Consider the following 53934-nt stretch of genomic DNA (forward strand, 5'->3'; position numbering starts at 1 on the left):
CTGCTACGACCCCGTCACCCACCAGGCCAACAACAAGATCAGCACGCCCGCCGACACGCCTCTGGCGGCATAGAGGTTGACTCAGGAAACTCATGCGTCGACCTCCTGGTCCGGCTTCTCGCCCTGGGAGGTGGCGACCTGGCGCTCCGTGCCCGGCGCGGCCTCGGTGACAAGGCCCCGGTAGTAGTCCTGCTCGTCCGTGCCGGGGTAGATCGCGTGCGGGGTGTCGACCATGCCGGGCTCGAGTCCCGCGAGCAGCTGCTCCTTGGTGTAGATCAGGTTCTCTCGGGAGCTGTCGGCGAGCTCGAACTCGTTGGTCATCGTGAGCGCGCGGGTCGGGCAGGCCTCGATGCACAGCCCGCAGAGGATGCAGCGGGCGTAGTTGATCTGGTAGACCCGCCCGTACCGCTCGCCCGGTGAGTAGCGCTCCTCGTCCGTGTTGTCCGCGCCCTCCACATAGATGGCGTCCGCGGGACAGGCCCAGGCGCACAGCTCGCAGCCGACGCACTTCTCCAGCCCGTCCGGGTGCCGGTTGAGCTGGTGCCGGCCGTGGAAGCGCGGCGCCGTCGTCTTCTGCTGCTCCGGGTACTGCTCGGTCAGCCCCTTCTTGAACATGGCCTTGAAGGTCACGCCGAAGCCGGCAACCGGATTCTGGAACGTGCTCTCGGGTTCCTCGGATCGCTCAGACACCGTCAGCCTCCTTTCCGTCACGAGGACCGTCACTGTCAGTATTCACGCCACCACTGACAATCAACTCGCGGTCGCGGCGCGGCCGCCTGCGAGGCACCGGCGGCAACTCCTGCCCGGGCAGCGGCGGCACCGGGAACCCGCCGGCCATCGGGTCGAACTCCCTGGACACGGCCGCCTTTTCCGCTGCCGCCTCCTTGTCGGCCCGTTCCTTCCTGCCGCGGAAGAGGTCGGCGACGAAGGACAGCAGCAGTACGCCGAGGACCGCCGCGCCGACGTAGAGCACGATCTGCGAGAAGTCCTGGCCCTCGTTGCGCAGCGCCCGTACGGTCGCGACGAGCATCAGCCAGACGACCGAGACCGGGATGAGCACCTTCCAGCCGAGCTTCATCAGCTGGTCGTAGCGGACGCGTGGGAGCGTGCCGCGCAGCCAGATGAAGAGGAACAGCAGCAGCTGCACCTTGATGACGAACCAGAGCATCGGCCACCAGCCGTGGTTCGCGCCCTCCCAGAAGGTGCTGATCGGGTACGGGGCCCGCCAGCCGCCCAGGAAGAGGGTGACCGAGACCGCCGAGACGGTGACCATGTTGACGTACTCGGCGAGCATGAACAGGGCGAACTTGATCGACGAGTACTCGGTGTTGAAGCCGCCGACCAGGTCGCCCTCGGACTCCGGCATGTCGAACGGGGCCCGGTTCGTCTCGCCGACCATCGTCACGATGTAGATCAGGAACGAGACCGGCAGCAGCAGGATGTACCAGCGGTCCGCCTGGGCCTCCACGATCGCCGAGGTCGACATCGACCCGGAGTAGAGGAAGACCGAGGCGAAGGCGGCGCCCATGGCGATCTCGTACGAGATCATCTGCGCGCAGGAGCGCAGTCCGCCGAGCAGCGGGTACGTCGAGCCGGACGACCAGCCCGCCAGCACGATGCCGTAGATGCCGACCGAGGCGACCGCGAGGATGTAGAGCATCGCGATCGGCAGGTCGGTGAGCTGCATCGTGGTCCGCTGGCCGAAGATCGAGATCTCGTTGCCCGCGGGGCCGAAGGGGATCACGGCGATCGCCATGAAGGCCGGGATCGCCGCGACGATCGGCGCGAGGACGTAGACCACCTTGTCCGCACGCTTGACGATCACGTCCTCCTTGAGCATCAGCTTGACGCCGTCCGCGAGGGACTGGAGGAGGCCCCAGGGGCCGTGCCGGTTCGGCCCGATGCGCAGCTGCATCCAGGCGACGACCTTGCGCTCCCACACGATGGAGAACAGCACGGTCACCATCAGGAAGGCGAAGCAGAAGACCGCCTTGATGACGACGAGCCACCAGGGGTCCCGCCCGAACAGCGAGAGGTCCTCGGCGGCGAGGAGTGCCGGGTTCATGCGTGCACCTCCGGTACGGGGAGGGCCGTGGCTGCGGCCGGCCGGACAACGTGTCCGCGCGCGGCTGCCGTGCGGCGGGCCGGGCCGTCCGCGGCGCACAGCGCCGGGCCGGCGTGCGGCCGGGAGCGGAACGCCCCGGGCCTGTGCGTGGTCATGCCTCCACCTCCATGAGGGGCGCGGGCGCGCAGGGACCGCAGCCCCTCGGCGACGGCCGTACGGCTCTCGGCGCTCGGCACCGGACCCGGATGGCTACGGGAGAACTCGGTCACGACTGCACCTCCGGTGCGTCGAGCGCGGCGGCCTTCGGCGCCGCAGGGCCGATGCGGACCAGTTCGCCGGGGCGGACGCCCGTGTCGCTCAGCACGCCGCCGCCGGTCGAGTTGAGCGGGAGCCAGACCACGCGGTCGGGCATCTCGGTCACCTGGAGCGGGAGGTGTACGGAACCGGCGGGTCCGGTGACGGCGAGGGCGTCGCCGTCCTTGACTCCGGTCTCGACCGCGGTGGCGGCGGAGAGCCGGGCGACCGCGGCGTGCCGGGTCCCGGCCAGCGCCTCGTCGCCCTCCTGGAGGAGTCCCTGGTCGAGCAGCATCCGGTGGCCGGCGAGGACCGCCTCGCCCTCGCCGGGGCGGGGCAGCGGCCGGGCGGACTCGGCGGGCTCGCCCGCTTTCGGCCCGCCCCATGCGCCGAGCCGGTCCATCTCGCGTCGTACGGACCGCAGATCCGGCAGCGCCAGGTGGACGTCCAGGGCGTCGGCGAGCATGTGCAGCACCCGCGCGTCGGTCGGCGCGAGCGGGCGGGTCATCTGGTCGGGCTTCAGCGCGGCCTCGAACATCCGGGCCCTGCCTTCCCAGTTGAGGAAGGTGCCGGGCTTCTCGGCGACGGCCGCGACCGGGAAGACCACATCGGCCCGCGCGGTGATCTCGGTCGGCCTCAGCTCCAGGGAGACCAGGAAGCCGACCGCGTCGAGCGCCTCGCGGGCGCGTGCGGGGTCGGGCAGGTCGGCGACCTCGACGCCCGCGACGACCAGGGCGCCCAGTTCGCCGGTGGCCGCCGCCTCGACGATCTGGCCGGTGTCGCGGCCGTAGCGGTGCGGGAGTTCGCGGACGCCCCAGGCCACCGCGGTCTCCTCGCGGGCCCGCGGGTCGGTGGCGGGACGGCCGCCGGGCAGCAGCGTCGGGATGGCGCCCGCCTCGACCGCGCCGCGCTCGCCGGCCCGGCGCGGGATCCACACCAGCTCGGCGCCGGTCGCGGTCGCCGCCCGTACCGCCGCCGTCAGGGCGCCCGGCGCTGCGGCGAGCCGCTCGCCGACGACGATCACGGCCCCCTCGGCGCGCAGCGCCTCGGCGGCCGTCGCGCCGTCCCCGTCGAGCCCGGTGCCGGAGGCGAGCGCGTTCAGCCACTCGGTCTCGGTGCCGGGTGCGGCGGGCAGCAGGACGCCCGCTGCCTTCGTCAGGCCGCGCGTGGCGTGCGTGGCGAGGGCGAAGGTCCGCTGTCCGTGCTTGCGGGCGGCCTTGCGGAGCCGGAGGAAGACGCCGGGGGCCTCCTCCTCGGACTCGAAGCCCGCGAGCAGCACGGCCGGAGCCTTCTCGAGCGAGGTGTACGTGACACCCGTCCGGTCCAGGTCCCGCCCGCGCCCCGCGACCGACGAGGCCAGGAAGTCGGCCTCCTCGGAGGAGTGCACGCGCGCCCGGAAGTCGACGTCGTTGGTGTCGAGGGCGACCCGGGCGAACTTGGCGTACGCGTACGCGTCCTCGACCGTGAGCCGCCCGCCGGTCAGCACCGCCGCCCGGCCGCGCGCCGCCGAGAGCCCGGTGGCCGCGGCCTCCAGGGCCTCCGGCCAGCTCGCCGGCTCCAGCTCACCGCTGTCCTGGTTGCGGACGAGCGGAGTGGTGAGCCGGTCGCGCTGCTGGGCGTAGCGGAAGGCGAACCGCCCCTTGTCGCAGATCCACTCCTCGTTGACCTCGGGGTCGTTGGCGGCGAGCCGCCGCATGACCTTGCCGCGCCGGTGGTCGGTGCGGGTCGCGCAGCCGCCCGCGCAGTGCTCGCAGACGGACGGCGACGAGACGAGGTCGAAGGGGCGGGCGCGGAACCGGTACGCCGCCGAGGTCAGCGCGCCGACCGGGCAGATCTGGATGGTGTTCCCGGAGAAGTACGACTCGAAGGGGTCGCCCTCGCCCGTGCCGACCTGCTGGAGCGCGCCCCGCTCGAGCAGCTCGATCATCGGGTCGCCGGCGACCTGGTTCGAGAAGCGGGTGCAGCGGGCGCACAGGACGCAGCGCTCGCGGTCGAGCAGCACCTGCGAGGAGATGTGGACCGGCTTCTCGTACGTCCGCTTCTTGCCGTCGAAGCGGGAGTCGGCCTGGCCGTGCGAGACGGCCTGGTTCTGCAGCGGGCACTCGCCGCCCTTGTCGCACACCGGGCAGTCGAGGGGGTGGTTGATGAGCAGCAGCTCCATCACGCCCTTCTGCGCCTTCTCGGCGACGGGCGAGGTGAGCTGCGACTTGACGACCATGCCGTCGGTGCAGGTGATGGTGCAGGAGGCCATCGGCTTGCGCTGGCCCTCGACCTCGACGATGCACTGCCGGCAGGCGCCGGCGGGGTCGAGGAGGGGGTGGTCGCAGAACCGGGGGATCTCGATGCCGAGCAGTTCGGCGGCGCGGATGACCAGGGTGCCCTTGGGCACGGAGATCTCGACGCCGTCGATGGTCAGGGTGACCAGGTCCTCCGGCGGGACGGCGGCCTCACCGCTCCCGGAGGGAGCGCCAGTCGTCACAGTCATGCGTTCACCGCCGTGTTGTCGTCGTGCCGGTCCGCCCACGCGGTGGACGCGGCCGGATCGAAGGGGCAGCCCTTGCCGCGGACGTGCTGCTCGTACTCGTCGCGGAAGTACTTGAGCGACGAGAAGATCGGCGAGGCGGCACCGTCGCCGAGGGCGCAGAACGACTTGCCGTTGATGTTGTCGGCGATGTCGTTGAGCTTGTCGAGGTCCTCCATGGAGCCCGCCCCGCTTTCGATGTCACGGAGCAACTGGACGAGCCAGTACGTGCCTTCACGGCATGGCGTGCACTTGCCGCAGGACTCGTGGGCGTAGAACTCGGTCCAGCGCGTGACGGCCCGTACGACACAGGTCGTCTCGTCGAAGCACTGCAGCGCCTTGGTGCCGAGCATCGATCCGGCGGCGCCCACGCCCTCGTAGTCCAGCGGGACGTCGAGGTGCTCGTCGGTGAACATCGGCGTGGAGGAGCCGCCCGGCGTCCAGAACTTGAGCCGGTGGCCGGGGCGCATTCCGCCGCTGATGTCGAGCAGTTGGCGCAGGGTGACGCCGAGCGGGGCCTCGTACTGGCCGGGCTGGGCGACATGGCCGCTGAGCGAGTAGAGCGTGAAGCCCGGGGACTTCTCGCTGCCCATCGATCTGAACCAGTCCTTGCCCCGGTTGAGGATCGCGGGAACCGACGCGATGGACTCGACGTTGTTCACCACAGTGGGGCACGCGTACAGACCGGCGACCGCGGGGAAGGGGGGACGCAGCCGGGGCTGGCCGCGCCGGCCCTCCAGCGAGTCGAGCAGTGCGGTCTCCTCACCGCAGATGTACGCGCCCGCGCCCGCGTGCACGGTGACTTCGAGGTCGAGTCCGCTGCCGAGGATGTTCGTGCCGAGGAAGCCGGCCTCGTACGCCTCGCGCACGGCCTCGTGCAGCCTGCGCAGTACGGGCACGACCTCGCCGCGCAGATAGATGAAGGCGTGGTTGGACCGGATCGCGTAGCAGGCGATCACGATCCCCTCGATGAGGGAGTGCGGGTTGGCGAAGAGGAGCGGGATGTCCTTGCAGGTCCCGGGCTCCGACTCGTCGGCGTTGACCACGAGGTAGTGCGGCTTGCCGTCGCCCTGGGGAATGAACTGCCACTTCATTCCGGTGGGGAAGCCGGCGCCGCCGCGGCCGCGCAGTCCGGAGTCCTTGACGTACGCGATGAGGTCGTCCGGGGCCATCGCGAGGGCCTTGCGCAGGCCCTGGTAGCCCTCGTGGCGCCGGTACGTCTCCAGGGTCCAGGACTCGGGCTCGTCCCAGAAGGCGGACAGGACGGGAGCGAGCAGCTTCTCGGGGCTCGTCCCGCCGCCGGCCTCGGCCCCGTACTCGGTGGACACGGTCATCACTCCCCCTCCTCGGTCACCGGGCCGGCCGGGTGGGCCGGGTCGGACGCCGATGTCTGCTGCGGTGCGTCGTGCGAGCTGGGATGCCCGCCCGGCGACTCGCCCTGCGGAGCGGCGCCGCGCGGGTGGACCACGCGCGGGTGGGGGGACTCGCCCTTGGCCAGCCGCAGGCCGATCAGGGACGCGGGGCCCGCTCCGCCGGTCGCCTCGACGGCGCCGGGGCGCCCGTCGGGGAAGCCGGCCAGCATCCGCGCGGTCTCCTTGAAGGTGCACAGGGGGGCGCCGCGGGTGGGTTCGACGGTCTGTCCGGCCCGCAGGTCGTCGACGAGCTGCCGTGCGGACTCGGGGGTCTGGTTGTCGAAGAATTCCCAGTTGACCATCACGACGGGCGCGAAGTCGCAGGCCGCGTTGCACTCGATGTGCTCGAGGGTGATCTTGCCGTCGTCGGTGGTCTCCCCGTTGCCGACGCCGAGGTGTTCCTTGAGCTCCGAGAAGATGGCGTCGCCGCCCATCACCGCGCAGAGCGTGTTGGTGCAGACCCCCACCTGGTAGTCGCCGGAGGGCTTGCGCCGGTACATGGTGTAGAAGGTGGCGACGGCCGTGACCTCCGCCGTCGTCAGCTCCAGCATGTCCGCGCAGAACCGCATCCCGGTGCGGGTGACGTAGCCCTCCTCCGACTGCACGAGGTGCAGCAGGGGCAGCAGTGCGGACCGGCTGTCCGGGTAGCGGCCGATGATCTCCTTGGCATCCGCCGCCAGCCGCTCGCGCACCTCCGCCGGGTATTCGGGGGCGGGGAGCTGTGGCATCCCGAGCGATACGTCTGTCACCGGTCGACGCCTCCCATCACGGGGTCGATGGACGCGACGGCGACAATGACGTCGGCGACCTGGCCGCCCTCGCACATCGCCGCCATGGCCTGCAGATTGGTGAAGGACGGGTCGCGGAAGTGGACCCGGTAGGGGCGGGTGCCGCCGTCGGAGACGACATGGACGCCGAGCTCGCCCTTGGGCGATTCGACGGCCGCGTACGCCTGCCCGGCCGGGACCCGGAAGCCCTCGGTCACCAGCTTGAAGTGGTGGATCAGGGCCTCCATGGAGGTGCCCATGATCTTCTTGATGTGGTCGAGGGAGTTGCCGAGTCCGTCCGGCCCGAGGGCGAGCTGCGCGGGCCAGGCGATCTTCTTGTCCTCGACCATGACCGGGCCGGGGGCGAGCCGGTCCAAGCACTGCTCGACGATCCGCAAGGACTGCCGCATCTCCTCGAGCCGGATGAGGAAGCGGCCGTAGGCGTCGCAGGTGTCGGCGGTGGGGACGTCGAAGTCGTACGTCTCGTAGCCGCAGTACGGGTCGGTCTTGCGCAGGTCGTGCGGGAGGCCGGTGGAGCGCAGGATCGGTCCCGTCGCACCGAGCGCCATGCAGCCGGCCAGGTCGAGGTAGCCGATGTCCTGCATCCGGCCCTTGAAGATCGGGTTCCCGGTGGCGAGCTTGTCGTACTCGGGAAGGTTCTTCTTCATCTTCTTCACGAACTCGCGGATCTGGTCCACGGCGCCCGGGGGCAGGTCCTGGGCGAGACCGCCGGGGCGGATGTACGCGTGGTTCATCCGCAGGCCGGTGATGAGTTCGTAGATGTCGAGAATGAGTTCACGATCACGGAATCCGTAGATCATGATCGTGGTGGCGCCGAGCTCCATGCCGCCGGTGGCGATGCACACCAGGTGCGAGGAGAGCCGGTTGAGCTCCATCAGCAGGACGCGGATGATCGTCGCCCGGTCCGGGATCTGGTCCTCGATGCCGAGCAGCTTCTCGACCGCGAGGCAGTACGCCGTCTCGTTGAAGAACGGCGTCAGATAATCCATGCGCGTGACGAAGGTCGTGCCCTGCGTCCAGGTCCGGTACTCGAGGTTCTTCTCGATGCCGGTGTGCAGATAGCCGATGCCGCAGCGGGCCTCGGTGACCGTCTCGCCGTCGATCTCCAGGATGAGGCGGAGCACTCCATGGGTGGACGGGTGCTGCGGACCCATGTTGACGACGATGCGCTCGTCGTCCGCCTTGGCCGCGGTCTGGACGACCTCGTCCCAGTCGCCGCCGGTGACTGTATATACAGTCCCCTCGGTCGTCTCGCGTGCCGTCGAAAGGGGCGTGCCGGAGGGACCCGATGAGGCGTGGTGGCCGGGAGACGGGTGGGCCGATGGGGTTGTCATGAGTACGACCTCCGCTGGTCCGGAGCCGGGATCTGGGCGCCCTTGTACTCGACGGGGATGCCGCCGAGGGGGTAGTCCTTGCGCTGCGGGAAGCCCTGCCAGTCGTCCGGCATCATGATCCGGGTGAGGGCGGGGTGGCCGTCGAAGATCAGGCCGAAGAAGTCGTAGGTCTCGCGCTCGTGCCAGTCGTTGGTCGGATAGACCTCGACGAGCGACGGGACGTGCGGGTCCGTGTCCGGGGCGCTGACCTCCAGGCGGATCAGCCGGCCGTGGGTGATCGAGCGCAGGTGGTAGACGGCGTGCAGCTCGCGGCCCTTGTCGCCGGGGTAGTGGACGCCGCTCACGCCCGTACAGAGCTCGAAGCGCAGCGCCGGGTCGTCGCGCAGCGTCCTGGCGACGCGGACGAGGTGCTCGCGCGCGACGTGGAAGGTGAGTTCGTCCCGGTCGACGACGGTCTTCTCGATCGCGGTCTCGGGAACGAGGTCCTGCTCCTCCAGGGCGCCCTCGAGCTCGTCGGCGACCTCGTCGAACCAGCCGCCGTACGGCCGCGTGGCCGCGCCGGGCAGGCGAACGGAGCGGACGAGCCCGCCGTAACCGGAGGTGTCGCCGCCGCTGTTGGCGCCGAACATGCCGCGCTGGACGCGGATCTCCTCGCCGTGCTCACCGCGCTGCCCCGGCAGGTTCTGCGCGCTGAGCTCCTTCTCGGGGTTCGGCTGGTCGTCGCGTGCGTCGCTCATCGCAGCAGCCCCTTCATCTCGATCGTCGGGAGCGCTTTGAGGGCCGCTTCCTCCGCCTCGCGGGCCGCTTCTTCCGCGTTCACGCCGAGCTTGGAGGTCTGGATCTTCTGATGGAGCTTGAGGATCGCGTCCATCAGCATCTCCGGCCGCGGAGGGCAGCCCGGCAAATAGATGTCAACGGGAACAATGTGGTCAACACCCTGCACAATCGCGTAATTGTTGAACATCCCGCCCGAAGATGCGCAAACCCCCATGGAGATGACCCACTTGGGATTGGGCATCTGGTCGTAGACCTGGCGCAGGACGGGCGCCATCTTCTGGCTCACCCGGCCGGCGACGATCATCAGGTCGGCCTGCCGCGGGGAGCCACGGAAGACCTCCATCCCGAAGCGGGCCAGGTCGTACCGCCCTGCGCCGGTCGTCATCATCTCGATGGCACAGCAGGCCAGGCCGAAGGTGGCGGGGAAGACGGACGCCTTGCGCACCCAGCCCGCGGCCTGTTCGACGGTGGTCAGCAGAAAGCCGCTCGGAAGTTTCTCTTCGAGTCCCATTGGTGTGCTCCTCAGCCCCTCAGTCCCATTCCAGGCCGCCGCGCCGCCATACGTACGCGTAGGCGACGAAGACGGTGAGCACGAAGAGCAGCATCTCCACGAGCCCGAAGATCCCCAGGGCGTCGAAGGTGACGGCCCAGGGATAGAGGAAGACGATCTCGATATCGAAAATGATGAAGAGCATCGCCGTCAGGTAGTACTTGATGGGGAAGCGGCCGCCTCCGGCCGGATGCGGCGTCGGCTCGATGCCGCATTCGTACGCCTCGAGCTTCGCCCGGTTGTAGCGCTTCGGGCCGATAAGCGTGGCCATGACCACGGAGAAGATCGCAAAGCCTGCCCCTAGGGCGCCGAGCACGAGAATGGGCGCGTAGGCATTCACGCTCCTCGCTCCTTCCAGTCGTCCTTGACCGTTGGACCGCACCGGGCATCCGTCTCGCCGCCTCGCGAAGATCGTGCATATGTGAGGCAGTTCACAAGCCCGACTGCTCCGCATCCTATGCCTGCCGGTCTGTGATCTGCGACACGGGGTGTGACAACGTCTTTGTGATCTCCACCACCTGACGAAGGATCATGAAGTCGGATGAGCGGTGATCTTGCACGCGAAGCGCACGAGTGACTACAAGAAGTGATTCGGCGCCGCGTTGCCGCTGGTCAGAGCGGTGGCGCCACTATCAGGAGTGCTATCTACACGCAAATTCGCGAGGTGCCGGGAGGGGTGGTAGAGGACGCCCGTCACCCGAGCGAGGGGCCTCCGGGACGGAGGTGGACGCGTGCATCCGTTCACGGATCCTGGGCAGGCTCCACCGCGGATCCGGAACACCTCCATCGCCACCCGGACCGCTCCCGACGAACACACCGGGACATCTCGCACCGCGATCACGGGTCGCTCCCGACATGAACCCGGGGACACCTCGCGCCACGACCCCCGACCGACTCCCCCGTGACCCCCGGCCGGCTCCGGAGCCCGCGATTCCGGAGCGCGTCCAGCGGTGACCATTCTGTGACCTGCGCCACTCTCGTGTGCGCTCCGGAATTCGGGGCTTGGCCATCGGTGTGAAGGGGTGGTAAGCGGCGGGCAATCCGGACCTTTTACTGAAAGCCCATGATCACAGGCCTGATGGGTGATGCCCGTTTTGCCCGTTACGGCGTCAATAAGGGTTCCAGGAAAGCGGATTACGGGATTCCGAACGTAACTGTGGCGCAACACACGTTTCTTGAAGGGAACCGTCGGTCCTTGATAGCGGTTGTACTCATGTCCCACACCGCTCACATACGAAGCCACCGGAAGCCCCGCCCCCGCAGCGCCTCGACGCTCGCGCTCCGGGCCGGAGTTGCCGGTGGCGTCCTCAGCACCATCGCGGTGGCCGGTAGCGCCGGGCCGGCGAACGCCGAGCCGGTGACCGAGACCATCGAGATGCCTGCGCTCACCCTCGAGTCGCCCGCGCTCGCGACCGCCGTCGCCCTGTCCGCCGAGTCGACCCAGCAGGCCGCCCTCGACGCCCAGCTGCAGACGCAGGAGAACGCGGCCGCGACGAAGGCCGCCAAGGCCGCGAAGAAGGCCAAGGACGAGGCCGTCCGCAAGGCCGAGGCCGAGAAGAAGGCCGAGGAGGCCGCCCGCGCCGAGGCCCAGGAGCGCGCCTCCCGCTCGTCCGAGCGCACCACCCTCTCCGCCCGGAGCACGTCGACCCCGTCCGGCTCCGTCGGGACCGTCATCTCCTTCCTCAAGGCGCAGCTCGGCGACGCCTACGTCATGGGCGCCACCGGCCCCAACGCCTGGGACTGCTCCAGCCTCGTCCAGGCCGCCTACCGCCAGGTCGGCGTGGACCTCCCCCGCGTCTCGCAGGACCAGTCGGTCGCCGGCACCCAGGTCTCCCTGGACAACGTCCAGGTCGGCGACATCCTGTACTGGGGCGGCGCCGGCTCGGCGTACCACGTCGGCGTCTACATCGGCGACGGCCAGTACCTCGACGCCGCCAACCCCAGCAAGGGCGTCGTTATCCAGGACCTGTCGGGCTACCCGGCGAGCGGTGCGGTCCGGGTGCTCTGAGCACCGATCACACACGCACGAAGGCCACCGCCTCCCCGCCCGGGGCGGTGGCCTTTTGCGCATCCGCTCTGTAGCCGTACGCCCGAAATCACCCTAGATCGAAGGTATTCGGCAGCCCGAGCCGCCACCGCAGCTCGTCGACGCGCTTGAGGGGTTCCAGCTCCGGCGGCCGGTAGTGGCCCCAGGTGGCGCACCGCCCTTCCGCCGAGCCGTCCGCATCGAGCAGGGCGTTGACGGCATGCCGGGCCGCCTCGTTGGCGCCTTCCATCGACGCCAGGTTCATCCCGGTGCGGATGTAGTCCCCGGCCAGGAAGAAGTTCGGCACGCGGGTCCTCGCGGACGGCCGGTGGTGCAGCGAGCCGACCGGATGAATGAGCAATTGCTCCCGGTTGGCCGGATTCGGACCGCCCATGCCCGTGACGGCAGGATCCATGAACCAGCCCAGCCGGTCCTCGTCCTTCAGCACGGGATCACCCGCGGTGCCGACGGCCTCCGTCAGCTGGGCCCAGACCTCGGCGACGAACTCCTCCTTCGTGCACTGCTTTGCGGGCTTGCCGTAGAGAATGCCCGGCTTGTCCCACTCGGAGGCGATGGCCGAGACGCAGTCGACGGCACGCCCGTCCCCGTACTCGGCGGGGAAGTCGTGCCCGTCCCAGAACTGCGCCTGCCCGACGGCGGTGACCGACCAGGGCGAGTCCAGGCAGTTCACGTGCCCGTGGACCATCGGGCTGGGCGTGCGCAGATAGAACTGGACCCCTACCATCCAGTCGGTCCGCAGCGCATCGCACCGCGCCAGCTGTGGATCGGCGGCCCTCAGCGCGGGACCCCAGGTGGGCCTGGCGTGCTCGACCGGCAGCGCGGAGAGGTAGTGGTCGGCGGTGACGACACGGCTTCCGGTGCCGTCCGGCGCGCTCACGCCCACTCCGATGACCCGGCCGTTCCCGTACAGCACCTCCCGGACCTGGGTGGACGTCACGAACTCCACGCCGAGGGAGCGCAGATGCGCGGTCCACGGGTCGAGCCACGCCTCGTTCGTCGGGCCGCACAGCACCCGGTCGATGTCTCCGTCGTGGCCGAGTCCCAGCAGCCCGAAGACGAGGAAGTTCTCCATGTAGACGCCGGCGACGGTGCGCGTCGACGACTCCTCGGCCCTGGTGGCGGTGAGGTTGCGGCTCTGGCCGATGCCGAAGACCCGCTGGTACTCCTCGCTGAAGTCCTCGGCGCGGATGAAGTCCCACCAGGGGACTCTCTCCCACTGCCGGTCGCGACGGGCCTCGCAGCTGGTGAGGAAGACGAGGAGCCGGTTGACGAAGTAGCCGAGCTCGTACGCCGGCATGTTCGTGGCCAGCTGGAGGACGGAGAGCAACTGGTCGCGGATCCAGTCGGGCGTGAGGTCCTGGGGCCGGGGCGGGGTGGTGACGCGCCGCAGCGGGAAGTGCAGATCGGCGCGGCCGCCGGAGCGGGCGAAGAGGGTCTCGGTGCCGGAGCGCAGATTGTCGTGGACGCCGTTCGCGTTGCCGGTGTACGGGATCCGGCGCAGGGTGTCCGGCAGATTGCGGTAGAAGCCGGGGATGAACCGGAAGCCGTGCTCGCCCGGGAGCGGTTTGCGGCCGCCGCTGCCGGTGCCGGGGACGTCCATGGAGCGGGCCTTGCCGCCGAGCACGTCGTAGTACTCGTAGACCGTCACGGCATAGCCGCGCTCGGCGAGTTCATGGGCGGCGGTGAGTCCGGAGACACCGCCGCCGAGGACGGCGACGCGGCCGGCCCCGGAGGAGGCCGCGGCCCGGGTCGCGAGGGCGGCGGCGCCGAGAGCGCCGCCGGTGGTGGTTAAGAAGCGTCTGCGTGTCTGTCCACTGCTGCTCTGTCCACTGAGCGTCATGGACACGGCAGGCTAGGGATCCGGGAGGCTCCCGGGAAGCGGTGGGCGGGGGCGGCCACAGCATCCTCACACCGCGTTCGCCCCGCACCCATCACACCGCTCGCACGGCCGTGGCTCAGGCCTTCGGGGCCACCTTGCTCAGCCCGTTGATGATGCGGTCCATCGCGTCGCCGCCCGTCGGGTCGGTGAGGTTCGCGAGCATCTTCAGCGTGAACTTCATCAGCACCGGGTGCGTCAGTCCGCGCTGCGTCGCGATCTTCATGACCTTCGGGTTGCCGATGAGCTTCACGAAGGCACGGCCGAGCGTGTAGTAGCCGCCGTAGGTGTCCTTGAGGATCTTCGGGTAGTTCCGCAGGGCGAGTTCGCGCTGCGCCGGGGTCGAGCGGGCGTGGGCCTGCACGATGACGTCGGCGGCGATCTGGCCGGACTCCATGGCGTACGCGATGCCCTCACCGTTGAACGGGTTGACCAGCCCGCCCGCGTCGCCGACGAGCAGCAGACCGCGCGTGTAGTGGGGCTGCCGGTTGAAGGCCATCGGCAGGGCGGCACCGCGGATCGGGCCCGTCATGTTCTCGGGGACGTAACCCCAGTCCTCGGGCATCGAGGCGCACCAGGCCTTGAGGACCTCGCGCCAGTCCAGCTCCTTGAAGGAGGCGGAGGTGTTGAGGACGCCGAGCCCGACGTTGGACGTGCCGTCGCCCATGCCGAAGATCCAGCCGTAGCCGGGCAGCAGCCGGTCCTCGCCGGGGCCGCGGCGGTCCCACAGCTCCAGCCACGACTCCAGGTAGTCGTCGTCGTGCCGCGGGCTGGTGAAGTACGTACGCACCGCGACGCCCATCGGGCGGTCCTCGCGGCGGTGCAGCCCCATCGCGAGGGACAGCCGGGTGGAGTTGCCGTCGGCGGCGACGACGAGCGGGGCATGGAAGGTGACCGGGGTCTTCTCCTCGCCGAGCTTGGCGGTGACGCCGGTGATCCGGCCCGTGCGGTCGTCGATGACGGGCGCCTGCACATTGCAGCGCTCGTACAGCCGCGCGCCCGCCTTCTGCGCCTGACGGGCCAGCTGCTCGTCGAAGTCGTCACGCTTGCGCACGAGTCCGTAGTCCGGGTAGCTGGCGAGTTCGGGCCAGTCGAGCTGGAGCCGCACGCCGCCGCCGATGATGCGCAGGCCCTTGTTGCGCAGCCAGCCCGCCTCTTCGGAGATGTCGATGCCCATGGCGACGAGTTGCTTGGTGGCGCGCGGGGTGAGGCCGTCGCCGCAGACCTTCTCGCGCGGGAACGCGGTCTTCTCCAGCAGGAGTACGTCGAGGCCGGCCTTGGCCAAGTAGTAGGCGGTCGTGGAACCGGCCGGGCCCGCGCCGACGACGATCACATCTGCGGTGTGCTCGGTGAGTGGCTCGGTCACGACGTGGTCTCCCGAAGACTCGATTTTTCGCATGCTTAAAAGCACTGGACCTGTGCAGTCTATGGGGGCGTACTGATCCACGAACCGAAGGGCTGTCCCATGAGCGAAACGCTTCCCGCCGCACCGGTCGTGCAGTTGCGTGTGCCCACCGACGAGGACGCCCTGGCCTGGCACCGGGTCTTCGCGGACCCCGAGGTCATGGAGTTCCACGGGGGCGCGCCCGCGGAGTTGTCCGTGTACGAGGAGCTGACCGCCCGGCAGCGCAGACACGATGCGGAGCGCGGCTACTGCCTGTGGACGATGCTGGACGCCGAGGGCGAGGTCATCGGCTTCACCGGCGCGCAGCCGTGGCCGCACACGTCCTTCGGCCCGGTCGGCGAGATCGAGATCGGCTGGCGGCTGGCGCGCGCGTACTGGGGGCGCGGTTACGCGACCGCCGCCGCCCTGATCACTCTGGAGAGGCTGCGGGAGGCGGACGTCCCTTCGGTGGTCGCGATGGTCGATTCCCGCAACGAGCGGTCGATCGCCGTGACGCGGCGGCTGGGCATGGAGCTCGCCGAAACGTTCGGCATGCGGGACTCCGTGCGCACGGCCTACTGCTTCCGGCTCGCCCTGTAGCCGGCCGCAGGCCCTCGGACCGGACCCGGCGGGCGTGGTCGAGGCCCTCGGCCCGGCACCACCGGCTTCGCCCCGGCGGCACTGCCGCTGGTCGTCGTCACGGCCCGGGAGGGTCCGGTGGACCGGGCGCAGGTGCGGGCCGGACCGCTAGAAGACCGAGAGCCCGGTCAGCGTCGTGAACCGGTCCAGCGCCGCCATGCCCGCCACCGAGTTGCCGTGCCGGTCGAGCCCCGGGCTCCACACGCACAGCGTGCAGCGGCCCGGGACGACGGCGACGATCCCGCCGCCGACTCCGCTCTTGCCCGGCAGCCCGACCCGGTAGGCGAACTCGCCTGCCGCGTCGTACGTCCCGCAGGTGAGCATCACCGCGTTGACCTGCTTCGCCTCGCTACGGCTCAGCAGCCGCGTCCCGTCCGCCCGCAGCCCGTGCCGGGCCAGAAAGCGGGCCGCCAGGGCCAGATCGGCGCAGCTCATCTCGATCGAGCACTGCCAGAAATAGTCCTCGAGGAGCGCCGGGACGGGGTTGGCGATGGTTCCGTACGAGGCCATGAAGTGGGCCAGGGCCGCGTTGCGGTCGCCGTGCTCGGACTCCGACGCGGCGACCTCCGGGTCGAAGGCGATGTCCGGGTTCCCGCTCTCCGCCCGCAGGAACTCAAGGAGTTCGCTGCTCGCGTCGCCGGTGAGGGTCAGCAGCCGGTCGGTGACGACGAGCGCGCCCGCGTTGATGAACGGATTGCGCGGAATGCCGTTCTCGTACTCCAGCTGGACGAGCGAGTTGAACGGGTTGCCGGACGGCTCGCGGCCCACCCGGTCCCACAGGTCGTCGCCACCGAGGGAGAGCGCGAGGGCGAGGGCGAAGACCTTGGTGACGGACTGGGTGGAGAAGGGGTGTTCCCAGTCGCCGGTTCCGTACACCTTGCCGTCGAGATCGGCGACGGCGATGCCGAAGCGGTCCCGGTCGACGGAGGCGAGGGCCGGGATGTACTCGGCGGGGGTCCCGCTGCCGACCAGCGGGGCCACGTCCGCCGCGATCCGCTCCAGCAGTGCCTGGTAGTCCATGGACGTGCGCCGGCCGGGTCCTACTGGGGCTTGGTGCCGCGGTGCAGCGCCACGATCCCGCCGCTCAGGTTCCGCCACGCCACCTTCGACCAGCCTGCCTTCTGCAGCAGCCCGGCGAGCCCGGCCTGTTCGGGCCACGACTGGATCGACTCGGCGAGGTAGACGTACGCGTCCGGGTTGGACGACACCGCGCGGGCCACGGGCGGCAGCGCCCGCATCAGGTACTCCTCGTACACGGTCCGGAACGGCGCCCAGGTCGGGTGCGAGAACTCGCAGATCACGACCCGCCCGCCCGGCTTGGTCACCCGGTACAGCTCGCGCAGCGCCTGGTCCGTGTCGTGCACGTTGCGCAGGCCGAAGGAGATCGTGACGGCGTCGAAGACGTCGTCCTGGAACGGAAGCTTCGTCGCGTCGCCCGCGGTCAGCGGCAGCCAGGGGTGCCGCTTCTTGCCCTCGCTGAGCATGCCGAGCGAGAAGTCGCAGGGCACGACGTACGCGCCGGTGCGGGTGAACGGCAGCGAGGAGGTGCCGGTGCCGGCGGCGAGGTCGAGGATCTTCTGGGCGGGGCGCGCGTCGACCGCCTTGGCGACCTCCTTGCGCCAGCGCCGGTCCTGGCCGAGCGAGAGCACGTCATTGGTGAGGTCGTAGTTCGCCGCCACACCATCGAACATGGAGGCGACTTCGTGCGGCTGCTTGTCCAGAGAGGCTCGGGTCACGCCCCCATTGTGCCGCCCGCCCCCCACCGCGCCTCGGGCAGGGCACGCGGGACGCGCGGGGGACTCAGCGGGCCCGGTGGACCAGGCGGCCGGCGAGCACGGTCGCGACGCAGCTCGCCGCGCCGTGCGTACGCAGCGCCTGCGCCGGGAGTTCGTCGACGGGCACGTCGAAGACGGCGAAGTCGGCCGGGCCTCCGGCCCGCAGCTCCCCGTCGAGCACCGCGCTGAGCGGGCGCACCGCGAACGGGTCGAGCGAGGGGGTCCCCGCCTCCCGGCCCTGACGCGGCGCGCGCACCCGCAGGCCCGAGCGCTCGACGGCGGCGCGTACCGCGGGCCGGGTGAAGGGGCCCGCGACCGCCGTCGTGCCGTGGCGCAGCATGCGCTGCAGCCCTCTGCGCGCACTGGCACCCCAGCGCGCCTCGTCCAGGTCCAGGGCGGCCAGTGCGTCGCCGGTCAGCGGTTCGGTGCCGAGGGTGTCCGCCTCACGCGGGTCCGGATGGTAGGCGGCCTCCAGCAGGGAAGCGGCGTCCGCGTTCAGCAGCCCCGGGGTCAGCAGCCCGGGCCAGCGGCGCACCCGCGCCTGCGGCCGGGCGCGGACGATCTCGTCGTACGCGCCGGCCGCGACGATCAGCCCGCCGTCCACCGCCACCGCGTCACCGGTCCCCCGGCCGGGGACGCCGAACAGAGCGTCCGCGACGTGGATCGTCAGCACAGCAGCCCCGCAGCCGCGCTCAGTTGGCGCTCAGCAGCTTCAGCTCCGGATGCGCCGTGCCGCCCTCGATCGCCGTCGACGAGATGTGCGACGCCACGCGCTCGTCGACCGGGTCGTTCGCCGGGTCGTCGTGGACGACGATGTGCTCGTACGTCGTCGCGCGCTGCGCCGGGACGCGGCCCGCCCTGCGGATCAGGTCGATGATCTCCTGGCGGTTGGAGCGGTGCTTGGCTCCGGCCGAGGAGACGACGTTCTCCTCCAGCATGATCGAGCCGAGGTCGTCCGCGCCGTAGTGGAGGGACAGCTGCCCGATCTCCTTGCCCGTGGTCAGCCACGAGCCCTGGATGTGGGCGACGTTGTCGAAGAAGAGCCGGGCGATCGCGATCATCCGCAGGTACTCGAAGATCGTGGCCTGCGTACGGCCCTTGAGGTGGTTGTTCTCCGGCTGGTACGTGTACGGGATGAAGGCCCGGAAGCCACCGGTCCGGTCCTGCACGTCGCGGATCATCCGCATGTGCTCGATGCGCTCGGCGTTGGTCTCGCCCGTGCCCATCAGCATCGTGGACGTGGACTCCACGCCCAGCCGGTGCGCGGTCTCCATGATCTCCAGCCAGCGCTCGCCGGACTCCTTCAGCGGCGCGATCGCCTTGCGCGGCCGCTCGGGCAGCAGCTCCGCGCCGGCGCCCGCGAAGGAGTCGAGACCGGCGGCGTGGATGCGGGAGATCGCCTCCTCGACGGAGACACCGGAGATGCGGGCCATGTGCTCGACCTCGGAAGCGCCGAGGGAGTGGATGACCAGCTGCGGGAAGTTCTTCTTGATGGCGGCGAAGTGCTCTTCGTAGTACTCGACGCCGTAGTCCGGGTGGTGGCCGCCCTGGAACATGATCTGGGTGCCGCCCAGCTCGACGGTCTCGGCGCAGCGCCGCAGGATGTCGTCGAGGTCGCGGGTCCAGCCCTTCGCGGTGTCCTTGGGCGCGGCGTAGAAGGCGCAGAACTTGCAGGCCGTGACACACACGTTGGTGTAGTTGATGTTGCGCTCGATGATGTACGTCGCGATGTGCTCCGTACCGGCGTAGCGGCGGCGGCGTACGGCATCGGCCGCGGCGCCCAGCGCGTGCAGCGGCGCGGACCGGTAGAGATCGAGCGCCTCTTCGGCGGTGATCCGCCCGCCCTCGGCGGCACGGTCCAGGACGGACTGAAGGTCGGCCTTCTCGGTCACCGGGGGTCACCTTTCGCGGGGTCTGGACGGTCCGAAACAGCCTACGCCAGCGCTTTCGGCCGGCTTCCGTCACACCCACCGACGGGGACATGACCTCGTATCAGCGCTGTCCGCCTTCGGCCCTGCCTGCTCTCGGCCCTGCCCGCTCTCAGCGCTGCTTCGCCAGATCGCCTGCCGGGTTTCCGGCGCGGGCGTCGGCGGAGACGTACCGCAGGGTGCCGCCGCGCAGTTCGAGACGCAAGCCCTTCGTGCTCTCCGTGCACATGTCCTGGCTGCGCGGGCCGCGCTTCGCGTCGACGGTGAGGGTCGTCGCGTCGGCTCGGGTGGCGGTGAGCAGGTCCTCGCAGATGAAGTTGCCGAGGATGTCGGTCTGTTCGGCCTTGCCGATCCGCTCACCGGTGCGTCCTGCCTCGATGGTGACCTTCATCGTCCCGGCGGGGAGACCGGCTGCGGTGATCGCTCCCTCCCACGTCCCGACGAACGCCTTCGGCACGTCCTTCACCGCGCCGCCCGTCCCGCCGTCCGCCGGCGTGGTCGACGGGGACGACTTCGGCGGCTCGGCCGCCATGTCGTTCGGCTCGTTGCCGCCGGGGAACAGGTCGAACAGGACACCCGCGCCGACCGTCACCGCGGCCAGTGCGCCCGCCACGGCGAGGGCGACCGTGCAACTCACCTTGCGGGCGCCGCCGGGGCGGTCGCGTTCCGTGCTGGTGGTCACCGAGACGGAGAGGCGGCCGTCGGGCGTGCGCTGCGGCGGCACCGCATCGGTCACCGGCGGCGGGGTCGACGGCACGGGCGGCAGAGGCGACAGCGACGACTGCGGCGACTGCGGCGACAGCGACGAGGGCTCGATCGGCGGGCCGAACTCCCCCAGCGCCTGGCTGGTGAACGGCACGGGCCCCGACGCGGCCGGGTCCGGCCGGGCGGGCTCCAGGTCCAGGAGCCGTACCGCGGCCCGGCTGACCTGCTCCACCAGGGGGCCGGGCAGCCAGCCGCCCGACACAAGCGCTCCCGCGCCGCCCGGTGCGAGCCGGCGGGCGACGCCCTCCGGAGCCGGCCGCGCCGCCGGGTCCTTGGCCAGGCAGTCGGCGACGAGCTCCCGCAGCTCCCCCGTCAGACTGCCCAGCTCCGGCTCCTCGTGGACGACCTTGTAGAGCAGGGCGGCCGACGAGTCGCCGGGGAAGGGGGTCGCACCGGTCGCGGCGTACGCGAGGACCGCGCCCAGCGAGAAGACGTCGGCCGCTCCCGTCACCGCGCCCCTGCCGAGGATCTGCTCGGGCGCCATGTAGCCGGGCGAGCCGACGGAGACGCCGGTCGTCGTGAGCGAGGCGGTGCCGTCCGTCGCGCGGGCGATGCCGAAGTCGATGAGGCGCGGGCCGTCGAGCGTGAGCAGGACGTTCGAGGGCTTGACGTCCCGGTGGACCAGGTCCAGCGCGTGGACGGCGGCCAGCGCCTCCGCGAGGCCCGCGCCCAGCGTCCGTACCGTGTGCTCCGGCAGCGGCCCGTGCTCCGTGACGGCCTGCCCCAGCGAGGGCCCGGCCACATAGCCGGTCGCCACCCACGGAACCGGCGCGTCCGGGTCCGCGTCGAGCACCGGAGCCGTCCAGGCACCGCCCACCCGCCGCGCCGCCGCCACCTCGCGCCGGAACCGCTCCCGGAACTGCTCGTCGAGGGCGAAGTGCGGATGAACGATCTTGACCGCGACGGTACGACCGCCCTCGGAGCGGGCCAGGTACACCCGGCCCATGCCGCCGGCCCCGAGCCTGCCGAGCAGCCGGTACGCACCGATGGTCTGCGGCTCGCCCGCTTCCAGCGGCTGCATGAACTCCCCCGATTCCGCGACGTCCGTCCGGGACAGCCTAGAACGCGGCGTGGGCCGGATCACGAGGATTGGGCCCGCCCCCGGACCAACCGAACGCCGCGGTCCCCCATCTCTCTGGGCGTAAACCGCGCACCACACACGGAATCACCGCAAACAGCGAACAAGCGCACAACCGAGCAACCGAACAACCGTGAAGTCGCACCGTACGGAGTCCGTCATGAATCGCCGCCGCCCGCGTCCGTCCAAGGCCCTCGTGGCCGCCGTCGCCCTCGGCTCCGTCGCGCTCGTCGCGGGCTGCTCGTGCGAGGGGGAACCGGTCTCCTTCGACGGCCCGTCGGCCACCGCGGCAGCACCTTCCGCACCGTCCGGACCGTCCGGCAGGAGCGGGGCCCGGGACGGCGGGGCCGCTTCCCGGGCAGCCGCCGAGGCTGCCGCCAAAACCCTGATGCCGACCGGCCCGAAGGCCGAGTTCACCACTCAGAACACCATCGAGGACGGCACGAGGATCGGCGTCACGACGCTGCACGGCAGGAAGTCCGGCTTCACGGGGAAGGTCTGGGTCTGGGCGCCGAAGCAGTACTTCGACCCCGCGTACGCGCACAGCGGATTCCCCGTACTCATCGCGCTGCCCGGCGGCAACGGATATCCGAACAATTACTGGATGGGCACCGATCTGAAGCTGCAGAGCAGCATCACCCGGTGGTCGCAGGAGGGAAAGAGCCTTCCGTTCATCGTCGTGATGCCCGTGCTCAACCCGGACGACAAGTATTACTACGACGGCAGCGATATACCGGGGCAGCCGAAAATGGGCACGTGGATGACCGAGGACGTCCCCGATTTCGTCAAGGCCAATTTTCGTACGTTCACCTCACGTGACGGCTGGGCCTTCATGGGATCGTCCTCCGGCGGCTTCGTCGGGCTGAAGTCCGTGCTGCAGCACCCCGACAAGTTCAAGGCCGTCATCGCCTCGGGACCGGACACCGTGCCCGACTCCCCGTTGTGGGCGGGACACGCCGCCGAGCAGCAGGCGAACAACCCCGAGAAGCTCGCCGAGGCCCTCGGCGCGAAGCCGGACACCAAGGACAACGCCGTCTATCTGGCGTTCCAGATCGGTACGAAGGAATCCGGGACGAGGAACCTGAAGTCGTTCATCCGGAATCACACCAAGGGCCCGGTCAAGACACGGCTGCAGGTCATCCAGGACGGCGAGCACAACGCCAGGACCTATGTTCAGGGCATGGGGGACGGGTCGGTCCAGTGGATCAGCCGGCACATGCAGGCACCCGTCCCCACGCCCTGAACCGCAGGTCAGGGTCGCGTCAGACGTCGAGCAGCTCGACCCGTACGTCCGCCGGGAAGCCGGTCGTCGACCCGGTCCTGCGTGCGAACTCCCGTACGCCGGCGAGCTGCTCCGGTCCGAAGCGGAAGTCGAGCGTCGTGAAGTACCGCTCCAGCAGCTCCGCGTCGAAGGCCTCCCAGCGCGACGCCTGTTCGGCGACCTTCTTGACCTCCTCCAGTGACAGATCACGCGAGGCCAGGAACGCCTCGTGGACCTTCCGTACGACCCGGGGCTCGCGCTCGAGGTAGTCCTTGCGCGCCGCCCACACCGCGAAGACGAACGGCAGCCCGGTCCAGTCCTTCCACATCTGCCCCAGGTCATGGACCCGCAGCCCGAGGCGCGGCGCGTCGTGCAGCGACGCGCGCAGCGCCGCGTCCCCGATCAGTACGGCCGCCTCCGCCTCCTGCATCATCACGCCGAGGTCGGGCGGGCACGTGTAGTAGTCCGGCGTCACGCCGTACTGCTCGGCGAGCAGCAGCTGCGCGAGCCGCACCGACGTGCGCGAGGTGGAGCCCAGAGCGACCCGTACGCCGTCCAGCTGCTCCAACGGCAGCTGCGACACGATCACGCACGACATGACGGGCCCGTCGCAACCGACCGCGAGATCGGGGAAGGCGACGAGGCCGTCGGCGTTGCGGAGGTACTCGACGAGGGTGATGGGGCCGATGTCGAGGTCGCCGCGCACCAGCTGCTCGGAGAGCTTCTCCGGGGTGTCCTTCGTGAGGTCGAGGTCGAGCAGCGTCCCGGTGCGGGCCAGGCCCCAGTAGAGGGGCAGGCAGTTCAGGAACTGGATGTGACCGACGCGCGGCCGGCTGCGACGGTCGTCGTCGCCGGCGGCGTACTCCGCGGGTCCCGCGGGTTCTGCATGACTGTCCACAGCGTGAGGCTAGACCTACGGGCGGCGCTGCGAATGGCCGGGTCCGCCCGCCACAACGCCCGCAGAACCGTCAGCCTGTCAAGCCGGCATCAAACATCCGGGTGACGTGATCTTTCCCTCTATCGCTGCCAACACCCTGCGTGCTACGCTCGACGCAAGTTGCAGTTTGGTTTCCCTTGCAGTACAGAGCCTGCGGAGCATGTGACCCGCAGGCTTTTGTAGTTTTCAGACTTGTTTGCAGGTTCTGGAGCAGGGCAACCCTTTGGCCCAAGGAGGGCTTATGGCTACCGGAACCGTCAAGTGGTTCAACGCTGAAAAGGGCTTCGGCTTCATCGCCCAGGACGGCGGCGGCCCGGATGTCTTCGTCCACTACTCCGCGATCAACGCGACCGGCTTCCGCTCCCTCGAGGAGAACCAGGTCGTGAACTTCGACGTCACCCAGGGCCCGAAGGGCCCGCAGGCGGAGAACGTCACCCCGGCCTAAGTTGCCCGGGTCGGCGATCGCGCACGACTTAGCAGTACCCAAGGAGCCCTGGTTCCGTACGTCTGTACGGAACCAGGGCTCCTGCCCTTTCCGGGGCCCTACAGCTCGCGGAACATGATGTTCAGCCCGACCGGGCCGTGCACGGGGTGACGGAAGGCTCCCGGCACGGTGGCGAGGGTCCGGAAGCCCAGGGACTCCCACAGCTTGATCGCCGGATTGGTCTCCACGACCGCGTTGAAGATCATCCCGGTGTAGCCGTCCTGCCGCGCCTGCTCCAGCACGTGCTCGGCCAGTCGCCGCCCGATCCCCCGCCCCGTCCGATCCGGGTCGACCATGAACCCGGCATTGGCGATGTGCGCGGCCGGGCCGCCGTAATTGGGCCGTACGTACGCCGACGCGACGACCGTGCCGTCCGCGTCCTCCACCACGAACACGCGGTTGGCCGCCCCCAGGGCCGGCGGCATCCACAGCGCGCGGGCGGCCGGCTCGGGCGTGTCCGGATCCCAGGCGTACGTCTCCCCCGCGGACACGATCCGGTGCCACAACGGCCAGATACGGTCCCAGTCGTCGACTCTCGCGTCTCTGATCTGCACCCTTCGAGTCTCTCAGAGGGCCCCTTCTCGTACGCTGGAACGCGTGACCGAGCGCAAGCCGCCAGGCGTCAGTTTCGAGTCATGGGTCGACAAGCAGATCCGTGAGGCGACGGAGCGCGGCGACTTCAAGAATCTGCCCGGCTTCGGAAAGCCCCTGCCGGGCAACGGCGACGCGTACGACGAGCTGTGGTGGATCAAGGGCAAGATGCACCGCGAGGGCATGGCGGTGCTCCCGCCCACGCTCGCCCTCCGCAAAGAGGCCGAGGACGCGCTGGAGGCGGCCGGGCGGGCCCCGTCGGAGGCCGCGGTGCGCCGCATCATCGAGGACATCAACGAGAAGATCGCCGCCGCCGTCCGCCGGCCACCGCCCGGCCCGCTGCTCGGTCTGACGCCGTATGACGTCGACGAGGTCGTCCGGACCTGGCGCCAAAAGCGCGACGCCCGCGGCTGACCACGCGCTCGGCGTTCGTGACCGCCTGCGGCGGGCCTTCTCCCCGCCCTGCCCCTTCCCGCTGCGTCGATGTGCGGCTCCGCCGCCTGGGGCTCCGCCCCCGACCCTGCCCCTGCACCCCCGGGCGTGGGGATGGGCCCTGCCTCACCCACCGGTGCCGGGCACGACCAAGCCCGTGCGGGGAAATCCGTTACGCCGAGGCCGAGTTCAAGGCGCCGGTCCTCCTGCCCGGCACGGTGGAGTACGCCGCGGGCGACGACGGTGCCTTCGAGCTGCGGGACCCCGGGAACGAAGGACGCGTCCACCTCACCGGCCGGACGGCGACCACCGCTCGCCCCGCATGAGGTTGCCGAGGCCCTCCCAGGCGAAGTTCATCAGCGTTGCCGCGGCCTCCTTCGCGGAGACGCCGGGCGTCTCGTTCGCCCACCCGGCGAGCGACTCCGCCGCGCCCACCAGCGCCTGGGCCAGCCCGGCGACGTCCCGGTCGGCGAGCTCCGCGTTCCTGTGCGCCTCCCGCGCGGCTGCCCCGATGAGCCCGGTCACGAACGCCACGATCTCGTCCCGCATCACCGCCACCTCCGCGGCGAACGGCTCCCCGTGCGTCCGCGCCTGCCGGTGCAGCACCGCCCACGCGTCGGGGTGCTCGGCCGTGTGCCGGAAGAACGCCGCGAGACCCTCCCACAGCTGCCGGTCCGCAGGGAGCCCCGGCTCCACTGCGCCGCGCACCGCCTCGATCAGCGCCCCGGCCTCGCGGCGGATGCAGGCGGTGAACAACTCCTCCTTGGAGTTCAGATACAGATAGACCAGCGGCTTGGACACACCGGCCAGCTCGGCGATCTCGTCCATCGACGCGGCCCGGTACCCGCGCTGCCCGAACGTGCGCACCGCGGCGTCCAGCATCTGCTGCTCCCGCACGGCACGCGGCATCCGCTTGCCGCTCCTCCCGGCACCCACAGCGCCCATCCCGGCTTTCCTCCCGCCCCGCGGTCGTACCCAGCGGTAAGCCTAAGGCCCGCCGGCAGGCCGGGCGGTCGCGCGGCCTGCCGACAGCGGCACCATGCGCGAGTGCCCCGGATCGCGGTCGATCCGGGGCACTTGTGCACAGCGGTGCGGCTCAGGCGTTGGGGCGCTTGCCGTGGTTCGACTTCTTCTTCTTACGGGCGCGCCGCTTGTTGCCTCGCTTGGACATGGTGCAGATCTCCCTATTTCAGGACTTCTCCATGGCCTCGTCAGTCTAGATTCGGCCCATCAGGACCGCACTACAGCGACGCTCGGCCCCCGTCGGCCGGCTTGACGGCGCGGACGACCGCGGAGTGCATGCGATCGGCGACGGAGTGGGTCGGCATGATCTCGATGTCGGTGAACCCGGCGGCCGACAGGCCCTCCCGGTACTCGGCGAAGGTGAGCGCTCCGGCGATGCAGCCGACGTGGTCACCGCGCTCGGCCCGCTGCCCGGGCGACAGGTCGTCGTCGGCGACGACGTCGGTGACACCGATCCGGCCACCCGGCGCCAGGACACGGAAGGCCTCCGCGAAGACGGCCGCCTTGTCGGTGGACAGGTTGATGACGCAGTTGGAGATGACGACGTCGATCGTGTTCGCGGGCAGCGGGACGGCCTCGATCGTCCCCTTGAGGAACTCGACGTTGGTCGCACCGGCCCTCTCCCGGTTGGCCAGGGCGAGGGCGAGCATCTCCTCGGTCATGTCCAGCCCGTACACCTTGCCGGTCGGGCCGACACGGCGTGCGGACAGCAGGACGTCGATGCCACCGCCGGACCCCAGGTCAAGGACCCGCTCGCCTTCCCGGAGGTCGGCGACAGCCGTGGGATTGCCGCAGCCGAGCGACGCGGCGACGGCCTCGGCGGGCAGGACGTCCCGCTCGCCGGAGGCGTAGAGGGCCGACCCGAAGCCCTCCTCGGTCTCGACGGGCTCGGGCCCGCAACCCGACTCGGGCCCACAGCACGCGGCCCCGCCTCCGGCGACCTTCACCGCGGCGGCCGCGTACCGCCTGCGGACGGTCTCGCGCAGATCCGCGGACTGCTCACTCATGACCTCGACCGCCCTCCGGCATGCTGCATCGATATTTTTCAATACAAGGTTGCTCCTTGATTCGAAGAACGTCAACACAGGAACAACGGAGGGTCACGGACGACAACAACGCCCGTGCCCCGCACCCAAGATCCAGGGTGCGGGTCACGGGCGTTCCGTACCGTCGCGCGGGCTACGCGGCGGCGGGCACCGCTACCTTCCCCTCGGCGTCGGCCGGCTCACGGTCGTCCACCGGGGATGCCGAGGCAGCGTTGTACGCCTCGACGTCGAGGATCTTCTCGCGGGCCGCGACGATGACGGGGACCAGCGCCTGACCGGCCACGTTCGTGGCCGTGCGGACCATGTCCAGGATCGGGTCGATCGCCATCAGCAGGCCTACACCCTCGAGCGGGAGGCCCAGCGTGGAGAGGGTCAGGGTGAGCATGACCGTCGCACCCGTGAGGCCGGCGGTGGCCGCGGAGCCGACGACCGAGACGAAGGCGATCAGCAGGTAGTCCTGGACGCCCAGCTCGACACCGAAGATCTGCGCGATGAAGATCGCGGCGAGCGCCGGGTAGATCGCGGCGCAGCCGTCCATCTTGGTCGTCGCGCCGAACGGGACGGCGAAGGAGGTGTACTCCTTCGGCACGCCGAGACGCTCGGTGACCTTGACCGTGACCGGCATCGTGCCGACCGAGGAGCGGGAGACGAAGGCCAGCTGGATGGCCGGCCACGCGCCCTTGAAGAACTGCAGCGGGTTGACCTTCGCGACGGTCGCGAGCAGCAGCGGGTACACGCCGAACAGCACCAGCGCGCAGCCGATGTAGACGTCGGCGGTGAAGGTCGCGTACTCGCCGATCAGGTCCCAGCCGTAGTCGGCGATGGCGTAGCCGATGAGGCCGACCGTGCCGATCGGGGCGAGGCGGATGACCCACCACAGGGCCTTCTGGAGCAGCTCCAGGACGGACTCGCTGAAGGTGAGGATCGGCTTGGCGCGGTCGCCGAGCTTGAGCGCCGCGATACCGGCGACGGCGGCCATGAAGACGATCTGAAGGACGTTCAGCTCGGTGAAGGGCGTGATGACGTCCGTCGGGACGATCCCGGTGAGGAAGTCGATCCAGGAGCCCGCGTGCTCCGGCTTCTGGCCGTCCTTCGGGGTGAGGCCGGTGCCCGCGCCCGGGTTGGTGAGCAGACCGATCGCGAGGCCGATCGCGACCGCGATCAGCGAGGTGATCATGAACCAGAGCAGCGTGCGCGTGGCCAGCCTGGCCGCGTTGTTGACCTTGCGCAGGTTGGTGATCGACACCAGGATCGCGAAGAAGACGAGCGGGGCGACCGCGAGCTTCAGCAGCTGGACGAAGATGCCGCCGACCTGCTCGAGGGTCTTGTAGAGCCAGTTGATGTCCTGGCTGCGGGCCAGCCAGCCGAGCAGGGCGCCGAGCACGAGGCCGGCGACGATCTGGGCCCAGAACGGCACGTTGGGTATGCGGGCTGTGGTGCGGGTGGGCGTCGCGGAGTTCGCGGACACGGACACACTCCGGAAGGCGTATCGGGTGAATACGGGGACAGGGGTGCGGCGCCCGTGCCTGGGAACAGGAAGAGCCAGGGCGGCGCCGCTGTGATGCCGGGTCAGACCGAGCGGCAACAGACCGCGGACATACAGCGGCAGAGATCGACGTGCAGGCGCGCCACGAGCGGGGGGCTCATGGCTGCGTGAGGGCGCACTGCTGTCGTCATGGGCAACACGTTAACACTTGAACTTTGAGAACCTCAAAGCCCTGCTTTGAGGCGGAAACCCGCCACGCGGAAAGCCGCCACCCAGGACGCGCCGGTATACGCCAACACCCCGTACGGGAGCGGCTGCTCGGGTACGGGGTGTGGAACGGATGTGAGGAGGCTTACATTCCGCTTATTTACTGGAGGGCGCTGTCCTCCTGCGAACGATTCGCCTCCAGCCGGGACTTCGCCCGGTCGACCTTCGTCACGATCTGCTGGGACATGGCGTCGCGCTGCTTGCGCAGCAGGACGAAGCTCAGCGGCGCCGAGATCACGATGGCGAGGACCAGCACCCACAGCAGGTTCGAGTCGCCGAGGCCGCGCGGCAGCACCCTCAGGTACACAAGTCCCCACAGGAGGAAGAAGCAGCCGGCGAAGATGCCGAGCCGCATGAGCGTGTACCGGAGCGTGGCGCTCGTCTTGCTGTCGGACACGACGGCCCCTTTCCCTTCACTGACGTGCCCGTCCAGTGAAGCACGTCTCGAATTGATCAGTTCAGGGGGAGCAGCATCGTGATGTCGTCGCGGTCGTCCCCGTCGGCGACCCGGATCGCGCTGGGTACCCGTCCGACCTCTTTGTAGCCGCACGAGGCGTAGAACGTCTCCAGGCCGAGGCCGCCGCGGCAGGTGAGCCGTATCGCCTCGATGCCGTCCAGCCCGCGGGCGGCGTCGGCGGCCGCGGCGAGCAGTTCGCGGCCGTATCCCCTGCCCTGGTACCGGGGATGGACCATCACGGTGTAGAGCCAGATCCAGTGCCGCATCAGCCGGTGCGTGTTGTGGGTGAGGAACGCGGCGGCCGCGAGGCGACCGTCCTCGTCGTACCCGACGAGGAGCCGCTTGTGCCCCTCGGCCATCCCGGTCAGATGCTTCAGCCACTCGGGCCGTATGTCCTCCGCTGTGACGGGGGGCACGAATCCCACGGCCCCGCCCGCGTTGGACACATCGGTCCAGAGCGCGAGCATTCCGTCGCGCAGGACGGACCCCACGGGCGGGTCGAGTCGGAACACAAGGGACATGCCCCCGACGGTAACAACCGCCCGGGGGCCCCTCGGAAGCCGTCCGGAGCGTGAGAACGGACACCCTGGCCGGCGTGTGGCACCACGCTCTGCGAGGCCGCTCCCGCCGGACCCCAGGAGGAGTCCCCGGACCGTCAGACCCTCATCGGCTGCGGCGACTCGCGGCGGTCCGGGTCCGGGCCCTGGTACTCGCGGATGACCTCGTAGCGGGTGTTCCGCTCGACGGGGCGGAAGCCCGCGTCGCGGATCAGCTCCAGCAGGTCGTCGCGGGTCAGCTTGTTCGGGGTGCCGTAGTTGTCGGCGTCGTGCGTGATCTTGTACTCGACGACCGAGCCGTCCATGTCGTCCGCGCCGTGCTGGAGCGCGAGCTGGGCCGTCTGGACGCCGTGCATGACCCAGAAGACCTTGACGTGCTGGACGTTGTCGAAGAGGAGCCGCGAGACCGCGAAGGTCTTCAGCGCCTCGGCGCCCGTGGCCATCGTCGTCCGCGCCTGCAGGCGGTTGCGGACCTTGCCGTCCTTCATGTCGACGAAGTCGTGCTGGTAGCGCAGCGGGATGAAGACCTGGAAGCCGCCGGTCTCGTCCTGGAGTTCACGCAGCCGCAGGACGTGGTCCACGCGGTGACGGGGCTCCTCGATGTGCCCGTACAGCATCGTGCACGGGGTCTTCAGACCCTTCTCGTGCGCGAGGCGGTGGATGCGCGACCAGTCCTCCCAGTGGGTGCGGTGGTCGACGATGTGCTGCCGGACCTCCCAGTCGAAGATCTCGGCGCCGCCGCCGGTCAGCGACTCCAGGCCGGCCTCGATCAGCTCGTCGAGGATCTCGGACGCGGAGAGCCCGGAGATGGTCTCGAAGTGGTGGATCTCCGTCGCCGTGAACGCCTTCAGCGAGACGTTCGGCAGGGCCTTCTTCAGCTCGCTGAGCGACCGCGGGTAGTAGCGCCACGGCAGGTTGGGGTGGAGCCCGTTGACGATGTGCAGCTCGGTGAGGTTCTCGTTCTCCATCGCCTTGGCGAGGCGGACGGCCTCCTCGATGCGCATGGTGTACGCGTCCTTCTCGCCCGGCTTGCGCTGGAACGAGCAGTACGCGCACGAGGCCGTGCACACGTTCGTCATGTTGAGGTGCCGGTTGACGTTGAAGTGGACGACGTCACCGTTCTTGCGCGTACGCACCTCGTGGGCGAGGCCACCGAGCCAGGCCAGGTCGTCCGACTCGTACAGAGCGATGCCGTCCTCGCGGCTGAGCCGCTCGCCGGCGCGGACCTTCTCCTCCAGCTCGCGCTTGAGCCCCGCGTCCATCAAGCCGCCTCCCATACGTCAACCAATCGGGCCTGACCCACCGTACTCCCCCGCACTTCGCAGGCGGGGGCACCCCCATGGCGCTCCGCGCTAGCCCTCTTCGGGAAGTTCGCCGACCCGGTTCTCCCACTTCGTGGAGAGCACGATCGTCGTACGCGTCCGCGAGACGCCCTTCGTCCCGGACAGCCGGCGGATCGTCTTCTCCAGTCCGTCGACGTCGCTCGCCCGCACCTTGAGCATGTACGAGTCGTCGCCCGCGATGAACCAGCAGTCCTCGATCTCCTCGAGGTCGCGCAGCCGGCGCGCCACGTCCTCGTGGTCGGCCGCGTCGGAGAGGGAGATGCCGATCAGCGCGGTGACGCCGAGACCGAGCGAGGCGGCGTCGACGGTCGCGCGGTAGCCGGTGATGACACCCGCCGCCTCCAGGCGGTTGATGCGGTCGGTGACGGAGGGACCGGAGAGTCCGACGAGCCGGCCGAGCTCGGCGTACGAAGCCCTGCCGTTCTCGCGCAGAGCCTGGATGAGCTGCCTATCCACGGCGTCCATATGCCTGAGCCTTCCATTGTTCAGCAATAACGCAAGTTTACGTGTAGAATCTAAGGCACACAGGGCCGACACCCTGTGAACCTTTCAAACGATCACACGATCCATACAGATCCATACAGGAGATGACACTCACCGTGTACACGATCGAGATGGCCTACGCCCACATGCGACAGCTGCAGGAGCTGGCCAACCGCTCGCGTGCTCACCAGCCTGCCGCCGCTCACCGCACCGACCGGACGGGCCGTCCCGCCCGCCGCGCGGCCAAGAAGCGCTAGGCCCTCCGCGCCAGGACCCCGGCCCGGGTCCTGTCCGATCACTGGTCACCTCGGGACTGGGCACCACCCAGCTCCCCCTCCCAACGGCGGTACAGCCGGTGCGGCACCCCTGCCGCGTCCAGCACCCGCCCCGCGACGAAGTCCACCAGATCCTGGATGTGCGTCGCGCCCGCGTAGAACGCCGGAGAGGCGGGCAGTACGACAGCGCCCGCCTCGTCCAGTGCCACAAGATGCTTCAGGGTCTGCCCGTTCAGCGGAGTCTCCCGTACCGCGACCACCAGCTTCCGGCGCTCCTTGAGCGTCACGCTCGCCGCCCGCTGCAGCAGGTCCTTCGACAGACCCAGTGCCACGCCCGCGACACAGGCGGTCGACGCCGGCACGATCAGCATCCCCTTGACGGGATACGACCCCGACGACGGTCCTGCGGCGAGATCCCCCGCTGCCCAGTGCCGTACGTCGGCGGCCTCGTCCACCGCGAAGGTGCGGGGCTTGCCGTCGGCCCCCCGCTCCAGCCACGTGCGCAGATCGTCGCGCCAGTGGGCGTCCCGGAACGCGATGCCGGTCTCGTCCAACAGGGTGAGCCGCGACGCCCGCGACACCACCAGATCGACGCTCTCGCCCGCGTCGAGCAGTCCGCGCAGCACGGCGGCCGCGTAGGGGGTCCCGGACGCCCCGGAGACCCCGACGACCCACGGGGTGCGGTTGGCGTCATTCATGGCATCGAGCCTATCCGGCCATCGGATGGCGGAACTGGGTAAGGTACCCCGGACGTTTCCGGGGGGAGACGCGGGAAGCGCAGGGGGCCTTGATGTCGACCACATCGCTCGAACGGAGCCGGACCGACCGGGCGAAGGCGGCCGGGAAGCTGATGCTGGGCTGGGTGGCACTGCTGTGGGCGCTGGAGGCGATCGACGTCGCGACCGGCCACAGCCTCGATCCGTACGGGATCACGCCGCGCGAGCCCGGCGAGCTGGGCGACATCGTCTCGGCGTCGTTCCTCCACTTCGGCTTCGCCCATGTCGCGTCGAACAGCGTCCCTCTGCTGATCTTCGGCTTCCTCGCCGCGCTCGGCGGCATCCGCCGCTTCCTGGCCGTGGCCGCGCTGATCATCGTGGCCGACGGCATCGGCGTGTGGCTGATATCGCCGCCGAACTCGAACACGGCGGGGGCGTCCGGCCTCGTCTTCGGCCTCTTCGGCTATCTGCTGGTCCGCGGATTCGTGGACCGCCGGCTCCTCGACGTCGCCACGGGCCTCGTGATCGGCGCGATCTGGGGCGGCTCGATACTGCTCGGCATCTCCCCCGCCAACACGGAGGTGAGCTGGCAGGGCCACCTCGTGGGCCTGGTGGCGGGAGTGGCGGCGGCATTCGTCTTCCGCCGCCGCAGGGCCGCGCCCGTGCTCACGCCGTAGCACCGTGGCGCCGCCTGCTACACCGTCAGGCCCCGCACCAGCAGGTCCAGCAGCGCGCACGCGAAGAGCGCGATCCCGATGAAGCCGTTCACCGTGAAGAACGCCCTGTTCAGGCGGGACAGATCGTGCGGCCGCACGATCGTGTGCTCGTAGATGAACGCGACCGCGACGATGAGCAGGCCCAGCCAGAAGAAGAGCCCGGCGCCGACCGCGAGGGCGTACCAGACGAAGAGCGCCATCGTCACGGCGTGGCAGGCACGCGCGCCCCACAGCGCCGCCGGGACGCCGAAGCGGGCCGGGACGGACATGACGCCCTCGGCCCGGTCGGCGGCGACGTCCTGGCAGGCGAAGATCAGGTCGAAGCCGCCGATCCAGATGCCGACCGCGAGGCCGAGGATCACCGCTTCCCAGGACCAGGACCCGGTGATCGCGATCCATGCGCCGACCGGGCCCATCGCCTGGGCGAGGCCGAGGATCGCGTGCGGGAAGTTCGTGAACCGCTTCCCGTACGGATAGACCACCATCGGGACGACCGCGACGGGCGCGAGGGTCAGGCACAGCGGGTTGAGCAGCGCCGCGGCACCCAGGAAGACCACGACGGCCACGCCCGCCCCGGTCCACGCGGACCGCACCGACACCGCACCCGTGACCAGCTCCCGCCCCGCAGTGCGCGGGTTACGGGCGTCGATCTCGCGGTCGATGATCCGGTTGCAGGCCATCGCGAAGGTCCGCAGGCCCACCATGGCGACGGTGACGAGCAGCAGCTTGTCCCAGTGGATGCTCCGGTCGAGCTCGAACATCGCGGTGAGCGAGGCGATGTACGCGAACGGCAGCGCGAAGACCGAGTGCTCGATCATCACGAGCCTGAGGAACGCCTTGACCTTGCCGGTCGGCTGCGGCGCGGAGCCGGGGCCGAGTACGCCGTCTGCGGTGGTGGTCATGCCAGGCTCCTCCGGAAGTCCTCAAGCTCGTCGCGGAGGTCCGCGACGGGCAGCGCCCCCAGCTCCAGTTCGAGCGGGTCCTCACCGCCGTCGGGCGGGGCGACGCGGGCGAGCAGGGCCACCCGGTCGTCGCCGCGGGTGCGGCCGTCCAGGCCGAGCGCACCGTCCGCGAGGTCCAGCGCGAAGTCGGCGTCGCCGTCCAGGGCCGTCAGCAGGGCGTCCGCGAACGCGGCGGCCTCGGCGTCGGCGAAGCCGGGCAGGACGAAGCCGCGGCTCTCGCCGTCGGCCCGGTCGGCGAGCAGCTGCCAGGTGTCCTCGGGGCCGGCGAACTCCTCCGGGGAGACCCCGGCCCGCTCGGCCGCGAGGCGCAGCCCCGGGTCGTTCAGGTCCAGCTCGGGGCGCACCAGCGCCACGCACGGGGTGTCGGCGCCGAGGAACAGGGCGGGACCGCCCACGGCCATCGGGCTCACAGGCCGTACTCCTTCCAGCGGCGGTCGACCAGCGCCGCCGTGTCCGGGTCGGAGAGGACCATGTTCGGCCAGCCCCCGTCGCGGGTGTAGCCCTCCTCGGGCCACTTCTTCGTCGCGTCGATGCCCGCCTTGCCGCCCCAGAACTGCTGGTAGGACGAGTGGTCCAGATGGTCCACCGGGCCTTCGACCACGGTCAGGTCCCGGGCGTAGTCGGTGTTGCCGAGCGCCCGCCACGACACCTCGTGCAGATCGTGGACGTCGCAGTCCGAGTCGACGACCACGATCAGCTTGGTCAGCGACATCATGTGCGCGCCCCAGATGGCGTGCATGACCTTCTGCGCGTGCTTCGGGTACTTCTTGTCGATCGAGACGATCGCGCAGTTGTGGAAGCCGCCCGACTCCGGCAGGTGGTAGTCCACGATGTCCGGCACGATGATCTTCAACAGCGGCAGGAAGAAGCGTTCCGTCGCGCGGCCCAGCGGCCCGTCCTCCGTCGGCGGCCGGCCCACGACGATCGACTGCAGCAGCGGCCGCTTCCGCATCGTCACGCAGTCGATCGTCAGCGCCGGGAAGTCCTCCTGCGGCGTGTAGAAGCCGGTGTGGTCGCCGAACGGCCCCTCGGGAAGCATCTTCCCGGGCTCCAGCCACCCCTCCAGCACGACCTCCGCCTGCGCCGGCACCTGCAGCGGCACGGTCTTGCAGTCGACCATCTCGATGCGCTTGCCCTGCACGAAGCCGGCGAACAGGTACTCGTCGATGTCGCCCGGCAGGGGCGCCGTCGACGCGTACGTCACGGCCGGCGGGCAGCCGAAGGCGATCGCGACCGGCAGCCTCTCCCCGCGGCGTGCCGCCACCTGGTAGTGGTTGCGGCTGTCCTTGTGGATCTGCCAGTGCATCCCGATGGTGCGCTTGTCGTGGCGCTGCAGCCGGTACAGCCCGAGGTTGCGCACACCCGACTCCGGGTCCTTGGTGTGCGTGAGCCCCAGGTTGAAGAAGGAGCCGCCGTCCTCGGGCCAGGTGAACAGCGCGGGCAGCCGGTCCAGATCGACGTCGTCGCCGTGCAGGACGACCTCCTGCACGGGGGCGTCCTTCACCTTCTTCGGGGGCACGTGCGTCATCGCGCCGAGCTTCCCGAACGCCTCGCGCACCCCGACGAACCCGTGCGGCAGCTCCGGCTTCAGCAGCCCGCCGATCTTCGCGCTGATCTCGTCGTACGACTTCAGGCCCAGCGCCTTGAGGAGCCGGCGGTCCGTCCCGTACACGTTCATCGCGAGCGGCATGGACGAGCCGCGCACGTTCTCGAAGAGGAGCGCCGGGCCACCGGACTTCTGGACCCGGTCGACGATCTCCCCGACCTCCAGATACGGATCGACTTCGGCCTTGATGCGCTTGAGGTCGCCCTCGCGCTCCAGTGCGCGCAGCAGCGAGCGAAGATCGTCGTAAGCCATGCCGTCCAGTATCGGCCACCCACTACGCTGGAACGGTCACCGGGGCCGGTCCGCGCCCCGCAACCGCTGCTTGGGGGCTGGCTCGACCATGATCAGATATCTGCCGTTCATCCTGATCCTGGCGCTCACGATCTACGCGTTCATCGACTGTCTGAACACCCCCGAGGACGAGGTCAGACACCTCCCCAAGGTGGTCTGGGTGATCATCATCCTGCTCTTCTCGATAGTCGGCCCGATCGTCTGGTTCGCGGCAGGCAAACTGCGGCGCGCGCCGGCGGGCGGTTCGACCCCGTCCGAGTGGCACCGCAACCACAAGACGCAGTGGGTCGCGCCCGACGACAATCCCGAGTTCCTGAACACGCTCAAGGAAGCGAGCAAGAAGGACGAGGAACTCCTCAAGGACTGGGAGGCGGACCTGCGCCGCCGCGAGGACGAGCTGAAGCGGCGCGAGCGGGGGGACGACCCCCAGCAGCCCTGAGGAGCCGTGAGCAGCCCGAGGTGAGGGTGGGCCGATGGACCGGGAACAGGCACGGCACTGGCTGGCGACCGCTCTCGCCGAGGCCCGCGCGGGTCTCACGGAGGGCGGCATCCCGATCGGCGCCGCGCTGTACGGCGCGGACGGCACACTCCTCGGCCGTGGCCACAACCGCCGTGTCCAGGACGGCGATCCCTCGCTGCACGCGGAGACCGCGGCCTTCCGGGCGGCGGGGCGGCAGCGCTCGTACCGCGGCACGACGATGGTCACCACCCTCTCCCCCTGCTGGTACTGCTCCGGGCTCGTCCGGCAGTTCGGCATCTCGCGGGTCGTCGTCGGCGAGGCCGAGACCTTCCACGGCGCCCACAGCTGGCTCGCCGCGCACGGCGTGGACGTCGTGGTCCTGGACGACCCCGAATGCACGGCCCTGATGCGTGAGTTCATCGACAGCCACCCCGAGCTGTGGAGCGAGGACATCGGCGATGACCAGTGACCGCATTCCCGTGATCGACCTGGGGCCCTGGCTCGCCGGGGACCCGGATGCCCGCGCCCGTACCGCCGCCACCTTCGACGGGGCCCTGCGCACGGCGGGCTTCCTGCTCGTCACCGGCCACGGGGTGAGCCAGGACCTGCGGACGGAGATCCGCGATCTGGCGCGCGGCTTCTTCCGGCTTCCGCCGGCCGCGAAGGAGCCGTACGCGGTGAAGGTCGGCGAGCGCGGCTGGCTGGGTCCCGGGGCGGAGGCCAACGGGTACGCGGAGGGCACGCAGACGCCGCCCGATCTGAAGGAGTCGCTGTCCTTCGCGGCGCACGAGCCGATCGGCGATCCGGCGGTCGACGCGGAGTGGTTCCTGCCGAACACGTGGCCGAGCGAGGTCCCCGCACTGCGTCCGGCCGTGGAGACGTACCTGACCGCGATGCGGGCGCTGTCCGACCAGCTCCTCGGGCTGCTGGGGGTGGCACTCGGCGAGTCCGACGACTTCTTCACCCGGCACACCGGGCATCCGACCTGGGGCTTCAACATCAACTGGTATCCCGGCAGGGACACCGTCGGCGAGCCGCAACCCGGTCAGTTCCGGATCGGCCCGCACACCGACTTCGGCACGGTCACCGTCCTCGACCGGCAGACCGGCAGGGGCGGGCTCCAGGTCTTCACGGACGAGGGGGGCTGGGAGGACGCCCCGTACGGGCCGGATGCGCTGACCGTCAACATCGGGGACCTGATGGCCCGCTGGACCGGCGGCCGCTGGTGCTCGGGACGCCACAGGGTCCTGCCGCCGCCCGCCGACGTACCGGCCGAGGAACTGATGTCGCTCGTCTACTTCTACGAGTGCGATCCGGGTACGGACGTGCGGGGCATCGACTCGCACACGTATCTGCGGGCCCAGCTGGACGCGATCACGGCCGGCTGATCACTTCCGGCCGGCGTACTCCTCCCGGAGCTGCTGGAAGCGGTCCGGGGTCCAGGCGGACCAGTCGGCGGGGTGGCCGTCGAGCGCGGCGTCCAGGTACTCGAAGTGCTGGTGCCAGCCCGCCAGGTTGTCGAGGCGCTGCTCGTCGGTCCCGGTGAACTCGTTGGTGAAGCGCAGGACCGTCGCCAGGGAGTCCGCGGGCGCCGGCTCCATGTGGAAGCGGATCCGGCCGTGCTGTTCGACGGTGTACTCGGCGACGGCCTCCCTGTCCCAGGCCGTCACCCGCCCGGAGACCACCGTCCCCTCTCCCTCCACCTCCGCGTTGAGCCACCGCAGCGTCACCCGGCCGTCGAGGTGCGGTTCCAGCAGATCGGCCGCGGCCAGCCACTGTGGCAGGCCCTCCGGGGTGGCCACGGCGGCCCAGACGGTCACCACGGGGTGCGGAAGGTGCATCACGAAGTGCAGGACGTGGGTGTCGCCGTCGTCGCCCTCGCGGGTCTCGCTGGTGCCATGAGGGATCGCTTCCGTCGTCATGGCACCAGCGTCGCCCGTGCGGGCCGGGCCCGCTACCGCGCCTCGCCCACCCGGTCGACCGGCGTCCACCGAGGCTGACGAGGGCTGACGGGAGCTGACGGGATTACTCGACTCCTGCGTAGCCGTGGAGGCTGTTCACGAAGAGGTTGACGCCGTAGTAGTTGAAGAGGAAGCAGGCGAAGGCGACCAGCGCGATGTACGCGGCCTTGCGGCCCTTCCAGCCCGCGGTCGCGCGCGCGTGCAGATACGCGGCGTACGCGACCCAGGTGATGAAGGACCAGACCTCCTTGGCGTCCCAGCCCCAGTAGCGGCCCCAGGCGTCGCCGGCCCAGATCGCACCCGCGATGATCGTGAAGGTCCACAGCGGGAAGACCGCGGCGTTGACGCGGTAGGCGAACTTGTCGAGCGAGGCCGCGGCGGGCAGGCGCTCCAGCACCGAGCGGGCGAAGGAGCCGGGGTTGCCGCCGTTCTCCAGCTTGTTCTCGTACGAGTCCCGGAAGAGGTACAGGAGCGTCGCGACGGCGCCGAGGTAGAACACCGCGCCGCAGAAGATCGCCGTGGAGACGTGGATCCACAGCCAGTACGAGTGCAGTGCCGGGACCAGCTGGTCGCTCTCGGTGTACAGCCAGGTGACCGCGATGCCGAGGTCCAGGAGGACTGTGGTGACCAGCGGCAGCCCGATCCAGCGGACGTTCTTCTTCGCGAGGAGGAAGCCGAGGTACGCGCCGACCACCACCGTGGAGAAGGTCGTGGAGAACTCGTACATGTTGCCCCAGGGGGCGCGCTGCACGGACACGGCGCGGGCGACGACGCCGGCCGCCTCGACGAGGAAGGCGAGGACGGTCAGCGAGACCGCGATCCGCCCGTAGAGGTCGCCCTTGGCCGTGCCGCCGGCGGCGCCGGGGCCGTCCGGGACGTCGCGCTGTCCGGCGGCCGTGCGCGTGACGACCTTCGGGCGCTCCAGCACCGTGGTGCCGCCTCCGGTGGAGCCGGTGCTTGCACCGGGGGTCACGGCCGGTGCCGCGGGGGCGGTGAGCGCGGCGGCGGTACGGCCGACCTTGCTGCGGCTGCCGAAGACCCACTCGGCGATGTGCGCCAGGAACGCCAGGGTGTAGACGGCCATCGACGAGTAGATCAGCACGTTGCTGAACTCGGCGAGGCTTTCGTTGGTGGCGGCGGCGAGATTCACTTCTGAGTCCCTTCGGAAGGAACGTCGGCAGGTACGTCTGCGGGTTCGTCGGCAGGTGCGGCTGCCGCTTCAGGCGCGGTCGGCGCCTCTGTGTTGAGCGTCAGGGCCAGGTCCGCCAGCTCCTCGGGAAGCTTCGCGGACTCGCTCCGGCCGAGCCCGGCCATCTCGACGACGGTCACGCCGTCGTCCCCTCGTACGGCCCTGACCCAGACCCGGCGCCGCTGGATGAAGAGCGAGCCGGCGAGGCCGGCGATCGCAGCGATCGCGCCCGCGAGGGCAAGACCGCTGCCCGGCTGCTGGGAGATCTGGAAGCTGGCCCACTCCTTGATCTCCTTCTCGAAGGTGACCGAGCCGGCGCCGTCGGGCAGCGTCATGGTCTCACCGGGCAGCAGCGTCTGCTTGAACACGTCGCCCTTGGCGCCCTTGAACGGCGTCATCTTGCTGGTGTCCAACTGGTACACGTTCTGCGGAAGTCCCGCGTTGACCCGCAGGTCGCCGTGGTAGGCGCCCAGGTTCAGCGCCGGGAACACGAGCCCGGGGAACTGCGAGAACATCTGTCCCTGGCCCTTGCCCGCGTACGTCGGGACGAAGAACGCGGGGAAGCCCAGCTGGTCCTTCTTGCCGTTCTTGTCCCGGTAGCCGTCCATCACCTTGATGACACCGGTGGAGGTGACGTTGCTGTCGATGGGCAGCAGCGGCACGGCGTCCCGGAACACGATCTTGCCCCGGGCGTCCCGGACGGTGACGACGGGCGCGTAGCCGTGGGAGAGCAGATAGACCTTGGAGCCGTCGATCTCCAGGGGTTCGTTGACCCGGATGACGCGCTTCTTCTCCTTGCCCTCGGCGCCCTCGCTGTACGTCACGGCCGCCTCGAAGGTGCGCGGGGTGCCGCGCTGGGGCCCGTTGGCCTCGTACGTACCCGTGAAGCTGTCCAGCGTGAAGCTGAACGGGGCCAGCTCGTCGACGCTGAACAGGGACCCGGACTTGAAGTCGTCGTACTGGGTGAGCGTGTTGGAGAAGCCGCTGCCCTCGACGATCAGCTTGCCGCCCTCGGACTTGAAGAGCTGTCCGACGGCGAAGGCCACCAGCATCACGATCAGCGCGACGTGGAAGACGAGGTTGCCCGCCTCCCGCAGATAGCCCTTCTCGGCGGCGACCGCGTCCCCGGCGATGTGCGAGCGGAAGCGGCGCTTCGTCAGGATCGCGAGCGCGGCCTCGCGGACCGCCTCGGGCTCGGCATCCGTGCGCCAGGTCGTGTGGACGGGCAGCCGGGTGAGCCGCTTGGGGGCGGCCGGCGGGCGGCCGCGCAGCTGGCCGACGAACTGCCAGGTGCGGGGCACGATGCAGCCGATGAGCGAGACGAACAGCAGGATGTAGATCGCGGAGAACCACACCGAGCTGTAGACGTCGAAGAGCTGGAGCTTCTCGAACAGGGGCGCCCAGAACTCGTTGTTCGCCTTCCAGGCGGCCACCTTGGTCTCGTCCGCGCTGTTCTGCGGGATGAGGGAGCCGGGGATGGCACCGAGTGAGAGCAGGAAGAGCAGGATCAGGGCGACCCGCATCGACGTCAGCTGCCGCCAGAACCAGCGCACCCAGCCGATGACACCGAGGGTGGGACCGCCGACAGGATCCGCCTGCTCCTCCTGAGGGGCGGTGGAGAGCCGGTCGGTTCCCGTCTCCTCGGCCGCCGACTCCTCGGTCGCCGGCGTCCCGGCCGCCGTGTGTGCCGTCTTGCTCATGGATCAGATCCCCACCTGGAAGCCCTTGGACCAGCCCTGCATCTCCTGTACGAGGATGTCCCACGCACCTGTGAGGAGCAGCAGGCCGGTCGCGATCATCATGCCGCCGCCGATGCGCATCACCCACGCATAGTGCCGCTTGACCCAGCCGAAAGCGCCGAGCGCCTTGCGGAACGCGACGGCGGCGAGGATGAACGGCAGGCCGAGCCCGAGGCAGTAGGCGGCCGTCAGCAGTGCCCCGCGGCCCGCACTGGCCTGGTCGGCGGCGAGCGCGTTGACGGAGGTGAGCGTCGGGCCGATGCACGGGGTCCAGCCGATGCCGAAGAGCGCGCCCAGGACCGGCGCCCCGACCAGACCCGTCGTCGGCCGCTTGTGGAAGCGGAACTCGCGCTGGGTGAGGAAGGGCATCAGGCCCATGAAGAAGATCCCCATCAGGATCATCAGCACGCCGAGGACCGTGGTGAGGGTCTCCCGGTGCTCCTGCAGTGTCCAGCCGAAGTAGCCGAAGAGCGCGCCGCCGGAGACGAAGACGGCGGAGAAGCCGAGGACGAAGAGGGTCGCCCCGGCGGTCATCCGGCCGCGCTTGGCCTCGGCCAGGTCGGTGCCGGTGACGCCGGTCACGTACGAGAGATAGCCCGGGACCAGCGGCAGCACGCACGGGGAGAAGAAGGAGACGAGTCCTCCGAGTACGGCGATGGGCAGTGCGAGCAGCAGTGCCCCGCTGTAGACGGTCTCGTTCATGAGGTGGTCACTTCTCCGCGATCAGCGGGTCGATCATCGAGCGGAGCGCCTTGTCGTCGAGTGCCCTCAGGGCGCGCGCCGCGATCTTTCCGTCCCGGTCGATGACGATCGTGGAGGGGATCGACTGCGGGTTGAGGCTGCCCTTGGGGAATTTCAGGATCAGCTTGCCGATCGGGTCGTGGAAACTCGGGTACGTGACCCCGAATTCGTCCTCGAAGGCGAGGGCGGGGGCCGTCTGGGTGTCACGGGTGTTGATGCCGATGAACTCGACGCCCTCGGCCTTGGTGTCCTTGGCGACCTTCTCCAGGTACTTGGCCTCGCTGCGGCAGGGCGTGCACCACGAGCCCCACACGTTCATGACGACGATCTTGCCCCGGTAGTCGGCGAGGTCGAGCGGCTTGCCCGCCAGGTCCTTGCCGGACAGCTCCGGGGCGGGCGCCCGCTCGCCCTTGGTGGCGGTGGAGATCCCGCCGGTGTTGGTCACGAAGTTGGTGTCGCCACCGCCGCCGGACTTGCCGTTGGAGTCGCCGCTGCACGCCGACAGCGTGAGCGCGGCCGCCAGGGCACCGGCGCCGGCGCCGGCGGCGAGCAGAGTGCGTCGAGGGGCGCGGCTGAGGCTCATGTGAAAAGTTTCGCATGAGCCTTCGGGAGATCTTCCGCACCCCCCTCGCTGCCCGTAACGCCCCTTGTCAAGACGGATTAAGCGGCGGTCGTCCTGAGGAAGGTGTTCCAGCCGCCCGCGGGGGACTGTCCGACCTCGAGCGTACGGAGCTTCGCGAGGATCTTCGGGTCCTGGACGTCGAGCCAGTCGCAGAACTGCCGGAAGGACACGAGGCGTACGTCCTTCTTGCCGGCCATTCCCTTGAGCGCCTCTTCGACGGCGTCCATGTAGATGCCGCCGTTCCACTGCTCGAAGTGGTTGCCGATGAAGAAGGGCGCGCGATTCGACTCGTACGCGCGGTTGAATCCGTTGAGATACGCATCGGTGGCCTGCTTGCGCCAGCCCGGATAGCGCGACGGCATGCCCTTGGTCGAATTCTGCGACTGATTGGCGAGGATGTTGTAGTCCATCGAGAGCACCTCGAAGGAGTGCCCGGGGAACGGCACGGCCTGCAGCGGCAGGTCCCAGACGCCGCCCCGCTTCTCGGGCCACATCTGGCGGCCGCCGGGCGAGCTGGCGTCGTAGCGCCAGCCGAGCTTCTTCGCGGTGGGCAGGAGATTGTCCTGGCCGAGCAGGCAGGGGGTGCGGCCGCCGACGAGTTCCTTGCGGTAGTCGAAGGGCAGCGGTTCGATGTCCGTCCAGCCGCTGTTCGTCTTCCATTCGGTGACGAAGGATACGGCCTGGTCGATCTCGCTCTGCCACTGCGCGGGCGTCCAGTTTCCGACCGAGCCGGAGCCGGCGCAGAAATGCCCGTTGAAGTGGGTGCCTATCTCATGGCCTTCGAGCCAGGCCTGGCGGACGTACGTCAGGGTCTCCTTGATGTGGCCGTCCGTGAGGTAGCCGATGTCGGACGCGCCGATCCTGTTGTTCGGCGGCCGGTAGAGCGTCTTCTTCGACTCCGGCAGCAGATAGATCCCGGAAAGGAAGAACGTCATCGCCGCGTCGTGGTTCCTGGCGAGTTCCAGAAAGCGGGGGAAGAGTCCGTTGCCGACCTCGCCCGCGCCGTCCCAGGAAAAGATCACGAATTGCGGCGGGGTCTCGCCCGGCTGGAGCGGGACGGGCCGGTCGGGCTGGTTCGGCTGCTTCCCGGTGTCGGCGGTCGAACCGTCACCTATGAGCCGGACGGGCTTGGCGGTGGAGCCCGGGGGCTTGCCGTTGCCCCCGCCTTTTCCCTCGCCGCCGCTGCCACCGGACCGTCCCGGGCCGCCGTTGCCGGAATCGGAACCGGTGCCGCAGCCGGCGATTCCCATCGCCGCCGCGGCACCGAGTCCCGCCCCGAGCAAGCCCCTTCGGCTGATCTTGCGCATATGTCCCCGACCCCGTCCCTGTCCCCGTGCCGTTCGCGTTCCGGCCGCCGTGCCGCCAATGGGTTAGATGGCGTGCCGGACGCGAAGGTTCCAGGAATGAGCGGGGACTTGGCCGGTCGGCCGGAGGAATCCATGCGCCGGATCTTTGCGCCGGATCTATGCGCCGAAGGCCTTCGACTTTCCCTTGACCGGCTTGGCACCGGCGAGAAGGTGCGCGGGAACAAGATCGCGAGCGGGCTCCGAATATCCGACCGAGACGATCTTGTCGCCGTGATACGTGAAAGTCGTCAGCGACGCGAGCGTGCATTGACGGCGGCGCGGGTCGTGCCAGAGCCGGCGCTGCTCCACATAACTGCGCACGATCCAGATCGGCAGCTGATGGCTGACGAGGACGGCCTCGTGACCGCGCGCCGCGTCCCGGGCGGAGCCCAGCGCGCTCATCATCCGCACGACCTGGTCGACGTACGGCTCGCCCCAGGACGGCCGGAACGGGTTGGTGAGGTGTTTCCAGTTGCCCGGCTTGCGCAGCGCGCCGTCGCCGACGCCGAAGGTCTTGCCCTCGAAGACGTTCGCCGCCTCGATCAGCCGCTCGTCGGTGTCCAGGGTCAGGCCGTGCGACTTGGCGATCGGCGCGGCGGTCTCCTGTGCACGCTCCAGCGGGGACGCCACGACATGGGCGATGTCCCGGTCCGCGAGGTGCTCGGCGACGCGGTCGGCCATCTGCCGGCCGAGGTCGGACAGGTGGTAGCCGGGACGGCGGCCGTAGAGGACCCCGTCCGGGTTGAGCACCTCACCGTGGCGGATGAGATGAACGACCGTCGTTTCCGTACTGGTTTCCGTGCCGCTCATGCCGTGGCCTCCGCGGCGGCGCGGGCGGCCGCGGGCAGCGCGGCGGCGATCCGCTCGATCGCGGTGTCGTCGTGGGCGGTCGACACGAACCAGGACTCGAACGCGGACGGCGGGAGGTAGACGCCCTGAGAGAGCATCGAATGGAAGAACGCGTTGAAGCGGAACGCCTCCTGCTTCTTGGCGTCGTCGTAGTCGCGCACCTCACGGTCGGTGAAGAAGACCGAGAACATGTTGCTCGCGGTCTGCAGCCGGTGGGCGACGCCTTCCTTGGCCAGCGCCTCGGTCACCAGGGCCTGGATCCGCTCGGAGACCGCGTCGACCTTCTCGTACGCCGCGTCGTCGAGGAGGCGCAGCTGGGCGAGGCCGGCGGCGGTGGCGACCGGGTTCCCGGAGAGGGTGCCCGCCTGGTAGACCGGCCCGGCCGGGGCGAGGTGGCCCATCACATCGGCACGTCCGCCGAACGCCGCGGCCGGGAAGCCGCCGCCCATGACCTTGCCGAACGTCATCAGGTCCGGGGTGACGTCGTCGATGCCGTACCAGCCGGCCTTCGACGTACGGAAGCCGGTCATGACCTCGTCCGAGATGTACAGCGCGCCGTTCTTGGCGCAGGCGTCCTTCAGCCCCTGGTTGAAGCCCGGCCGCGGCGGGACCACGCCCATGTTGCCGGGGGACGCCTCGGTGATCACACAGGCGATCTCGCCGGGGTGCGCGTGGAAAGCGGCGTGAACCGATTCCAGATCGTTGTACGGCAGCACGATCGTGTCGCCCGCCTGGGCGCCCGTGACGCCCGGTGTGTCCGGCAGCCCGAAGGTCGCGACGCCGGAGCCGGCCGCGGCCAACAGCGCGTCCACGTGCCCGTGGTAGCACCCGGCGAACTTGATCACCTTGGCGCGCCCGGTGAATCCGCGGGCGAGCCGGATCGCCGACATCGTCGCTTCCGTACCGGACGAGACAAGTCTCACCTGCTCGACGGGGGCGACCCGTGCCACGATCTCCTCGGCGAGCGCAACCTCGCCCTCCCCCGGCGTACCGAACGAGGTGCCGCGGGCGACAGCCTCCTGAACTGCGGCGATGACCTCGGGGTGGGAGTGGCCGAGGATCATCGGACCCCAGGAGCACACGAGGTCGACGTACTCGCGGCCGTCCGCGTCGGTCAGGTACGGACCGGTACCGGACACCATGAACCGGGGCGTACCGCCCACGGCGCGGAAAGCACGGACAGGAGAGTTCACGCCGCCGGGCGTCACGAGGGACGCGCGGTCGAAAAGCGTCTGCGAAACTGGGGCGTCATAGGGAAAGCTCACGGAATCCATGGTGTCAGAGGCTCGGACGTATCTGCGGACAGGTGTTTCACCGCACGTTCGCGGGGGAGGTCACTGTCACGATGATCGGGTTGCGCGGCGGGGGCTGTGCGTCCTAAAAGCAGTCGGGTGGAGATATGCATCGCGGTGGCGGACTGGGCGAGGGGACCGACGGCCTGGGCCCCGAGCCTGCCCGGCGGGGGAGGCACCGGCGACACGAGGCGGACGACCCCGTGGGTAGCAGGGGTGGCGGCCGCATGGGAGTGACCTACAAGTACTTCGGCGCACCCGACGGCGCCACGGCTGCCCGTGTGCCCATTTCGATGCGCCCCGAGGAGCTCGGCGGCGACGAGCTCGGCATGGGCGGAATGTTTTCCAAGATCAAGCCCGAGACGATAGCCGCGATGGTCCTCACGGGTATCCAGGGCATGCCCCTGCACAAGGTGCCGCCCCTGGAGCTGGTGGTCCTGCACCCCGACTACGCGGTGGTGAAGCTCCCCATGACCGTCGTCGACCCCCTGCGCGGCGTCGGCGAGGAGTCGGTGGGCGCGGCGGCGTTCATCTGGTCGACGGTCCCGGATCGCGGGGGTCCGCGGGACGCGTTCAACGTGTACCAGCTGCTGCACGAGTGGCAGGACTTCAGCCACCGCCTGCACGAGGCGGGGCATCAGCCCTACTGCCTGGTGTGGCCCTGACCCAGGGCCGTACGGAGTGTGGGCGGGGCTGCCACTTACGGCTCGGGGTTCAGACGTTCCTGTCGCCGTCCTCCGTCCCGCCGAGCCCCGGCGCGCCCCACACCGGGAACCAGCGGCCCAGGTCGGTCTCGATCCGCAGGTCGTCCGCGAGAAGGGCCCTGATCTGGAGCTCCAGGGCGCTGTCGCGCTTCTCGGCCGTTCCGGGAAGCGGCGCGAAGGGGTAGAAGGTGCCGCGCTTGTAGAGATAGACGAGCGCCAGCGCGCGCTCCCCGGTCGCGTCGCGGAAGCCGATCAGGGAGCAGAGGAGCTGCGGGCCGAAGCCGGCGTCCTGGAGGAGGGTGTTGACGGCGTGCAGGTCGTTGACGAGTGAGACCGTGTCGTCGGCGGGTTGGCGGGCCAGAAGCCAGGTGTAGCCGTACGAGTCCTGGCTGAACTCGACCGGTACGCCGCCCCGGCCGGTGTCGGCGTCGAGCAGTTCCCGTACGTCCTCCTGGATCCTGGCGAAGGCACCGCCCTCGACGCTGGCGAAGCAGACCGAGCCCATGCCGGTCGGGAGGAACCCGGCACTCGCCTGGAGGGTGATCGCGGCAGCCGGCAGGCCGAAGAGCTGGTCGAGGTCGGGACGTACGGGCTTGCTGCGACCGAGGATGGTGTCGAGGAGTCCCACGGGAAGAACCTCTGTTCGTCGTCCTGGGCGATACGGGGCGTAAGAGGCCGGGGCCCGCGTCGCGCGGGTGCGGGCGTCACGCGCGGCCGAGCTGCGTCGAGATCCTGGCCAGCTGGTCCAGGCGCTGCTCCAGCGTCGGGTGCGAGGAGAGCAGCCTGCTCAGGCTCTCCTTCGACGAGAACGCGGGCGCGAACCAGAAGGCGTTGAACGGCTCCGCCTTCCGCAGGTCCCGCGTCGGGATCCGTGCCATCTGTCCGGTCACCTTCGTCAGCGCGGACGCGAGCGCCGACGGACGGCCGGTCAGCAGCGCGGCGGCGCGGTCGGCGGACAGCTCGCGGTAGCGGGAGAGCAGCCGGGTCAGCAGGAAGCTGATCACGTAGACGACTGCGCTGACCAGCGGTATCAGGAGCATGGCGATGGCGGTGTTGCTGTCGCGGCTGTTCCGGCCGAGGCCGGTGTAGAGCGCGACGCGGGTCATCATGCCCGCGAGGACACCGAGGAACGAGGCGATGGTCATCACCGCGACATCGCGGTGGGCGACGTGCGACAACTCGTGCGCGAGGACGCCCTCCAGCTCCTCCGGCTCCAGGCGACGCAGCAGGCCGGTGGTGGCGCAGACCAGGGCGGTTCTCTCGTTGCGGCCGGTGGCGAAGGCGTTCGGCACGTCGCTGTCGGCGATCGCCACGCGGGGCTTGGGCATGTCGGCGAGGGCACAGATGCGGTCCACGGTGCCGTGCAGCTCGGGCGCCTGCTCGGGGGTGACCTCGCGCGCGCCCATGCTGTAGGCCGCGATCCGGTCGCTGAACCAGAACTGGGCGACGAACACGGCGCCCGCGATCACCAGGATGATGGGCCACGAGCTCTTGAGGAGGGCCAGCAGGACGCCGACGAAGACCACGTAGAGCAGCCCGATCAGGAACATGGTCGTCACCATGCGGGTGGTGAGTCCCCTGTCCGGGACATAGCGGGAATGTGACCGGGCCTTGGGCATCTGAGTCACCCTCCAGGCGGAACATTGTTACTGCGCCCCTACCTCCTTAATTGTGCCCCTTTCATGCATATATCCGACATAAAGGATCCGACGGAGGGGGGCCCGGGCTTGGTGCCCGGGCCCTGCTTCCCGGCTCGGGCCTGGCACCTGGAACCCGGGCCTTGGGCTTGGGCTTGGAGCCTGGGCTTGTGCTTGGAGCCTGGGCTTGGGCTTGGAGCCTGGGCGTCAGAGCCAGCCGTTGCGGCGGAAGCCCCGGTGGATGACGAAACAGGCGATCGCGATGACCCCGAGGGCGACCGGGTAGCTGTACGTCCACCGCAGCTCGGGCATGTGGTCGAAGTTCATGCCGTACACGCCGCAGACCATCGTCGGTACGGCCACGATCGCCGCCCACGCCGTGATCTTGCGCATGTCCTCGTTCTGGGCGACCGTCATCTGCGCCAGATGGGCCTGGAGGATCGAGTCGAGGAGCGAGTCGAAGCCGTTGACCATCTCGCCCGCGCGGGCGAGATGGTCGGAAACGTCCCGGAAGTACGGCCGGATGTCCGGGTCGATGAAGGAGGCGGGCTGGGTGGCGAGGGCATCGAGCGGCCTGCTCAGCGGGGACATCGCCCGCTTGAACTCCAGCAGTTCCCGCTTCAGCTGATAGATCCGCCCGGCCTCGCCACGACCCGCGGCACCGCGGCCCGCGTGTTCGGAGAAGACGCTGGTCTCGACCGCCTCTATGTCGTCCTGGACGGCATCGGCGACGGCGACGTACTCGTCCACGACGAAGTCGGCCACGGCGTGCAGCACCGACGACGGGCCCTTCGCGAGCTGCTCGGGCGTCGCTTCGAGCGCCTCGCGCAGCGGGCCGAGCGAGCCGTGCCGCCCGTTCCGGATGGTGATCACGAAGTCCTTGCCGATGATGACCGTGATCTCGCCGGTCTCCACGACCTGGCTGGTGGCGGTCAACTGGTCGTGCTCCGCGTAACCGACGGTCTTGAAGACGGCGAGGAGCGCGTCGTCGTACGGCACGACCTTGGGCCGGCGATGCGCATTGACGGCGTCCTCCACTGCGAGCGGGTGCAGGCCGAACAGCTCTGCCAGCGACGCGAATTCCTCCAGCGTCGGCTCGTGCAGCCCGATCCAGACGAAGCTGTTGGTACCGGGGTTGTCGCCGTTCTCCTTGCGGACGCGGCGCAGTGCCTCCTCGGCCGGGCAGTGGCCGGACTGCCGCAACCCGGCCGCGTATCCCACGCAGTTGACGACGGCGCTGCCCAGCGGCGATCGGGCCGGGTGGCTCAGGTCGACGGTGCGCCGGTACGCGCGGCGCACCGCGCGGCGGAGGTTCCGGATCATGGACAACGTGGGCTCCCGAACGGATGAACAGGCTCTCCTTCCCACCCTCCCCGACGACAAGTCGCTTGTCCACGGCGGTCCGTGTCCGGGGACTGGACGGCGGTCCGGCGGGGGGCCGCGCAGCTGTCCGGGCGGGGCCGCGCGGCGGGCCGACGGCGGCCTGCGCCCCGGCCCGTCGTTTCGTGCGCCCGGTCAGGCTGCCGCGTCGTCGCCGGGTGTCCGGGTGGGCGAGCAGGGCGCCCGCGAACGCGGCGACGGAACCCGCGAGGGCCTGACGCCGGCTGCCGTTGGCCTGGTTGCCGCGGTTGAAGAGGTCGCGCAGCAGCTCGCGCCGGGCGGCGAACATCCGCTCGTAGAAGAGGGACGTGATCTCGCCGATCGCCCCGCTCACGGCGGGCAGCGTGGCACGGACGGCTTCGGTCGACTTCTCGGACAGCACGGCGGCACTCCCGGACGGCTGGGACAGGGCTCTGACCTGTTCCAGCCTGTCCGCCCGAAAAGTCACGGCAGCGTGGCTTTCGGCTGGATTCGTCCGCACGAAAGTTACGTGAGGGTCCTGGGGTGATCCCGCACTTCCCGGTATCCGGACATTCTTTTGAACGGTGAACTATCTCCAGCCGTGCCCCACGCCGGCCGATGACCACAGTGCACGCGTCGCGCGTGCGCCCGTCCTGTCGCGTGCACGCGCGGTGTCGCGACATCCGACCCACCGAGGAGGCCCGGCGTGGGCGACGTCCTGCTGGCCCTGTGCATCCCGCTGATGGTCTGCGCGAGCGGCATCTACGCGGTGTGCGAGAGCTGGTGGCGGCGCCGCAGACGTGCGACGGCGCCGCCGTGGTCGTCGTGGTCGTCGCCGTCGCCCTGGCAGTCGCCGTACGCGCACGCCGGGGCCCGCCGCGCCGAGCGCGAGATGCTCATGGCGGCGGAGGAGATCGTGGAGGAGGCGTACGCACGTCTTGCCGGGCTGTACGAGGGCGGGTGCGCCGGCGCGTACGGCGGCTGCGCCTGCGGGGCGGACGCCGTCGAAGGCGCCGACGGCGAGGCGGACGGCCGCGTCGGCAGGGGCGGCTGCGTCAGCGCGGGCTCCACCGCGGATCGCGGCCCGTCGTCGCCAGCAGCCGCTCGAACGGGGACGCGTCCTCCGGCACACTGACCGGCTTGCCGAACGCCTTGTACTCCTGGGCCATCGGGGCCATCTCCTCGACCGCCGGGCCGAGTTCGGCGACGACTCCCGGATCGGGCTCGTACGACTGCCCGGTCGCGCGGGCCAGGTCCCATACGTGCGCGGTCATGTCCAGAAGCACCATGTGGCCGACGGTCCTGGCGGGAAGGCCCAGCGAACCCGTGGTGCCCTCCTCCGCGCCAGGCTCGGCCCAGGCCTTCACCAGGGCCGCGGTCTCCTCCTCGAAAAGGCCCTGCCAGTCGCCGGCCGTCCGGTCGGGGGTCGTGGAGAAGTCGGAGTCCTTCTTGGCGGCGAGCGCCTGGAAGTTGACGATCACCTGGAGGAGGTGGTTGATCAGGGCGCGTACGTCGTAGTCCGCGCACGGCGTCGGCGCGGCAAGGGCCTCCGAGGCCACTCCGCGTACGACGGGAAGGGCGCGTGCGGTTGTCGCTTCGAGCAGTTCACTGATGGCCTTCATGCCGTCGACGCTGCCGGACGCGGGGATCTGCGTCTTGAACAAACGCGACAGAGGATCGGGCGATTAGGATCCCAGCATGGTGAGCAGGAGCGAGCCACAGGGCGCAGTCGGCCCGCGACGTGACACCCGGGGCATCGTCGACGCCCCGGAGCTCTTCGCGCGCGTACGTTTCCGGCGCCGCGCGCCGGCCCCGCCGCTGCGGCCATATCTGGAGCACTACTGGCTCATCGACTGGGAACTGGCCGAGCCGTACGCCTCCCATGTGGTGCCGCATCCGTCCGTGAACGTCGTCTTCCAGCAGTACGGGGACGAGGAGCCGTGGGGCGAGGTCGCGGGCGTCGGCCTCCAGCTCTTCACGCAGAAGCTGGAGGGACGGGGGCGGGTCTGCGGGGTGCAGTTCCGGCCGGGCGGCTTCCGGCCGTTCGCGCCGGGACGGCCGGTGTCGGACTGGACGGGGCGCCGGGTGCCGGTGGGCGAGGTCTTCGAAACTCCTTCCCGTGTCGGTGCTGGTGCCGGTGCCGGTGCCGGTGCCGGTGCCCTGGGAGCTTCGGTCGCATCGGCCATCGTCGGGCCGGACGACGAGGACGCGCGGGTCGCGGCGCTCGACACGTACCTGCTCGGCCTGGGCCCGGAGGCCGATCCTTCGGCCGAGCGCGCGATGGCACTGGTCGAGCAGGTCCGTGCCGACCGCACGATCCGCCGCGTCGCCCAACTCGCCGAGGCGGAGGGGGCGTCGGCGCGCACGCTCCAACGGCTCTTCGCCGTGTACGTCGGCGTCGGACCCAAGTGGGTCATCCTGCGCTACCGCATCCACGAAGCCCTGGAGCGGGCCGAGGCGGAGAGCCCGGGCGACGCCGGCGGCGAGCCGGACTGGGCGGCCCTCGCCGCTGAGCTGGGCTACAGCGACCAGGCCCATCTCGTACGGGACTTCACGGCGACGGTCGGCGTGCCACCGACGGCTTACGCGGCGCATCGGCCCAGGTGAGGGGCGGTTTGCGAGGCCACGGGCGAGAGGGCTCACGAGCCGCTTCCGGGGCGCTTCCGGGGCGGGTGTCGGACCCCGGGCGTACGGTGCGGTCCATGGCGGAGAAAACACAGGCGGACACGACAGCAGTGGTGCGGATCGAGCCCTGGTCGGAGGGCGACTTCGCGCTGCTCCAGGCGGCGAACGCACCGGAGCTGATGGAGCACCTCGGCGGACCCGAGACGGACGAGAAGCTGGCCGAGCGGCACAAGCGGTACGTGGCCCTGAGCGCGGACCGGACCGGGGCGGGATGCATGTACCGAGTGGAGCTGAACGACGGGGGCGAGGCCGTCGGCTCCATCGGGTTCTGGGAGACCACCTGGCAGGGGGAGCAGGCGTACGAGACGGGCTGGAGCATCCTGCCCGGCTTCCAGGGACGCGGGATCGCCACGGCGGCGACGCTCGCGGTGGTGGCGGAGGCGCGGGCGGCGGGCAAGCACCGCTGGCTGCTCGCGTTCCCGTCCGTCAACAACGCTCCGTCGAACGGGGTGTGCCGGAAAGCGGGCTTCTCGCTGCTGGGCGAGTGCGACTTCGAGTACCCGCCGGGCAGGCCGATGCGCGGCAACCACTGGCGTCTCGATCTCCGGGCCCCGGAGGCGGGTCCCGAGCAGAAGGACTGACAGCTGCTTAATGGTTTGCCGTGACATATCCATTAGCATGCCGTGTAGCCTGACCATCGGCCGTCGCCACGGCGACCGAGAGAACAGTCCACAGAGCAGCGGACGGAACAGCCGCCTTCACAGGTGCCACAACAGGGGTAGGGGGACGCCGTGCCGGACACCGTGTTGCTCGCACACGTCAGTGATCTGCACCTCGACGGGGCGGAACGAGCGGCCGACCGGGCCGCCCGCACCATGGCCTGCCTCCGGTCGATGACACGGCGGCCTGACGCGGTGCTGGTCACCGGCGACATCGCGGACCATGGCGCGCCCGCCGAGTACGCGGAGGCGGTCGAGCTCTTCGCCTCACTCGACGTTCCGGTACTCCCCTGCCCGGGCAACCACGACGACCGCGCCGCGTACCGCAAGGTGCTGCTGGGCGAAGACGCCGCCCCCAAGGCCCTGTCTGCGACGGGCAGCGGGGCGTACGCCCCGATCAACCGCCTGCATCACATGGGCCGTTACGCCCTGCTGCTCTGCGACTCCACGATCCCCGGCGAGGACGAGGGCCTGCTCGACGACGAGACCCTGGAGTGGCTCGCCCGCACGCTCGACGAGCTCGGCGACACCCCGGCCCTCCCC

General features: G+C 70.0%; 58 protein-coding genes and 1 pseudogene (1 of these 59 only partly in view). 15 read left to right on the forward strand and 44 right to left on the reverse strand.

From position 1 onward, the window contains the following. Positions 1-90: 90 nt before the first annotated feature. The 10 genes from nuoI to ACFV9O_RS20960 are packed head-to-tail and all read right to left on the reverse strand — an operon-like array spanning position 91 to position 10081. Entirely contained in the window at positions 91-690 is a 600-nt protein-coding gene (gene nuoI, locus ACFV9O_RS20915) for an NADH-quinone oxidoreductase subunit NuoI (protein ID WP_385420016.1), read from the reverse strand. After that, entirely contained in the window at positions 683-2065 is a 1383-nt protein-coding gene (nuoH, locus tag ACFV9O_RS20920; protein WP_385420018.1) for an NADH-quinone oxidoreductase subunit NuoH, read from the reverse strand. The genes nuoI and nuoH overlap by 8 nt, the downstream gene beginning before the upstream one ends. Next, positions 2062-2334 carry a hypothetical protein gene (locus ACFV9O_RS20925; protein WP_385420020.1) on the reverse strand — a complete coding sequence of 91 codons (273 nt, stop codon included), beginning with the start codon at positions 2332-2334 and terminating at the stop codon, positions 2062-2064. Before ACFV9O_RS20925 ends, nuoH begins: the two co-directional genes overlap by 4 nt. Further along, on the reverse strand, positions 2331-4844 hold the full coding sequence (locus ACFV9O_RS20930) for an NADH-quinone oxidoreductase subunit G (RefSeq protein WP_385420022.1): 2514 nt from the start codon (positions 4842-4844) through the stop codon (positions 2331-2333). Before ACFV9O_RS20930 ends, ACFV9O_RS20925 begins: the two co-directional genes overlap by 4 nt. Further along, positions 4841-6214, reverse strand: coding sequence for an NADH-quinone oxidoreductase subunit NuoF (nuoF, locus tag ACFV9O_RS20935; RefSeq protein WP_385420023.1), 1374 nt, complete (start codon positions 6212-6214; stop codon positions 4841-4843). Before nuoF ends, ACFV9O_RS20930 begins: the two co-directional genes overlap by 4 nt. Beyond that, positions 6214-7020, reverse strand: coding sequence for an NADH-quinone oxidoreductase subunit NuoE (gene nuoE, locus ACFV9O_RS20940; protein ID WP_385420169.1), 807 nt, complete (start codon positions 7018-7020; stop codon positions 6214-6216). The genes nuoF and nuoE overlap by 1 nt, the downstream gene beginning before the upstream one ends. A 17-nt stretch (positions 7021-7037) precedes the next feature. Next, the gene (locus ACFV9O_RS20945; RefSeq protein WP_385420025.1) at positions 7038-8414 is read right to left on the reverse strand and encodes an NADH-quinone oxidoreductase subunit D; all 1377 of its coding nucleotides are present in this window, start codon (positions 8412-8414) and stop codon (positions 7038-7040) included. Further along, positions 8411-9151, reverse strand: a complete 741-nt coding sequence (locus ACFV9O_RS20950) for an NADH-quinone oxidoreductase subunit C (protein WP_385420027.1) — start codon at positions 9149-9151, stop codon at positions 8411-8413. Before ACFV9O_RS20950 ends, ACFV9O_RS20945 begins: the two co-directional genes overlap by 4 nt. Continuing rightward, entirely contained in the window at positions 9148-9702 is a 555-nt protein-coding gene (locus tag ACFV9O_RS20955; protein WP_003998928.1) for an NADH-quinone oxidoreductase subunit B family protein, read from the reverse strand. Before ACFV9O_RS20955 ends, ACFV9O_RS20950 begins: the two co-directional genes overlap by 4 nt. A 19-nt stretch (positions 9703-9721) precedes the next feature. Then, complete coding sequence (locus ACFV9O_RS20960; RefSeq protein WP_351226729.1) at positions 9722-10081, reverse strand: NADH-quinone oxidoreductase subunit A; 360 nt, start codon at positions 10079-10081, stop codon at positions 9722-9724. 873 nt (positions 10082-10954) lie between these two features. Here ACFV9O_RS20960 and ACFV9O_RS20965 point away from each other — a divergent pair. Beyond that, entirely contained in the window at positions 10955-11749 is a 795-nt protein-coding gene (locus tag ACFV9O_RS20965; RefSeq protein WP_385420029.1) for a C40 family peptidase, read from the forward strand. Between the two features lie 88 nt (positions 11750-11837). Here ACFV9O_RS20965 and ACFV9O_RS20970 read toward each other — a convergent pair whose 3' ends face one another. Together ACFV9O_RS20970 and ACFV9O_RS20975 are read right to left on the reverse strand one after the other, a co-directional pair. Further along, on the reverse strand, positions 11838-13628 hold the full coding sequence (locus ACFV9O_RS20970; protein ID WP_385420031.1) for an FAD-dependent oxidoreductase: 1791 nt from the start codon (positions 13626-13628) through the stop codon (positions 11838-11840). A 115-nt stretch (positions 13629-13743) separates the two neighbouring features. Continuing rightward, positions 13744-15063, reverse strand: coding sequence for a geranylgeranyl reductase family protein (locus ACFV9O_RS20975; protein ID WP_385420033.1), 1320 nt, complete (start codon positions 15061-15063; stop codon positions 13744-13746). 66 nt (positions 15064-15129) lie between these two features. Between ACFV9O_RS20975 and ACFV9O_RS20980 the strand changes: the two genes are divergently transcribed. Beyond that, the gene (locus ACFV9O_RS20980; RefSeq protein WP_385420035.1) at positions 15130-15648 is read left to right on the forward strand and encodes a GNAT family N-acetyltransferase; all 519 of its coding nucleotides are present in this window, start codon (positions 15130-15132) and stop codon (positions 15646-15648) included. Between the two features lie 147 nt (positions 15649-15795). Here ACFV9O_RS20980 and ACFV9O_RS20985 read toward each other — a convergent pair whose 3' ends face one another. The 5 genes from ACFV9O_RS20985 to ACFV9O_RS21005 all read right to left on the reverse strand — a co-directional run bounded on the left by ACFV9O_RS20985 (position 15796) and on the right by ACFV9O_RS21005 (position 21176). Continuing rightward, on the reverse strand, positions 15796-16707 hold the full coding sequence (locus ACFV9O_RS20985; RefSeq protein ID WP_385420037.1) for a glutaminase: 912 nt from the start codon (positions 16705-16707) through the stop codon (positions 15796-15798). Positions 16708-16727: 20 nt separating this feature from the next. Beyond that, entirely contained in the window at positions 16728-17423 is a 696-nt protein-coding gene (locus tag ACFV9O_RS20990; RefSeq protein ID WP_385420039.1) for a demethylmenaquinone methyltransferase, read from the reverse strand. Between the two features lie 64 nt (positions 17424-17487). Continuing rightward, a complete protein-coding gene (locus ACFV9O_RS20995; RefSeq protein WP_385420041.1) occupies positions 17488-18135 on the reverse strand; it encodes a hypothetical protein in 648 nt (215 codons plus the stop codon). A 19-nt stretch (positions 18136-18154) separates the two neighbouring features. Beyond that, on the reverse strand, positions 18155-19354 hold the full coding sequence (gene mqnC, locus ACFV9O_RS21000; RefSeq protein WP_385420042.1) for a cyclic dehypoxanthinyl futalosine synthase: 1200 nt from the start codon (positions 19352-19354) through the stop codon (positions 18155-18157). 148 nt (positions 19355-19502) lie between these two features. Next, entirely contained in the window at positions 19503-21176 is a 1674-nt protein-coding gene (locus ACFV9O_RS21005) for a serine/threonine-protein kinase (protein ID WP_385420044.1), read from the reverse strand. A 217-nt stretch (positions 21177-21393) separates the two neighbouring features. Here ACFV9O_RS21005 and ACFV9O_RS21010 point away from each other — a divergent pair, with 217 nt between their 5' ends. Next, the gene (locus tag ACFV9O_RS21010; RefSeq protein ID WP_385420046.1) at positions 21394-22476 is read left to right on the forward strand and encodes an alpha/beta hydrolase; all 1083 of its coding nucleotides are present in this window, start codon (positions 21394-21396) and stop codon (positions 22474-22476) included. A gap of 19 nt (positions 22477-22495) precedes the next feature. On the opposite strand, the gene ACFV9O_RS21015 is transcribed toward ACFV9O_RS21010, so the two are convergent. Beyond that, complete coding sequence (locus ACFV9O_RS21015; RefSeq protein WP_385420047.1) at positions 22496-23392, reverse strand: menaquinone biosynthetic enzyme MqnA/MqnD family protein; 897 nt, start codon at positions 23390-23392, stop codon at positions 22496-22498. 280 nt (positions 23393-23672) lie between these two features. On the opposite strand from ACFV9O_RS21015, the gene ACFV9O_RS21020 reads away from it, so the two are divergent. Further along, complete coding sequence (locus tag ACFV9O_RS21020) at positions 23673-23876, forward strand: cold-shock protein (protein ID WP_017948713.1); 204 nt, start codon at positions 23673-23675, stop codon at positions 23874-23876. Positions 23877-23974: 98 nt separating this feature from the next. On the opposite strand, the gene ACFV9O_RS21025 is transcribed toward ACFV9O_RS21020, so the two are convergent. After that, a complete protein-coding gene (locus ACFV9O_RS21025) occupies positions 23975-24469 on the reverse strand; it encodes a GNAT family N-acetyltransferase (protein WP_385420049.1) in 495 nt (164 codons plus the stop codon). Between the two features lie 43 nt (positions 24470-24512). Here ACFV9O_RS21025 and ACFV9O_RS21030 point away from each other — a divergent pair, with 43 nt between their 5' ends. Beyond that, positions 24513-24920, forward strand: a complete 408-nt coding sequence (locus ACFV9O_RS21030) for a DUF1992 domain-containing protein (RefSeq protein ID WP_385420051.1) — start codon at positions 24513-24515, stop codon at positions 24918-24920. Positions 24921-25226: 306 nt separating this feature from the next. Here the strand turns inward: ACFV9O_RS21030 and ACFV9O_RS21035 are convergent, their stop codons facing one another. The 8 genes from ACFV9O_RS21035 to ACFV9O_RS21070 form a co-directional block, all read right to left on the reverse strand. After that, positions 25227-25883, reverse strand: a complete 657-nt coding sequence (locus ACFV9O_RS21035; protein WP_385420053.1) for a TetR/AcrR family transcriptional regulator — start codon at positions 25881-25883, stop codon at positions 25227-25229. Between the two features lie 151 nt (positions 25884-26034). Then, positions 26035-26109 carry a 50S ribosomal protein bL37 gene (locus ACFV9O_RS21040; protein WP_385420171.1) on the reverse strand — a complete coding sequence of 25 codons (75 nt, stop codon included), beginning with the start codon at positions 26107-26109 and terminating at the stop codon, positions 26035-26037. 70 nt (positions 26110-26179) lie between these two features. After that, a complete protein-coding gene (gene arsM / locus ACFV9O_RS21045; RefSeq protein ID WP_385420055.1) occupies positions 26180-26968 on the reverse strand; it encodes an arsenite methyltransferase in 789 nt (262 codons plus the stop codon). Between the two features lie 172 nt (positions 26969-27140). Then, positions 27141-28475 carry a dicarboxylate/amino acid:cation symporter gene (locus ACFV9O_RS21050; protein WP_385420057.1) on the reverse strand — a complete coding sequence of 445 codons (1335 nt, stop codon included), beginning with the start codon at positions 28473-28475 and terminating at the stop codon, positions 27141-27143. A 385-nt stretch (positions 28476-28860) separates the two neighbouring features. Further along, on the reverse strand, positions 28861-29157 hold the full coding sequence (locus ACFV9O_RS21055) for a DUF4229 domain-containing protein (protein ID WP_385420059.1): 297 nt from the start codon (positions 29155-29157) through the stop codon (positions 28861-28863). 56 nt (positions 29158-29213) lie between these two features. Beyond that, positions 29214-29738: a GNAT family N-acetyltransferase gene (locus tag ACFV9O_RS21060; RefSeq protein WP_385420060.1), complete on the reverse strand. Its 525-nt coding sequence runs from the start codon at positions 29736-29738 to the stop codon at positions 29214-29216. Positions 29739-29872: 134 nt separating this feature from the next. Next, a complete protein-coding gene (gene mqnE / locus ACFV9O_RS21065) occupies positions 29873-31036 on the reverse strand; it encodes an aminofutalosine synthase MqnE (protein ID WP_385420062.1) in 1164 nt (387 codons plus the stop codon). 90 nt (positions 31037-31126) lie between these two features. Then, positions 31127-31582, reverse strand: coding sequence for an Lrp/AsnC family transcriptional regulator (locus tag ACFV9O_RS21070; protein ID WP_385420064.1), 456 nt, complete (start codon positions 31580-31582; stop codon positions 31127-31129). A 122-nt stretch (positions 31583-31704) separates the two neighbouring features. Here ACFV9O_RS21070 and ACFV9O_RS21075 point away from each other — a divergent pair, with 122 nt between their 5' ends. Then, the gene (locus ACFV9O_RS21075) at positions 31705-31857 is read left to right on the forward strand and encodes a hypothetical protein (protein WP_385420066.1); all 153 of its coding nucleotides are present in this window, start codon (positions 31705-31707) and stop codon (positions 31855-31857) included. 38 nt (positions 31858-31895) lie between these two features. Here the strand turns inward: ACFV9O_RS21075 and ACFV9O_RS21080 are convergent, their stop codons facing one another. Beyond that, positions 31896-32573: a UbiX family flavin prenyltransferase gene (locus tag ACFV9O_RS21080; protein WP_385420068.1), complete on the reverse strand. Its 678-nt coding sequence runs from the start codon at positions 32571-32573 to the stop codon at positions 31896-31898. A gap of 92 nt (positions 32574-32665) precedes the next feature. On the opposite strand from ACFV9O_RS21080, the gene ACFV9O_RS21085 reads away from it, so the two are divergent. Beyond that, positions 32666-33268, forward strand: a complete 603-nt coding sequence (locus ACFV9O_RS21085) for a rhomboid family intramembrane serine protease (protein ID WP_385420070.1) — start codon at positions 32666-32668, stop codon at positions 33266-33268. Positions 33269-33285: 17 nt separating this feature from the next. Here ACFV9O_RS21085 and mqnP read toward each other — a convergent pair whose 3' ends face one another. Genes mqnP through ACFV9O_RS21100 form a run of 3 tightly spaced genes read right to left on the reverse strand, consistent with a single transcriptional unit; the run spans position 33286 to position 36127 of the window. Then, positions 33286-34209, reverse strand: a complete 924-nt coding sequence (mqnP, locus tag ACFV9O_RS21090) for a menaquinone biosynthesis prenyltransferase MqnP (RefSeq protein ID WP_385420072.1) — start codon at positions 34207-34209, stop codon at positions 33286-33288. Further along, positions 34206-34670 (reverse strand): hypothetical protein, encoded by a 465-nt coding sequence (locus ACFV9O_RS21095; RefSeq protein ID WP_385420173.1) that lies wholly within the window; start codon positions 34668-34670, stop codon positions 34206-34208. Before ACFV9O_RS21095 ends, mqnP begins: the two co-directional genes overlap by 4 nt. Before the next feature lie 5 nt (positions 34671-34675). Beyond that, a complete protein-coding gene (locus ACFV9O_RS21100) occupies positions 34676-36127 on the reverse strand; it encodes a menaquinone biosynthesis decarboxylase (protein WP_385420074.1) in 1452 nt (483 codons plus the stop codon). Between the two features lie 88 nt (positions 36128-36215). Here ACFV9O_RS21100 and ACFV9O_RS21105 point away from each other — a divergent pair, with 88 nt between their 5' ends. Genes ACFV9O_RS21105 through ACFV9O_RS21115 form a run of 3 tightly spaced genes read left to right on the forward strand, consistent with a single transcriptional unit; the run spans position 36216 to position 38014 of the window. After that, the gene (locus ACFV9O_RS21105; RefSeq protein WP_385420076.1) at positions 36216-36605 is read left to right on the forward strand and encodes a PLD nuclease N-terminal domain-containing protein; all 390 of its coding nucleotides are present in this window, start codon (positions 36216-36218) and stop codon (positions 36603-36605) included. Positions 36606-36639: 34 nt separating this feature from the next. Next, positions 36640-37095 carry a nucleoside deaminase gene (locus tag ACFV9O_RS21110; RefSeq protein ID WP_385420078.1) on the forward strand — a complete coding sequence of 152 codons (456 nt, stop codon included), beginning with the start codon at positions 36640-36642 and terminating at the stop codon, positions 37093-37095. Continuing rightward, positions 37085-38014, forward strand: a complete 930-nt coding sequence (locus ACFV9O_RS21115) for an isopenicillin N synthase family dioxygenase (RefSeq protein ID WP_385420079.1) — start codon at positions 37085-37087, stop codon at positions 38012-38014. The genes ACFV9O_RS21110 and ACFV9O_RS21115 overlap by 11 nt, the downstream gene beginning before the upstream one ends. On the opposite strand, the gene ACFV9O_RS21120 is transcribed toward ACFV9O_RS21115, so the two are convergent. From ACFV9O_RS21120 to hemL, 8 genes are all read right to left on the reverse strand, one after another. Next, the gene (locus ACFV9O_RS21120; protein WP_385420080.1) at positions 38015-38548 is read right to left on the reverse strand and encodes an SRPBCC domain-containing protein; all 534 of its coding nucleotides are present in this window, start codon (positions 38546-38548) and stop codon (positions 38015-38017) included. 103 nt (positions 38549-38651) lie between these two features. Continuing rightward, positions 38652-39737, reverse strand: a complete 1086-nt coding sequence (gene ccsB / locus ACFV9O_RS21125) for a c-type cytochrome biogenesis protein CcsB (RefSeq protein ID WP_385420082.1) — start codon at positions 39735-39737, stop codon at positions 38652-38654. Beyond that, positions 39734-41476 carry a cytochrome c biogenesis protein ResB gene (locus ACFV9O_RS21130; RefSeq protein WP_385420084.1) on the reverse strand — a complete coding sequence of 581 codons (1743 nt, stop codon included), beginning with the start codon at positions 41474-41476 and terminating at the stop codon, positions 39734-39736. The genes ccsB and ACFV9O_RS21130 overlap by 4 nt, the downstream gene beginning before the upstream one ends. Positions 41477-41479: 3 nt before the next feature. Continuing rightward, positions 41480-42217 (reverse strand): cytochrome c biogenesis CcdA family protein, encoded by a 738-nt coding sequence (locus ACFV9O_RS21135; RefSeq protein WP_385420086.1) that lies wholly within the window; start codon positions 42215-42217, stop codon positions 41480-41482. A gap of 7 nt (positions 42218-42224) precedes the next feature. Next, on the reverse strand, positions 42225-42839 hold the full coding sequence (locus ACFV9O_RS21140; RefSeq protein WP_385420088.1) for a TlpA family protein disulfide reductase: 615 nt from the start codon (positions 42837-42839) through the stop codon (positions 42225-42227). A gap of 77 nt (positions 42840-42916) precedes the next feature. Then, entirely contained in the window at positions 42917-44185 is a 1269-nt protein-coding gene (locus tag ACFV9O_RS21145; RefSeq protein WP_385420090.1) for a hypothetical protein, read from the reverse strand. Positions 44186-44341: 156 nt separating this feature from the next. Further along, positions 44342-45034 (reverse strand): histidine phosphatase family protein, encoded by a 693-nt coding sequence (locus ACFV9O_RS21150; protein ID WP_385420091.1) that lies wholly within the window; start codon positions 45032-45034, stop codon positions 44342-44344. Continuing rightward, a complete protein-coding gene (hemL, locus tag ACFV9O_RS21155; RefSeq protein WP_385420093.1) occupies positions 45031-46347 on the reverse strand; it encodes a glutamate-1-semialdehyde 2,1-aminomutase in 1317 nt (438 codons plus the stop codon). The genes ACFV9O_RS21150 and hemL overlap by 4 nt, the downstream gene beginning before the upstream one ends. 125 nt (positions 46348-46472) lie before the next feature. Here hemL and ACFV9O_RS21160 point away from each other — a divergent pair, with 125 nt between their 5' ends. Further along, the gene (locus tag ACFV9O_RS21160) at positions 46473-47030 is read left to right on the forward strand and encodes a hypothetical protein (protein WP_385420095.1); all 558 of its coding nucleotides are present in this window, start codon (positions 46473-46475) and stop codon (positions 47028-47030) included. A 49-nt stretch (positions 47031-47079) separates the two neighbouring features. Here the strand turns inward: ACFV9O_RS21160 and ACFV9O_RS21165 are convergent, their stop codons facing one another. The 4 genes and pseudogenes from ACFV9O_RS21165 to ACFV9O_RS21180 form a co-directional block, all read right to left on the reverse strand. Next, complete coding sequence (locus ACFV9O_RS21165; RefSeq protein ID WP_385420097.1) at positions 47080-47697, reverse strand: hypothetical protein; 618 nt, start codon at positions 47695-47697, stop codon at positions 47080-47082. A 76-nt stretch (positions 47698-47773) separates the two neighbouring features. Next, complete coding sequence (gene htpX, locus ACFV9O_RS21170) at positions 47774-48688, reverse strand: zinc metalloprotease HtpX (RefSeq protein WP_385420099.1); 915 nt, start codon at positions 48686-48688, stop codon at positions 47774-47776. Positions 48689-48913: 225 nt separating this feature from the next. Then, a complete protein-coding gene (locus tag ACFV9O_RS21175; RefSeq protein WP_385420101.1) occupies positions 48914-50029 on the reverse strand; it encodes a magnesium and cobalt transport protein CorA in 1116 nt (371 codons plus the stop codon). Between the two features lie 211 nt (positions 50030-50240). Further along, a pseudogene (locus ACFV9O_RS21180) lies at positions 50241-50468 on the reverse strand (hemin transporter); the annotation flags it as partial. Between the two features lie 285 nt (positions 50469-50753). Here ACFV9O_RS21180 and ACFV9O_RS21185 point away from each other — a divergent pair. Further along, positions 50754-51182 (forward strand): hypothetical protein, encoded by a 429-nt coding sequence (locus ACFV9O_RS21185; RefSeq protein WP_385420103.1) that lies wholly within the window; start codon positions 50754-50756, stop codon positions 51180-51182. Here ACFV9O_RS21185 and ACFV9O_RS21190 read toward each other — a convergent pair. After that, positions 51103-51669 carry a TIGR03086 family metal-binding protein gene (locus ACFV9O_RS21190; protein ID WP_385420175.1) on the reverse strand — a complete coding sequence of 189 codons (567 nt, stop codon included), beginning with the start codon at positions 51667-51669 and terminating at the stop codon, positions 51103-51105. The genes ACFV9O_RS21185 and ACFV9O_RS21190 overlap by 80 nt on opposite strands. 76 nt (positions 51670-51745) lie before the next feature. Here ACFV9O_RS21190 and ACFV9O_RS21195 point away from each other — a divergent pair, with 76 nt between their 5' ends. The 3 genes from ACFV9O_RS21195 to ACFV9O_RS21205 form a co-directional block, all read left to right on the forward strand. Next, complete coding sequence (locus ACFV9O_RS21195; protein ID WP_385420105.1) at positions 51746-52654, forward strand: DUF6597 domain-containing transcriptional factor; 909 nt, start codon at positions 51746-51748, stop codon at positions 52652-52654. Positions 52655-52749: 95 nt separating this feature from the next. Continuing rightward, positions 52750-53313 (forward strand): GNAT family N-acetyltransferase, encoded by a 564-nt coding sequence (locus ACFV9O_RS21200; RefSeq protein ID WP_385420106.1) that lies wholly within the window; start codon positions 52750-52752, stop codon positions 53311-53313. Between the two features lie 162 nt (positions 53314-53475). Then, positions 53476-53934, forward strand: the 5' portion of a protein-coding gene (locus ACFV9O_RS21205) for a metallophosphoesterase (protein WP_385420177.1). 318 nt of this gene lie beyond the right edge of the window; the window shows 459 of its 777 coding nt (coding positions 1-459); its start codon is at positions 53476-53478; the stop codon falls past the right edge of the window.

The sequence above is a fragment of the Streptomyces sp. NPDC059909 genome, assembly GCF_042730885.1.
Lineage (GTDB): Bacteria > Actinomycetota > Actinomycetes > Streptomycetales > Streptomycetaceae > Streptomyces.

Coding starts and splice junctions, on each gene's coding strand:
- nuoE (WP_385420169.1), bottom strand. CDS start 7,020: ATGCCACAGCTCCCCGCCCCCGAATACCCGGCGGAGGTGCGCGAGCGG.
- htpX (WP_385420099.1), bottom strand. CDS start 48,688: ATGCCCAAGGCCCGGTCACATTCCCGCTATGTCCCGGACAGGGGACTC.
- nuoH (WP_385420018.1), bottom strand. CDS start 2,065: ATGAACCCGGCACTCCTCGCCGCCGAGGACCTCTCGCTGTTCGGGCGG.
- ACFV9O_RS21060 (WP_385420060.1), bottom strand. CDS start 29,738: ATGTCCCTTGTGTTCCGACTCGACCCGCCCGTGGGGTCCGTCCTGCGC.
- ACFV9O_RS21100 (WP_385420074.1), bottom strand. CDS start 36,127: ATGGCTTACGACGATCTTCGCTCGCTGCTGCGCGCACTGGAGCGCGAG.
- ACFV9O_RS20955 (WP_003998928.1), bottom strand. CDS start 9,702: ATGGGACTCGAAGAGAAACTTCCGAGCGGCTTTCTGCTGACCACCGTC.
- ACFV9O_RS21035 (WP_385420053.1), bottom strand. CDS start 25,883: ATGGGCGCTGTGGGTGCCGGGAGGAGCGGCAAGCGGATGCCGCGTGCC.
- ACFV9O_RS21110 (WP_385420078.1), top strand. CDS start 36,640: ATGGACCGGGAACAGGCACGGCACTGGCTGGCGACCGCTCTCGCCGAG.
- ACFV9O_RS20980 (WP_385420035.1), top strand. CDS start 15,130: ATGAGCGAAACGCTTCCCGCCGCACCGGTCGTGCAGTTGCGTGTGCCC.
- ACFV9O_RS20945 (WP_385420025.1), bottom strand. CDS start 8,414: ATGACAACCCCATCGGCCCACCCGTCTCCCGGCCACCACGCCTCATCG.
- ACFV9O_RS20950 (WP_385420027.1), bottom strand. CDS start 9,151: ATGAGCGACGCACGCGACGACCAGCCGAACCCCGAGAAGGAGCTCAGC.
- arsM (WP_385420055.1), bottom strand. CDS start 26,968: ATGAGTGAGCAGTCCGCGGATCTGCGCGAGACCGTCCGCAGGCGGTAC.
- ACFV9O_RS21130 (WP_385420084.1), bottom strand. CDS start 41,476: ATGAGCAAGACGGCACACACGGCGGCCGGGACGCCGGCGACCGAGGAG.
- ACFV9O_RS20965 (WP_385420029.1), top strand. CDS start 10,955: ATGTCCCACACCGCTCACATACGAAGCCACCGGAAGCCCCGCCCCCGC.
- ACFV9O_RS21195 (WP_385420105.1), top strand. CDS start 51,746: ATGGTGAGCAGGAGCGAGCCACAGGGCGCAGTCGGCCCGCGACGTGAC.
- ACFV9O_RS21190 (WP_385420175.1), bottom strand. CDS start 51,669: ATGAAGGCCATCAGTGAACTGCTCGAAGCGACAACCGCACGCGCCCTT.
- ACFV9O_RS21105 (WP_385420076.1), top strand. CDS start 36,216: ATGATCAGATATCTGCCGTTCATCCTGATCCTGGCGCTCACGATCTAC.
- ACFV9O_RS20975 (WP_385420033.1), bottom strand. CDS start 15,063: ATGCGAAAAATCGAGTCTTCGGGAGACCACGTCGTGACCGAGCCACTC.
- ACFV9O_RS21150 (WP_385420091.1), bottom strand. CDS start 45,034: ATGAGCGGCACGGAAACCAGTACGGAAACGACGGTCGTTCATCTCATC.
- ACFV9O_RS21145 (WP_385420090.1), bottom strand. CDS start 44,185: ATGCGCAAGATCAGCCGAAGGGGCTTGCTCGGGGCGGGACTCGGTGCC.
- ACFV9O_RS21175 (WP_385420101.1), bottom strand. CDS start 50,029: ATGATCCGGAACCTCCGCCGCGCGGTGCGCCGCGCGTACCGGCGCACC.
- ACFV9O_RS21160 (WP_385420095.1), top strand. CDS start 46,473: ATGCATCGCGGTGGCGGACTGGGCGAGGGGACCGACGGCCTGGGCCCC.
- nuoF (WP_385420023.1), bottom strand. CDS start 6,214: ATGACCGTGTCCACCGAGTACGGGGCCGAGGCCGGCGGCGGGACGAGC.
- ACFV9O_RS20985 (WP_385420037.1), bottom strand. CDS start 16,707: ATGGACTACCAGGCACTGCTGGAGCGGATCGCGGCGGACGTGGCCCCG.
- mqnP (WP_385420072.1), bottom strand. CDS start 34,209: ATGACCACCACCGCAGACGGCGTACTCGGCCCCGGCTCCGCGCCGCAG.
- ACFV9O_RS21080 (WP_385420068.1), bottom strand. CDS start 32,573: ATGAATGACGCCAACCGCACCCCGTGGGTCGTCGGGGTCTCCGGGGCG.
- ACFV9O_RS20930 (WP_385420022.1), bottom strand. CDS start 4,844: ATGACTGTGACGACTGGCGCTCCCTCCGGGAGCGGTGAGGCCGCCGTC.
- ACFV9O_RS21005 (WP_385420044.1), bottom strand. CDS start 21,176: ATGCAGCCGCTGGAAGCGGGCGAGCCGCAGACCATCGGTGCGTACCGG.
- hemL (WP_385420093.1), bottom strand. CDS start 46,347: ATGGATTCCGTGAGCTTTCCCTATGACGCCCCAGTTTCGCAGACGCTT.
- ACFV9O_RS21020 (WP_017948713.1), top strand. CDS start 23,673: ATGGCTACCGGAACCGTCAAGTGGTTCAACGCTGAAAAGGGCTTCGGC.
- ACFV9O_RS21085 (WP_385420070.1), top strand. CDS start 32,666: ATGTCGACCACATCGCTCGAACGGAGCCGGACCGACCGGGCGAAGGCG.
- ACFV9O_RS21120 (WP_385420080.1), bottom strand. CDS start 38,548: ATGACGACGGAAGCGATCCCTCATGGCACCAGCGAGACCCGCGAGGGC.
- ACFV9O_RS21010 (WP_385420046.1), top strand. CDS start 21,394: ATGAATCGCCGCCGCCCGCGTCCGTCCAAGGCCCTCGTGGCCGCCGTC.
- mqnE (WP_385420062.1), bottom strand. CDS start 31,036: ATGGACGCGGGGCTCAAGCGCGAGCTGGAGGAGAAGGTCCGCGCCGGC.
- ACFV9O_RS21095 (WP_385420173.1), bottom strand. CDS start 34,670: ATGGCCGTGGGCGGTCCCGCCCTGTTCCTCGGCGCCGACACCCCGTGC.
- ACFV9O_RS20970 (WP_385420031.1), bottom strand. CDS start 13,628: ATGACGCTCAGTGGACAGAGCAGCAGTGGACAGACACGCAGACGCTTC.
- ACFV9O_RS21070 (WP_385420064.1), bottom strand. CDS start 31,582: ATGGACGCCGTGGATAGGCAGCTCATCCAGGCTCTGCGCGAGAACGGC.
- ACFV9O_RS21135 (WP_385420086.1), bottom strand. CDS start 42,217: ATGAACGAGACCGTCTACAGCGGGGCACTGCTGCTCGCACTGCCCATC.
- ACFV9O_RS21200 (WP_385420106.1), top strand. CDS start 52,750: ATGGCGGAGAAAACACAGGCGGACACGACAGCAGTGGTGCGGATCGAG.
- ACFV9O_RS21140 (WP_385420088.1), bottom strand. CDS start 42,839: ATGAGCCTCAGCCGCGCCCCTCGACGCACTCTGCTCGCCGCCGGCGCC.
- ACFV9O_RS21075 (WP_385420066.1), top strand. CDS start 31,705: ATGACACTCACCGTGTACACGATCGAGATGGCCTACGCCCACATGCGA.
- ACFV9O_RS21115 (WP_385420079.1), top strand. CDS start 37,085: ATGACCAGTGACCGCATTCCCGTGATCGACCTGGGGCCCTGGCTCGCC.